Genomic DNA, 45,353 nt, shown 5'->3' with positions numbered 1-45,353 from the left:
CCGCCGAACCCGCCGACCTGCCCACCCCGATGCTCGCCACCGCCGCCACCGAAGCCGACATCAAACTCGCGATGAAAGACGGGGTCGAGTACGCCTTCGAGATGAAATGGGACGGCTACCGCATCCTCGCCGACGCCACCCCCAGCGGCGTCCGGTTAATCAGCCGAGGCGGCAAGGAATACACGCACTTGTTTCCCCAGATAGAGCTCATGCTTGACGACGCCACCTTCGACGGCGAACTCATCGCCCTCAATTCAGACGGCGTGCCCGATTTCTCGCTGCTGCACAACGCCGACCGCAACGGGGAGACGGAGGCGAACCTCCGCTACATGGCGTTTGACCTGCTGCGCATCGGCGAGCGCGACCTCACCGCCGTGCCGTGGAAAGTGCGCCGCGCTGAGCTGGAGAAGCTTGCCGACGCCACCGGCAACAACACCACCGTCGCCGTGCCACCAGTGTTTCGCGGCAGCTTCGCCTCCGCCTGGAAGGTTGCAGGCGAGATGGGTCTGGAAGGCGTGGTGGCCAAGCGCACCAGCTCGTACTACGAGCCTGGCCGTTCAAGCGCGTGGCTCAAAGTGAAGCGCGACCTGCACCAAGAAGTCGTGGTCATTGGTGTGCGCGAAGGTAAAAGCTTGCTCGTGGCCGTGCCGGATGAGGAAGGCGAGCTGCGCTACGCCGGGCGCGTCGGCACCGGCTTCAGCGGCAAGGAGTTCTCGGCGATAGAGCGCGAACTTCGGCGCATGCAACGCAAAACCCCGCCGGTGGAGGTCCCGAAAGAGGACCGCGACGGGGTGTTCTGGGTGACGCCGAAGCGCGTCGCCGAGGTGCGGTTAGCCAGTAAAACTGCTGGCGGAAAAGTCCGCCAAGCAAGCTGGCGGGGGTGGCGCGACGACAAGTCGCCCGCCGAGGTGCGCTGGGAAATCTAACGCGCTGGGAGGTTTAGTCCTTAAGCGTCGGGTGGTCGCCCTCGTCCTCGACGGACTCGTCGTAGACGATCTGCGCTTCTTCAACATCGTCGCTGGCTTCCTCGCCGTAACCGAGCGCGGAGCCGGAGTCCTGCGCGAACTGGTCGTCGTCGTGGTCGACGGGCTTGTTGGCCGAACCGTCAGTGGTGTAGCCGGGCTTTGCGGGATCGTTTTTCATGTGCACCATCCTAGCGCGGGCGGGGAAACGTAACCTTCCCGGCAACTGTTAGCAACCTTGGCGTTACCTTGTTGTGGTGGGATGACGTGGTCATTACTGCTGCCAAAGTCTTACCTGGCTCGATTCCCGGAGGATTCCCCGTGTCCATCGCTATCGTCCCTCGCCGCTTTTCCACCCGCGCGACGTCGGTTGCCGTCGTCGCAGCCCTGACGTTTGCCGCCGTCCCGGCTCCCGCGTCCGCGGACACCTTCAACCCGACCTTCCGCGCCATTACAGGCATCGGCGCCGACGCCTCCCAGGCGAACATGACGTGGCGTTCGAACTTCAGGGGCGCCGAGTATGTCCGCATCGCCAAGGAGATCGAGCCTGATCAGGTAACCGTGGTGAAGGCCAACGACAGGGACAAGGGCGCCATTGGCTACCGTTCGCTGACCGCGGTCGTGACCGGTCTCGAGCCGTCCACCTCGTACCTGTACCAGGTGGGCTCTGACGAGGGCGGCTGGTCCGGCGTGCACCGTTTCGTCACCGACGCCGCCGAGGGCGATTGGCGCTTCCTCGCGTTCGCTGACGCGCAGATTGGTGTCGCCAACGAGATCGCGCAGCAGGGCATACAGTGGCGGGACGCAGCAAACGCGTCCACCATCCACTACAGCGACGCCTCGTTCCTGATGCTGATGGGCGACCAGGTCAACGGCTGGCTGAACACCGAGGACCAGTACGACGAGTTCTTCTCGCCGGAGCAGATCCGCGCGTACCGCACCGGCGTGGTCAAGGGCAACCATGAGACCTACCCGAGCTCGGCTGGTGAGTCCCACTTCGCCGAGCACTTCAACCTGCCGAACGACGACGGCGACCACAACTACTATTTCGAGTTCAACAACGTCCTCGTCATCGGTTTGAACTCCAACCTCAAAGACCAGAAGGGGCTTGACACCCAGGCCGCGTTCGTGCGCAAGGCAGTCGAGGAGCACGGCGAGGGCAAGGACTGGATCATCGCCGCAACCCACTTCGCGCCGTACTCCCACGGCGGCCGCTACGACAACAGCGAGATCGTGGCGATGCGCAACACCCTCGGCCCGGTCTTCTCCGAGGTGGGCGTGGATCTCGTGCTCTCCGGCCACGACCACATGCACAACCGCTCGCACTTGGTTAACGGCACCGAGGCGACAATCCCGGACGAGCTTGCGGCACCTGGCGACGTGCTGAACCCGGCCGAGGGCGACGTGTTGTACATGACGTTGTCCACCGCCGGCGGCGGCAAGTTCTACGACTTCACCGACCGCAACGGCAAGAAGCACCGCGACATGACCATCGAGGAAGCCCGCGAGCGCGACCTCGGCCAGCCGACGATCGCGTGGTGGAACCAGGACCGCACTCCGGACTACTCCGTTATCGAGGTCGCCCCGCACGCACTCACGGTGCGCACCCACAACGTCTACGACAACTCGATCGTTGACGAGGTGACCCTGAACCACCGCACAAACACGCCGACGGAAACCCCGCAGCCTTCCGAAGAGCCAACGCCGACGGTGACCACCACGGAGACGGTGGTCGCGACCACCACCGCCACGACGACGCTCGAGCCCACGACAGTGACCGAGACGACTACCACCACTCTCGAACCGACGACGGTGACGCAGACCGAAACCGCGCAGCCGTCGACCGTCACCGAGACCGCCAAGGTGACCGAGACGCAGCAGGTCACTGAAACCGCACAGGCCACCATTACCGCCTCCTCGACCGTGACCCAGCAGGCCGCTCCGGTGACCGTGACCGAGACTGAGACCACCCAGGTCACTGAGACGGTCACGGAGACCAAGGGCGAAGTTCCGGTCACCGTCACCCAGACCGTGACCGAGGGTGCCGCTCCGGCTCAGACCGTGACCCAGACGCAGACCGAGACCGCGACCGCGACCGTGACCTCCACCGTCCGCTCGAACACCAACGAGCCCGCACCGGCGCAGGGTTCCGCGGGTAGCTCGGTCGGCTCGATCGTCGCTCTGGTGCTGGCGGCGCTGTTCGCGCTGCTCGGCGTTCTGGCGTTCAACATCGACACCATCGTGCAGCTCGCCGCACAGTTTGGTATTCGTTTCTAGGTGTCGCAGCGATCCCCCGAAAACATCCTCCTCCGGCTCTCGGCGAGCCACGAGGAGGAGGTTCGGGGGATTTACCGGGTTCTAGAGGAACAAGGGTTCCCGCCGCAGAAGCAGCGCCCGCACATTTCCGTTACGTTCGCGCCGAAAATGCCTTCGCGCGTGGTGGGGGAGGCGGCTGTGGTCCTGCCTCCGCTGCTGCCCGCCGTGTTCCGACGCGTCGGCGTCGTCGTCTTCGGCACGAAGTCGAAGCAGTCCATTGCCTGGCTGATGGAGGGACCGGAGGAGCTGGAGCAAGCTGCGCGGAGGTTGAGCTCGATGAACCCGGACGGCCGCGGAGACCGCTGGGTGCCTCACCTGACGATGGGGTTGCGCATCCCGAAAGCCATGGTCCCGGACTATATTGCTGCGCTTGCTGGCGCCACCTCCCCCCACTTCAACGACCTCAACGTGGAGCGCGCTGCGTTTTACCAGCCGAGCCTTAGCACCGAATTCGAGTTCTAGCCGTGGTCGTGGTCCCGGCGGGGCCGCGCGCTGCCGTCGAGAAGGTAAGACGCGTCGCGGCACGGCACCTCGCCGTCGAACGACAGCGGGCGATCAGACGCCGCGATCACCAGGTTGCCGTACTCGCGCCCGTCCAGCATCGCCGAGGGGCCGGCGACTGCGAGGTGGGAAAACACCTCGCTCAGGCCGGCGAGCTCCTGCCTCGTTTGCGCCAGCCCGGCGCGGTCGCCGACGTTCGCCGCGTACACCCCGCCCGGGGCAAGTGCTGCGCGGACGGCGCGGAAGAACTCGACCGTGGTCAAAGGTCGCGGGACGGCGGGCCCGGCGAACACGTCGCGCACAATGACGTCGACGGAGCCTGCGGGGATCGCGTGGGTGAAAGCGCGCGCCTCGGCGACGCGGATCGCGACAGGCGGGTCAAACGCCCAGCGCACGAGCTTGGCTAGGCCTGCGTCGATCTCGACGGCGGTGTTCGAGCTGTCCCACCGGTGAGCGAAGTAGGACGGCAGTGCGCACCCAGCTGCCCCAAGGTGGACGGCGGTGAAAGGTTGCGCTTGCTTAGCGACGAACCCCGCTACCCACCTCATGTAGTCGAAGTGGAGCACCTCGGGCGCATCCAGCACGACGTAGGAAGAGGGGACACGGTTGACTTCGAGGGTGAACGCACCGTCGCGAAGCGGATCCGGCAGGATGGCCGCGGTCCCGGTGTTGATCGGGTACGTGCCGGCGATAACGCGTTTGGGCGCGCGCGGTTTTCTCACGAGTTCCAGGATTCGGTGCGGTTGAAGAAGCACGCCAGGGCTGCGCCTGCGAGAATCACCGCGCACGGCACCCAGATGGCGTTGCTCATGGCTTGGGCGAAGGGCTCGTGGAGCGCCTCGGGCAGCGGGCCGTTGAACCCGGCGCCGGCCGCCGCGGGGTTGTCGCCAGCCTGAGCGCCGAGCTGCTTCTGCAACTGCGACGACATGGCGGCGGCGATCGCCGCGGAACCGAGGACCGCGCCCATCTGGCGCATGGTGTTGTAGACCGACGACCCGGAGCCGGCGAGTCGGCGCTCCAGATTTCGGGTGGCGACCATAGATAGCGGCCCCCAGATCAGGGAGTTGGCGACGCCGTAGAGCACGGACGAGAGGTACATCCAGCGGGGGTCGACGGCCGGGTCCGCGAGCAGGGCCGTCCATCCGATCGAGGCGGCGGCAAGGGTGAGTCCCGCGATCGCGAAGGGTTTCGGGTCGTGGGTGTTGGTGAGTTTGCCCACGTAGGGCGAGAGGAAGAGGGAAACCAACCCGGAGGGCAGTACGAGCAGTGCTGCGCGGGTGGGGGAATACGCCTGCACCGACTGGACGTAGATCATCCAGGGAATCGCAAAGGTGGAGACCGCGAAACCGACGGTGGCGATGGTCAGCCCCGCGAGCGCGAAGTTCTTGCTGCGGAACAGCTCGAGCGGCACGAGCGCGTTGTCGCCGCGGCGTGATTGCCAGGCGATGAAGAGGAGCATCGTCGTCAAGCCTGCTGAAAGCAACGCCCAGACGCGCCAGTCCCAGTCGAAGCGCTGCGCCTCCTGGATGCCGTAAACCAGGCAGAACATGCCGACCGCGCTCAGCAGCACCCCGGGCCAGTCGAAGCGGCGGTTGGTTTGTTCGAGCCGCGGCACGTTGCGGTAAGCGAGCAGGAAACCGACGACGCCGACGGGGACGTTGAGGAAGAAGATCCAGGGCCACCCGAGGGCGTCGACAAGCACACCGCCCAGCAGCGGACCTGTCACCGTGGCAAGGCCGGCGGTGGCACCCCACACTCCCATGGCGCTGCCGCGTTGCTGAGGGGAGAAGGTACGCAGCATGACCGACATCGTTTGCGGGGTGACCAGTGCGCCGCCGAGGCCCTGCACAGCGCGCGCCGCGATCAGCGCTGAGGCGGAGGACGCCAACCCGCACGCCAACGAGGCGAGCGTGAAGAGGGTCAACCCGATGAGGTAGACGGTTTTGGGTCCGAACCGGTCGCCGAGGCGGCCGGTGATGAGCAGCGGCACGGCGTACGCCAAGAGGTAGGCGCTATTGACCCAGATGACCTCGCTGTAGGAGGCGCCAAGGCCCGCGGTGATGGCGGGGATGGCCACGGAGACGATGGTCGAGTCGACCAGGATCATGAAAAATCCCAGCATCATCGACCACAACGCGGGCCAGGGCGACTGCTGCTTCTGCGGCGTTTCGGTGCGGGTCACCGCAGTGATGCTACGCGATTACAGCCGGTACTAGAACGGCAGAAGGTGCTGTACCTGCGGCGGCAACAGCGGACGCAGTACTGGCCACGAAATAGCCGCGAGGGTGCCGAGCGTGGCGATCACGCCGAGGACGATCACAGCGGTGCGCGCGGCCGCGGAGGATGCCGGAGCCGTGATCGCGGGCTCCGGCAGTGCGGGGCGGACCGTCTTCTCGCCGAAGGACTGGCGCGGTGCGACGCGATCAAAACCCTCGAGCCCGAAGGCTGTCTCCAGGCCGCGGACGCTGAACTGGGTCGACATGTAACGGTTGTTGGTGGACGTGTTCCACTGCGAAACCACAATGTCCATGTCGTTGATGCTCGAACCTGGGACGATGTAACCACCGTACGGCTGCGACCAGTTGTTCGGGGTCTGCTCGTTGCCCCACGGGCCGTTCTTCGCAATCGTCACCGCCGGGATTTGGTTCCAGTCGGTCGCGATCTCTTCCGAAATGCGCACCTCGACGCTTAAGGTTGCCTCGTTAAAGGCGACGAGCACCCAGTAGCCGTCGACGTAGCGGAGGTTCATTTCGCCGATCTGTACCGGCCGGCCCGAGCGGTCCTTCTCCAAGATCGAGGTGCCGGGCTCGTCGCTGGCAACCCAGGTGCCGTCGTTGAGGTTTACCATTTCCCACGCGTTGCGGTTGGTGATGTTTTCCGGGGCGGCGCGGAAGAGGTAGAGCGGTGCCGCGTGGTCTCGTTCGAACGTCGTGGTGACGATGTAGACGTAGCCGTCTGGGCCCATTTCCCACGACAGCATCTCGTCGAGGCCCTTGCGGCTGGTTTTGTGCTTCATGCCCGTGTAGTAGTGACCGGCGCGCTGCCACGTCTTTCCCTGGTCGGTCGACTTCCAGAACTGCGAGTACTGGACGTTGTGCAGGCCGCGCGTCCACATCGCCTGCAGGTAGAGCGTGCCGTCGATGTTGATGATGTCCGACGGGATGAGTGTGAGGTTGCCGTCGCGCAAGTACGGGATGGTCTGCTCAACGCGCTCGCCGCGGTTGAGCGGGCGCTGGATGTCCACGTAGCCGTTCGCGTCGCGCTTCGCCACGACACCGACCGGGCTCATCCACTCACCCTTGCCCACGCCGTCGCCGCGGAACGAGTCGCCGAAGATCATGGCGAACTCACCGTCGGCGTTGATCGGGGCCATCATGCCCAGATCGCCGGAGCGGAAGCCGACGTGCTGCGAGTAGCGGCCGAGGATGTCGCCCATCACCTGCACCGAAACATCCCGGCTGACGTTGCGCGGGGCGCGGGCACCCATCGCGGGGGCGATACGTTCAGTGCGCTTGTCGAAGTAGCTGAGCGGAGCACCCTCCTCGGTAGCGGCCTCCGCGATCGCTTCCGCCTCATCCTGCGGGTCGGCGGTGTCGAAGGTTACCTCCGGCTTTTCGGTTTCCTGGGCACCCACGGGCGGTGCAGCCACACTCGCAAGGGTTAACGCAGACACGGTTGCAGCGCCGATGAGGGCGCGGGAAAAGGGGCGGCGAGCCATGAGATGTAACTTCCTCGCAGGAAATAATGAGGGTCCTTTTAAGCGTTTTCACCTTAGCAAACAGCCGGGGCGCACGCCCGTATTCTTTACGCGGGGCGTGCGGGGGCACGTGCTTGGTGCCGTGTTTTGGTCACCGGCGGGGTAGTGTGTGGTCTATGTCTCGAATTAGTCCGTTGAACTGGCCAGTCGTGCGCCAGCTGCGCGGGGGAGACGTGTTCGCGCGTGGCGAGAACACCGAATCTGCTCAGACACAGGCGATGGAGGGGCGCACTGCTGACGCGGACCGCGTGGTCAAGAGCGTCTGCCCGTACTGCGCTGTGGGCTGCGGCCAGAAGGTGTACGTCAAGGACGAGAAGGTCATCCAGATTGAGGGTGACCCGGACTCGCCACACTCGCGCGGGCGCCTGTGCCCGAAGGGCGCAGCCTCCGAGCAGCTTGTGAACGCGCCGAACCGTCTCACCGAAATCCTCTACCGCGCGCCGCGCGCCACGGAGTGGGTGAAGCTCGACCGCGACACCGCGCTCGAGATGATTACCGACCGCTTCATGGAAGCGCGCAAGAACGGGTGGCAGGACTACGACGAGAAGGGCAACCCCATCCGTCGCACCATGGGTATCGCCGGCCTCGGCGGCGCCGCCATGGATAACGAGGAGAACTACCTGATTAAGAAGCTCTGGACCGCCTCGGGCGCGGTACAGATCGAAAATCAGGCGCGTATATGACACTCCTCCACGGTTCCCAGTTTGGGATCCTCGTTTGGACGCGGCGGCGCGACCCAGCCGCTGCAGGACATGGCGAATGCGGACTGCATCGTCATCCAAGGGTCAAACATGGCGGAAGCGCACCCCGTTGGGTTCCAGTGGGTAGTTGAAGCCAAGAACCGCGGTGCCCGGATTATTCACGTGGACCCGAGGTTCACGAGGACGTCGGCAATCGCGCACAAGCACATCCCGATCCGCGGCGGTTCCGACATCGCGCTGCTCGGTGCTGTGATCAACTACGTGCTGCAAAACGAGCTGTACTTCGAGGAGTACGTCAAGGCGTTCACTAACGCGTCGACGATCATCAGCGAAGACTTCCGCGACACGGAGGACTTGGAGGGCCTGTTTTCGGGCTATGACCCGGAGACCGGCAAGTACGACAACGCCTCGTGGCAGCCGGAGAAGGTCTGGGACGCGGAAGTGTCTTGGGACGTGGAGAAGGATGAGACGCTTCAGGACCCGCGCTGCGTGTTCCAGATTTTGAAGCGCCACTACTCGCGCTACACGCCGGAGATGGTGGAGAAGGTCTGCGGCATTTCGCAGGACGACTTCTACTACTTGGCGAACTCCATTGCGGAGAACTCCGGCCGCGAGAAGACCACCTGCTTCGCGTACGCGCTGGGTTGGACGCAGCACACCATGGGTGCGCAGTTCATCCGCACCTGCGCGATTCTGCAGCTGCTCATGGGCAACGTCGGCCGACCCGGCTCCGGCATCATGGCGCTGCGTGGCCACGCATCCATCCAGGGTTCGACCGACGTGCCGACCCTGTTCCACTTGCTGCCTGGCTACCTGCCCATGCCGCAGGCGGAGGTGCAGACGTGGGACCAGTACTTGGACACGGTGTCCAAGCGCGACCAGAAGGGTTTCTGGCAGAAGGGCGACACCTACGCCGTCAGCCTGATGAAGAGCTACTGGGGCGACGCGGCCACCGAGGACAACAACTGGGGCATGGATCTTATGCCGCGGCTGACGGGAGCGCACTCGACGTACCACACGCTGCAGCTGATGAACCAGGGCTTGGTCGACGGCTACTTCGTCTTCGGGCAGAACCCGGCTGTGGCGCAGTCCAACGGCCGCATGCAGCGCATGGCGCTGGCGAAGCTGAAGTGGCTCGTTGTCCGCGATTTCCAGGAGATCGAGACCGCGACCTTCTGGAAGGACTCGCCCGAGATTGCCTCCGGTGACTTGGTCACCGAGGAGATCGACACCGAGGTCTTCCTGCTCCCGGCCGCGAACCACGTGGAGAAGGCAGGCACCTTCACCCAGACCCAGCGCATGCTGCAGTGGCGCTTTAAGGCGAAGGAAGCCCCGGGCGATGCGGACAGCGATCTGCAGTTCTTCTACGAGCTCGGCCTGCGGATTAAGGACCGAGTCAAGGACTCGACCGACCCGCGCGACCTGCCGCTGCAGAAGATCACCTGGGACTACGAGGTGGACGAGCACGGCGAGATCGACCCGGAGTCCGTGTTGCGCGAGATCAACGGCTACTACCTCGACGGCCCGCGCAAGGGCGAGCTGGTGGACAAGTTCGCCGACCTGAAGGCCGACGGCTCGACCGCCTGTGGCTGCTGGATTTACTCCGGCGTGTTCGCGGGCGACGTCAACCGCGCCGCCAACAAGCGCCCTGGTCAGGAACAAGACGAGATGGCGCTCGACTGGGGTTGGGCGTGGCCGATGAACCGCCGCGTGCTCTACAACCGCGCGTCCGCGGACCCGGACGGCAAGCCCTGGTCGGAGCGCAAGAAGCTCGTGTGGTGGAACGAGGACACCGAGAAGTGGGAGTCCAACGACGTGGTGGACTTCCCGGTGGACAAGGCGCCGGGCTTCAAGCCCGACCGCGACGCGGTGGGGCCTGCGGCGCTCGCCGGCGACGACCCGTTCATCATGCAGCCGGACGGCAAAGGTTGGCTCTTCGCGCCGCGCGGCATGGTCGACGGCCCGATGCCGACGCACTACGAGCCGCAGGAGTCGCCGTTCCCGAACTTCCTGTACAAGCAGCAGCAGTCGCCGTCGCGCATTGTCATGCGCGGCCCGAACAACCTCTCGGCGCCTAACTACGGCGAGAAGGGTGCGGGTGTTGTCTACCCGTACATGCTGAACACGTACCGGTTGACGGAGATGTACACCTCCGGCGCTATGACGCGTACGCTGCCGTTCCTCGCGGAGCTGCAGCCGGAGCTGTTCTGCGAGGTCTCGCCGGAGCTGGCCGAGAAGGTCGGGTTGGAACACGGCGGCTGGGCGACAATCATCTCGCCGCGCGGCGCCATCGAGTCTCGCGTGCTGGTGACGGACCGCATCCAGTCGTTGACCGTTGGCGGCCACGACTACGAGCAGGTGGGCATGCCGTTCCACTACGGCCAAGGCAACTACGCCGAGGTAGAGGGCGACGGGCCGAACGACCTGCTGGGCATCATGCTGGACCCGAACGTGAACATCCAGGCGTCGAAGGTTTCCGCGATCGATATCCGCCCGGGCCGCCGCCCGCGCGGGGCCGAGCGCGACGCGCTTGTGGCTGAGTACCAGAAGCGCGCCGGGCTGACCGAGGACACCGGTGCGACGCTGGGCAACCACGACGCCACCGCCGCGGCTGGGCTCGACGACGAAAACACCGCGGAGAAGGACAGCACCAAGGAAAACATGGCGGAGAGGGAAGGCTAGGAACACAGGCCAATGGCTAAAACCAACAGCATCACCGAAGCGCCCTACCACGTCGGTTACGACCGGGCGGAGCGCAAAGCATTCTTCACCGACACCTCGATCTGTATCGGCTGCAAAGCCTGCGAGGTGGCGTGCAAGGAGTGGAACCGCAACCCCCAGGACGGCGGGTACGAGTTCTCGGGCATGTCCTACGACAACACGGGCTCGCTGGGTGCGAACACGTGGCGCCACGTCGCGTTCGTGGAGCAGTCGCAGGAGCGCATCGAGCGCGCCCGCGAGGAGGGTGCGCAGCTGATTTCGCTCGGCATGCCGGGCGTGGGTCCGCAGGACGTGCGCGACGCGACCCCGGAGCCGGAGAAGGTCATGCCGGCTGACACGCCGGACTTCCGCTGGCTGATGTCGTCGGACGTGTGCAAACACTGCACCAACGCCGGCTGCCTGGACGTGTGCCCGACCGGTGCGCTGTTTCGCACCGAACACGGCACCGTCGTGGTGCAAGACGACGTGTGCAACGGCTGTGGCACGTGCGTGGCGGGCTGCCCGTTCGGGGTGATTGAGCGCCGCAGCGACGGCGGCGTGCAGAAACGCAACGACCGCTCCCCGCGCGTGGGCGAGGACTTCACCGCGGGCGAGGTCGCGCCGATCAAGAACGTCGGCGTGGCGCAAAAGTGCACGATGTGCTTCGACCGCATGGAGATCGGCGAGGGGCCGGCGTGCGCGAAGACGTGCCCGACCACCTCGATTAAGTACGGCTCCTACGACGAGATGCTGGCCACGGCCAAGGCGCGAGTCGCGGAGCTGCATGCCCAGGGCCAGACGGAAGCGCGCCTCTACGGCGCCAACAGCGAAGACGGCGTCGGCGGCACCGGGAGCATTTTCTTGCTTCTCGACGCCCCCGAGGTCTACGGCCTGCCGCCGGACCCAGAAGTGCCGACCGCGAACCTGCCGCAGATGGCCAAGCGCGCCGCGTACGCGGCAGCGGGCCTGGTGGGTGCCGCGGCAGCGGCGTTCGCGATCGGAGGAAGGAGCTAGAAAGTGGCAGAGTTTGATCAATTCCGCCCGCCCGAGGAGCCACGCCGGCCCAAGGGCCAGCGCCCCAAGGGCACGTCTCGCAAGGTGCGCCGCGGCGAGGAGCTTATGGTGCCGCGCGCCGAGTTCGAGGACTTCTCCAAGGACGACTCGTACTACGGCCGCCCGATTGTGAAGTTCCCGCCGTGGGAGTGGCCGATCGCGGGCTATTTCTTCCTCGGCGGCGTCGCCGGCGGCTCGGCGATCCTCGGTCTTGGCGCAGGTGCGACCGGTGACCGGGAGTTGCAGCGCAACACCCGCATCACCGCGGCAGGCGCTTCCGCCGTAGGTTCGCTCTTCCTAGTCGCCGATCTCGGCCGCCCAGAGCGGCTGCTGAACATGTTCCGCGTGTTCAAGCTGTCCTCGCCGATGTCGGTGGGGTCGTGGATTTTAGGTTCGTTCTCCTCTTCCGCAGCAGTCGCCGCGGCAGCGGAAGTGGACGAGCTCACCGGCGAGGTCCTCCCGCTACCGGGGTTCGTGCGCGACACCCTGCACGCGGTGGCGACCCCGATGGGCGTGTTCTCCGGCGTGATGGGCGCCCCACTTGCGGTCTACACCGCGGTGCTTTTAGGCGACACCTCCGTGCCCACGTGGCAGGCGGCGCGCAACGACCTGCCCGCGCTGTTCGCCTCCTCGGCGGCATCCGCTGCCTCTGGTGCGGCGCTGATTACCACGTCGACCAAGAACAACGGGCCGGCTCGAGCGCTGGCGGTGATCGGCGCGGTAAGCGACATCGCGGCGTCGAAGCGCGTGGAGCGCAACCTGCCGGAACCGCTGCCGGAGACCATGAAGGAGGGCAAGGCGGGCACCATGCTTTCCGCCGCGGAAGCGCTTGTCGTTGCCGGCGGTGTGGGCGCGCTGGTCGGCGGGCGAAACCGCGTGATCGCGGCGCTTTCGGGTGCCGCGCTGATGGCGGGCTCCTGCCTGACCCGTTTCGGCATCATGGCTGCGGGTAAGCGCTCGACGCAAGACCCGAAGTACGTAGTCGAGCCGCAGCGCAACCGCTTGGCCGCCCGCCGCGCAGCGGGCGACGTGGCGGATTCGATCACTACCGCAGGCTAACGCGCCCCGTGCCGGCGACGGTTTCGCCGATCACGGGGTAGCCCGGCACCTCGCCGATTACCAAAAGGCCGCCGGAGGTCTGCGCGTCGGCGGCGATGAGCAGCTCCTCCTCGCTGAGGTCGGAGTCGACGTTGGGACGGACCCAGTCCAGGTTGCGGCGCGAGCCGCCCGGGATGAAGCCGGCCTTGATGGTGTCTAGGGCGCCGTCGATAAGCGGAATGCTCTTGAAATCCACCACCGCGTCGACGCCGGACGCGCGGCACATCTTGTACAGGTGGCCGAGCAGCCCGAAGCCGGTGACGTCGGTGGCAGCCTTCGCGCCAGCGGCGACGGCCTTCTCGGACGCGTCGCGGTTGAGTGTGGTCATCACCTCGACCGCCCCGTCGAACCAGTCGCCGGTGGCCTTGTGGCGGTTGTTCAGAAGGCCGGAACCGATGGGCTTGGTCAGGGTGATCGGCAGGCCCGCTTCGGCGGCGTCGTTGCGCATCAGGCGAGCGGGATCCGCGGTGCCCGTTGCGGCCATGCCGTAGATCGGCTCCGGCGCCGAGATAGAGTGCCCGCCTGTCACGGAGATGCCGGCCTCGGTCGCGGCGTCGAGCCCGCCGCGCAAAACCTCGCGGATGAGCTCCTGCGGCAGCACGTCGCGCGGCCACCCGAGCAGGTTGATCGCGGTGATCGGGGTGCCGCCCATGGCGTAGACGTCGCTGAGCGCGTTGACCGCGGCGATCTTGCCCCACGTGTACGCGTCGTCGACGACGGGGGTGAAGAAGTCCGCGGTGGAGATCACGGCGAGGTCGTCGCGCACGCGGATCGCGGCAGCGTCGTCGCCGTCGTCCAAGCCCACAATCACGTTTGGGTCGGTGAAGCCAACCAAGCCTTGCACAGCATCCTCGAGCTCACCTGGGGGAATCTTGCAGGCGCAACCGCCGCCTGCGGCAAACTGGGTCAAACGAATGGTATCCATAGGCCGTCATGGTAGCGTTTCGCGGCGGAGGCGTACGTGTCCTGGTGGGCGCCCCAGTCTTCAAAACTGGTGAAGTCGAGCATCTCGGCTTGGCAGGTTCGATTCCTGTCCGTCTCCGCCACTTGTGCTTGAAGGAGGCTTTCATGGACCCGCGCCGCAGCATCCCTCGGACCGATGAGCTGTTGCTGCTTGCCGACGCCCCGTTGAACCTCTCCCAGCCCACACTCAAAGCCAAAGCGCGCGCGGCGCAGGACGCAGCCCGCCGCGGCGAGATCGCCCCGGACGACGTCAAAGACGTGTTCCTCGCCTCCCTTGCCGCGGGCGCCACGGCGTTGACCCCTGTGCTCAACGCCACGGGGGTGGTGGTGCACACCAACATTGGTCGCGCACCGCTGTCTTCCGGCGCCGTCGAGGCCATGCGCGCCGCCGCCGGGTACGTCGACGTGGAAATGGACTTGCACGCTGGCGTGCGCTCGCGCGAGCGGGGTAAAGAGGCTACCGCCGCGCTGCTCGAGGCGTGCCCGGCAGCTGAGGACGCGCTCGTGGTGAACAACGGCGCGGCCGCGCTCTTGCTCGCCGCTGCCGCGTTTGCCGAGGGCGGCAAGGTGGTCATCTCCCGCGGCGAGCTGATCGAGATCGGCGCCGGGTTCCGGTTGCCCGAGCTCATCGAGTCGGCGCGCGTCGAGCTTGTGGAAGTGGGCGCGACCAACCGCACCCACGCTGTCGATTACGAGCGCGCCGCCGACGCCGCCGCGATATTGAAAGTCCACCCCTCGAACTACCGCGTGGAGGGCTTCACCGCGAGCGTGCCGGTGCCGCAGCTGCGCGCGATCGCGGACGCTCACGGCCAGACCCTCATCGTCGACACCGGCTCCGGCCTCTTGCGCCCCGACCCGCTGCTTCCGGACGAGCCGGACGCCACCACCGCGCTCGAAGCCGGCGCCGACGTCGTGCTGTTCTCCGGCGACAAGCTGCTTGGCGGGCCGCAGGCGGGCGTGGTGCTGGGGCGTGCAGACGCGATCGCGGCTATGCGCACGCACCCGCTCGCGCGAGCCGTGCGGATAGATAAGGTGCGCCTCGCGGCGCTCGAGGCAACGCTGCGCGCAGCCGACAACCCCACGTACGCCTACCTGCACGCCGACCCCGCGGAGCTGAAACGCAGGGCGGAGGCGCTGGCCGCGCGTGTCGGCGGCGACGTGGTTGCCCACGACGGGCGTGTCGGCGGCGGGGGAGCCCCCGGCCACCCGCTGCCCGGCTTCGCGGTGCGTTTGGACGAGGCGCTCGCCGCCCCGCTGCGCCGCGGCACACCCGCGGTGCTCGGACGCGTGCACGACGGCCACCTCCTGATCGACATGCGTTGCGTGCCGCCAGAGCGCGACCAGGAGCTCGCCGACGCAATCGAGCGGGTGCGCCGATGAGCCAGAAAACCTTCGTCGTCGCCACCGCGGGGCATGTGGACCATGGCAAGTCCACACTGGTCAAGCGGCTCACCGGCATGGAGCCGGACCGCTGGGAGGAGGAGGTCAAGCGGGGGCTGACCATCGACCTCGGTTTCGTGTGGGCTTCGTTCGACGCCTCCTCCGGCCCCATTGATGTGGCGTTTGTCGACGTCCCCGGCCACGAGCGCTTTATCGCAAACATGCTCGCAGGCGTGGGCCCGGCACCCGCGGTGCTTTTCGTCGTCGCCGCCGACGAGGGATTCAAGGAGCAGTCAGCGGACCACCTCGCGGCGATCGACGCGTTCGGCATCACCACCGGCGTGATCGCGATGAGCCGCGCCGACAACGCCGACGCCGCCCGCCGCGCCGAGGTCCGCGCGCAGATCGCCGCCAAGACTTCCGCCACCACCTGCGCAGACTGGCCGGTTGTCGAGGTCTCGGCGAAGACGGGGGAGGGGATCGCCGAGCTCCAATCCACCCTCGCCGACGTGCTCACCGCCGCGTCCGAGCCCGACCCGGGCGCCCGCGTGCGCTTCTGGGTCGACCGCTCGTTCACCGTCAAAGGCGCCGGCACCGTGGTCACCGGTACGCTCACCGCCGGCACGATCCGCCCCGGCGACACGCTCGCGCTCGGAGACCGCGAGGTCACCGTCCGCAGCATCCAGTCCGAAGACACCCCCATCGACGCCGCCGCACCCGCCCGCCGGGTCGCGCTCAACTTGCGCGGCATCGACGCCGCCCGCATCGGCCGCGGCGACGCGCTTCTCACCCCAGGTGCGTGGTGGAGCACCACGCTTATCGACGCCACCTTCAACCCCACCACCACCTCCACCATCTCCCGCGAAGCCGTAGCCCACGTGGGCACCGCGTCAGTCCCGTGCGCGGTCCGCACCCTCGGCGACGACTTTGTCCGCCTCACATTCGAGCGCCCGCTGCCGCTGACCATCGGCGACCGCGTGGTGCTGCGCGGCTCCGGCGAGCAGCACATCCTCGCCAGCGCCGAAGTCGTCGACGTCGACCCGCCCGCGTTTACCCGCCGCGGCGACGCCGCCCGGCGCGCCGAGGAGCTCGCGGGGCTGCCCGATATCGACCGCGAGATCGCCCGCCGCGTCGCCGTCGCACCCGCGGACCTCGCCCGCCTCGGTTTCGCGGTGGGGGAGGCGCCACCGGCCGGTTCGGTCGCGTTCGCCGGTTACTGGATCCGCGCGGGCCAGGTCATGCAGTGGAAGGACGAGCTGCTGCGAGCTGTCGCGGAGCACGAGGAGGCGAATCCGCTGTCGGCGGGGTTGGGGTTGAAGGAGGGCGTCGACAAGCTGAAGCTCCCTGACGCCAAGCTGCTGCCGCTCGCCGCCGCGGCGGCGAAGCTGACCGTCACCGACGTGATTTCCAGCGGACGCGCGGTGGATCTCGGCCCGGGGATGCAAAAGCTGAAAGCGCACCTAGAGCGCGACCCGTTCGCGGCGCCGGAAGCCCGCGACTTGGAGGCGTGGGGCGTGGGGCCAGGAGAGCTGGCCGCGGCGGAGCGCGCCGGTGCCATCGTGCGGATCGCAGACGGTGTCGTGCTGCTTGGCGACGCCCCGTCGAAAGCCGCTGCCATGCTCACCGATCTCGATCAGCCGTTTTCCGCCTCTGACGCGCGCAAAAAATGGGGGACGACCAGGCGAGTGGCCATCCCCCTGCTTGAGCTGCTCGACGCGCGCGGTGTGACCCGGCGCGTTGACGGCAACTCAAGGGTGTTGCGCTAGCGGTTACAGGCCAGCGTCCTCGTGCGGGTCGTTGTCGGCGTCAGCCTTCGTCTCGTGGCGCGTGCCCGGCTCGTGCTCGGCAGGGGCGTAGATGGAGTACAGCTTCGCCGGGGCGTCGGACTCGTTGACGAAGTTGTGGAACTTGCCGCTGGGCACGAACGCCGCCCAGTCAGCGCCGATGACCTGGTCGATCTCGAGATCGTCTTCGCTCGGGCCGATCTTCGCGCGCAGCTCGCCCTCCTCGAGGCGGAGGAACTGGTCGTGGCCGTCGTGGATCTCGGCGCCGATTTCGCCGCCGGCCGGGATGGTCATGACGGTCAGCTGGAGGTTCTTCCCGGTCCACAGGGTGTCGCGGAACGCCTCGTTGGAAAGCGTGGCCTCTTCGATGTTGACGATGTACGGGTTGGGTCCATGATCGTTGCTCATAGGCCCCAGGGTACGGAAGTTCTACTTGCGGTGCCGCCCGCCGCGGCGCGAGAGCCTTGCTTGACGACGCAACCTCACCTTCTCAACCTCCGTCAAAAACTCACCCGCCGCCTCCACGTCCTTTACTTCCGCCGCGGTCTGCACGGACGCGATGGGGGTAGCGCGTTTCCGCTCAGGTTCCGGCAGGTCCACGGTGTGGAACATCTCCGTCGGCGCCGCCACGTCGTCTGGCCGGTCCTCACCGGAAAGCGAGACGTAGCGCGACGTGTGCGCGGGGCGCAGCGTGTCGGCCTCGTCGACCGAGTATTGGCGGAGCACGGTCACCGCCCACGTCCCGTCGGGGAAGTCGGTGAGCTCCCACGGCGTGACGGGGCGCGGATCCGGCACCTTCAGCGCGGGCACGTGGGCCGCCGGGAGTTCTGGTGCGACGTCGAGCGCCGCCATCCCGTCGAGCACCACCGCGCGGGCGTACACCTCGCTTTGGCCGTCGCCAACGAGCTCTGTTGGATCGCCCTCCCACTCGACGCCGCCGAGCACCTTGCCGCCCAAGGTGGCGGCCACCGCGCCGCCGATCGGGTGCAGCGCGACGAGCCACTGGCCGGGGGAGCGCACGGCGAGTTCTTCGGCGCTGAACTCGCCCCTCGAGGTGTCGACGACCAGCATGTCGCCGGGCTGCAGGACGACGGCGGTGGGTGGGGCGTCGTTTCGCGGCACGATCAGCTCCGGCGGCGGCAGCAGCACGTTGACCTCGAAGCGGCCGGTCTCCGGGCTCAGGTACACCTCGGCAAGCGTTACCGGCATGAGCAGCGACGCCTCAACGCGGCGCAGGTCCTCGAAGCGCTCGCGCTCCCTCGCCGGCAGCGTGCCAAGCGCCGCGCCATTCGCGTGCCTGACTTTCCACCCGCCGCTCAGCGGCTCCGCTTGCAGGTGGACGGGGACGAACGCGGTGCCGGGGTGGGCGGCGAACTCAGAAAACAGCGCTGCCTGCACCACGTCGCGCACCGGCAGCTGTAGGGCGGCGCCCCATACCGACGGCGCCAGCGGGTAGAGGCGCGCAGCCATTACGACTGGGCTGCCTTCTCCCCGGAACGGGCGCCGCGGAGAAGCGAGACGATGCCGAGGATGATGAAGCCGGTGATCAGCCCGGCGACGAGCGAACCTGCGGTGTCGACGAACCAGCCGGCCGCGCCGCCGCCCACGGCTTCAGCGCCGCGCTCGAGGATGTCGTGCGGCCAGTGCCAGCCGAAAACTTCGTTCAGGCCGCGGATAATGAGGTGGCCGCCGACCCACAGCATTGCCACCGTGCCGATAATGCCGATCAAGTTCAACACGTGCGGCATGCCCTTGACCAGAGCGCGGCCCGTCTTCGGCGCGTTGCCGCGCTCGATCATGCCGCGGCCGATGTCGTCGATCTTCACTAACAGCGCCACGGCGCCGTACACCGCGATCGTGATGAAGATGCCGACGGCGATCAGCACGGCGGCCTCCATCCAGATGGGCTGGTCCGAGACCTCGTCGAGCGAGATGATCATGATCTCCGCGCTCAAGATGAGATCTGTCATGATCGCGCTTTTGACCAGCGAGTCCTCATCCTGCGGTGTCTTGTTCACCGCCTGTTCCTGCTGGGTTTCGGAATCGGTGGTGAATTTGTGCCAGATCTTCTCTGCGCCCTCGAAACACAGGTAGCTGCCGCCGATCATCAGGATCGGCACCAGCGCCCAGGGCGCAACGGCGTTGAGCAGCAGCGCAATGGGCAAGATGATGAGCAACTTGTTACGCAGGCTTCCCTTGGTGATCTTCCAGATCATCGGCAGCTCGCGCGCCGGGGTGACGTTGGAGACGTACTGCGGGGTCACCGCCGCGTCGTCGATCACCACGCCCGCGGCCTTCATCGAGGTCTTCGCGGTCATAGCTGCGACGTCGTCCACCGAGGCGGCGGCGGTGCGGGCGATCAAGGCCACGTCGTCAAGCAGTGCTAGCAAGCCACCGGGCATGAGAAACCTTTCCGAAAAGCGAAATTGTGATTCGAACTTAGCAGCTGTTGGTGCACCCTTTGAGAACGCGCCGATGAACTGGAGGTAAACGAAATTGGAACGAAAAACGACCCCTTTGGTACAAACCCAGTTGCTTTTGTGATTGAATCTAGAAATCCCCCAGCAGTGTGACAGGCGTTCCAAACCTGTCGTCGGACGAAGGAGAAGCACAATGAGCGTCAAGAAAGTGGTGGCCGTCCTCGCCGCCAGCGCAATGACATTTGCTGCGGCGAGCTGCAGCTCTGACAGTTCCGCAGGCGGCGGCGACAGCGCCGGCGGCGGCAACTACATCACCGCTAAGGGCAGTGAACCGCAAAACCCGCTGATCCCGGGCAACACCAACGAAGTCGGCGGCGGCAACATCGTCGACCTGCTCTACTCCGGCCTCGTCTACTACGACGAGGACGGCGAGATCCACAACGAGATGGCGAAGTCCATCGAGGCCGAGGGCGACACCACGTACAAGGTCACGCTGCGCGACGACATCACCTGGTCCGACGGCACCCCGGTCACCGCCAACGACTTCGTCAACACCTGGAACCGCGTCGTCGAGGACGCGATGCTGGGCGCCTACTTCTTCGAGCCGATCAAGGGCTACGAGGAGGGCAAGCCGCTCGAGGGCCTCGAGGTCATCGACGACCAGACCTTCACCATCGAACTTGCGCAGCCGGAGGCCGACTTCCCGACGCGCCTGGGCTACGCCGCCTTCTACCCGATGCACGAGTCCGCGTTCGACGATCTCGCCGCCTACGGCGAGTCCCCGCTTGGCAACGGCCCGTACAAGCTGGCCGAGTGGAACCACAACCAGGACGCCATCGTGGTGCCGAACGAGGAGTACGACGGCGAGCGCACCCCCCAGAACGACGGCGTGAACTTCGTCTTCTACGCCCAAGACGACGCGGCGTACGCCGACCTGCTTGCAGGCAACCTGGACGTCACCGACGCCATTCCGGACTCCGCGTTCACCACCTTCGAATCTGAGCTGGGCGAGCGCGCTGTGAACCAGCCGGCAGCCGTCTTCCAGTCTTTCACCATCCCGGAGAGCGTGGAGCACTTCGGCGGCGAGGAGGGCAAGCTGCGCCGCGCCGCGATCTCGCGCGCGATCAACCGCGACGAGATCACCGCGACGATCTTCGACAGCACGCGCACCCCGGCGACCGACTTCACTTCGCCGGTGATCCCGGGCCACTCGGACAACCTCCCAGGTGCCGAGGTGCTCAACTACGACGCCGACGAGGCGAAGCGCCTGTGGGCTGAGGCCGACAAGATCAGCCCGTGGTCTGGCACCTTTACCATCTCCTACAACGCTGACGCTGGCCACCAGGCGTGGGTCGACGCGGTGGCCAACTCGATCAAGAACACGCTCGGCATCGACGCCGAGGGCAACGCGTACCCGGACTTCAAGTCCCTGCGCGACGACGTGACCAACCGCAACATCGAGGGCGCGTTCCGCACCGGTTGGCAGGCTGACTACCCGTCGTTGGGTAACTTCCTCGGCCCGCTGTACGGCACCGGCGCTGGTTCCAACGACGGCGACTACTCCAACCCGGAGGTCGACCGCCTGCTGAAGGAAGCCGCGAACGCTGCTGACGTCGACGCTGCGAACGCCAAGTACAACGACGTGCAAGAGATCCTGCTGCAGGACCTGCCCGCCATCCCGCTGTGGTACGCCAACGTCACCGGCGGCTACTCGGAGAACGTGGATAACGTGGCGTTCTCGTGGAAGCAGGTGCCGGTCTACCACAACATCACCAAGAAGTAGATACGCGGCGTTTCTAACCAATGAGAACCCACATCCCGGTAACTTGCTTGCCCGGGTGTGGGTTTTACCCTTGGTTTCTCACGTTCACACCGATTGAAAGGTAGCTAGCAAGATATGTGGCGCTACATCGGACGACGCTTACTGCAGATGATCCCCGTCTTCTTCGGGGCCACGTTTTTGCTCTACGCGCTCGTCTTCCTCATGCCCGGTGACCCGGTAGAGGCACTCGGCGGCGACCGCGGCTTAAGCGACGCCGCCCGCGAGCGCATCACCGCGGAGTACAACCTGGACAAGCCGTTTATCGTTCAGTACCTGCTCTACATCAAGGGCATTTTTACGCTGGACTTCGGCACCACCTTCTCCGGCCAGCCGGTTCGTTCCGTGATGGCGCAGGCGTTCCCGGTCACGATCAAACTCGCTTTGATGGCGCTAGTGTTCGAGGCGGTCTTCGGCGTCATCTTCGGTGTGATCGCCGGCGTGCGCCGCGGCGGCATCTTCGACTCCACCGTGCTGGTTGTTTCCCTGTTCGTCATCGCCGTGCCCAGCTTCGTCATCGGTTTCGTCCTGCAGTACGTCGTCGGCGTGAAGTGGGGCTTGCTCCCCGTCACCGTGGGCCGCAACGAAACGTTCGAGGCGCTTTTGATGCCGGCGGTTGTGTTGGGCGCGTTGTCGTTTGCCTACGTCGTGCGGCTGACGCGCCAGTCCGTGAGCGAGAACCTGCGCGCCGACTACGTGCGCACCGCGCGCGCCAAGGGCTTGAGCAACGGCCAGGTCATGCGCCGCCACGTGCTGCGCAACTCGATGATCCCCGTCGTGACGTTCCTCGGCGCCGACCTCGGCGCGCTGATGGGCGGCGCGATTGTCACCGAGGGCATCTTCGGCATCAACGGTGTCGGCGGCACGATCTACCAGGCGATTATCAAGGGCGAGCCCGCCACGGTCGTGTCGTTCACTACCGTGCTCGTCATCGTCTACATCGTGGCCAACCTGCTCGTTGACCTGCTCTACGCCGTACTAGACCCGAGGATCCGCTATGCGTAACAACGATTTCAACACCGCCGCGGCGGCCGATCGCGTGCTGCCCGGCCAGGACTACTTCGTCGCCGCGACCGATGAGACCGGGTTAGGTGCCGTCGACGCGGTGCCGGACGACCGGGCGCCGTCCAGCCAGTGGGGCGAGGCGTGGCGCTACTTGCGGCGCCGCCCCCTTTTCTGGATCTCCTCCGCCCTGATCCTGCTCGCCGTCGCCATGGCTGTGTTCCCGCAGCTGTTTACCTCGACCGACCCGCGCGAGTGCATCCTGTCGCGTTCGCTCGACGGGCCGGCGCCGGGCCACCCGTTCGGCTTCGACCGGCAGGGGTGCGACATCTACGCGCGCACAATCTACGGCGCCCGCGCCTCCGTCACCGTCGGTGTGCTGACCACGATCGTGGTCACGCTGCTCGGCACCCTTATCGGCGCGATCGCCGGCTTTTACGGCGGTATCTGGGACACCCTACTGTCGCGCCTGACCGACATCTTCTTCGCGGTGCCGCTTGTGCTGGCCGCCATCGTGGTGATGTCCATGTTCCAGAACCGCCGCTCCATCTGGATGGTGGTGATCGCGCTTTCGATGTTCGGCTGGACACAGATCGCCCGCATCACGCGCGGCGCGGTCCTCGGAGTGAAGAATGAGGAGTATGTGGCGGCTGCTCGGGCGCTCGGGGCGTCGAATAGCAAGATCCTCTTCTCCCACATCCTGCCGAACGCTGCCGCACCGATCATCGTCTACGCGACGGTTGCGCTCGGCACGTTCATCGTCGCGGAGGCCACCCTGTCCTTCTTGGGCATTGGCTTGCCGACGTCCGTCGTGTCCTGGGGAGGCGACATCTCGAGCGCGCAAGCGTCGCTGCGCACCCAGCCGATGGTGCTGTTCTACCCGGCGATCGCGCTGGCACTGACCGTTTTGAGTTTCATCATGATGGGCGACGTGGTGCGCGATGCCCTCGATCCGAAGGCGAGGAAGCGATGACCCAGCCGCTGTTAGAAGTCAACGACCTAAAGATCACGTTCGATTCGACCACCGGGGTCGTCGACGCGGTGCGCGACTTCGACCTGACTATCTACCCGGGCCAGTCGGTCGCCATCGTCGGCGAATCCGGCTCCGGTAAATCCACCGCCGCAATGTCGATGCTGGGGCTTTTGCCCGGCAGCGGCAAGATTACCGGCGGCACCATCACCTTCAACGGCAAAGACCTGACCAACCTGGACGACCGCCAGTGGCAGGAGATCCGCGGCTCTGAGATCGGGCTGGTGCCGCAGGACCCGATGAGCAACTTAAACCCGGTGTGGCGCATTGGCACGCAGATCGAGGAATCGCTAAAGGCCAACAACGTCGTGCCGGGAAGCGAGCGCGAAGCGCGCGTGGTGGAGCTGCTCGAGGAAGCGGGTCTGCCCGACGCGCAGCGCCGCGCGAAGCAGTACCCTCACGAGTTCTCCGGCGGCATGCGCCAGCGCGCGTTGATCGCCATCGGTCTCGCCGCGCGCCCGAAGCTTCTGATCGCGGACGAGCCCACCTCTGCGCTTGACGTGACGGTGCAGAAGAAGATCCTCGACCACCTGGAAAAGCTCACCTCGGAGCTCGGGACGTCGCTGCTGTTCATCACCCACGATTTGGGTTTGGCGGCGGAACGCGCCGATTTCCTGGTGGTGATGCACCGCGGCCGCATTGTGGAGCGCGGACCCAGCCTGCAGATCCTGCGCAACCCGCAGCACCCCTACACCAATCGGCTTGTCGCCGCGGCGCCGTCGCTCGCGTCCGCGCGCATTCAGTCCGCGAAGGAGAAGGGGCTGGAAAGCTCCGAACTTACCGCCGGGCGCCGCGGCGGCGGCGAGGTTGTGCGCGTGGAGAACTTGGTCAAGGAGTTCGACGTGCGCGGGCAGAAGGGCGACAAGAAGGTGCTGCGCGCCGTCGACAACGTCAGCTTTTCTCTGCGCCGTGGCACCACGTTGGCGCTGGTGGGGGAGTCCGGCTCGGGCAAGTCCACCGTTGCGAACATGGTGTTGCGCCTGCTTGAGCCCACCAGCGGCCGCGTGCTGTTCGAGGGCAAGGACACCGCCCAGCTCACCGGCAAAGAGTTGTTTGCTATGCGGCGCAAAATGCAGGTCGTGTTCCAAAACCCATATGGATCCCTGGACCCGATGTACTCGGTGTACAAGTGCATCGAGGAACCGCTGGCGCTGCACAACATCGGCGGGCGCAAGGAGCGCCAGGCGCGGGTCGCCGAGCTGCTCGACATGGTGCAGATGCCGCGCTCGGCGATGCGCCGCTACCCGAACGAGCTCTCCGGCGGCCAGCGCCAGCGCATCGCGATTGCGCGTGCGCTGGCGCTCGACCCCGAGGTTGTCGTGCTCGACGAGGCGGTCTCCGCCCTCGACGTGCTCGTGCAGAACCAGATCATCACCTTGCTCGCGCAGCTGCAGGATGAGTTGGACCTGTCCTACCTCTTCATCACCCACGACCTCGCCGTCGTGCGCCAGACCGCCGACGATGTGGTGGTCATGCGCCAGGGGGTAGCCGTGGAGCAGGGAACCGCGGACGACATCTTCGGCAACCCGCAGGACCCGTATACCCAGAACCTGATCAACTCGGTGCCCGGTCTCGGCATCGAGTTGGGTACGGGCGCTTAGTTGGCCGTGGTCCGCGCGGCACAGGGAAAACAGTACGGGGGACGGCATCGGCGCACGCCGGGGCGCCACCCGGTGTGGGCGACGTTCCTCGCGCTTCTCATCGCGCTCGCGGTGGCCGTCGCGGCGCTGTGGGCGATGCGCGGCTTCCCCGGCGGCGGGGGCCAGGCCCCAGTTGGCGCTCCGCCTCCGCCGCCTACCGCGGAGGCACCGGTTCCCGACATCTACATCGAACCGTCGCGCCCCGTCGAGATCGCCATCCCCGCCATCGGGCTGCGCGCCGGTTTCGAAGACACGGACTGCCGGGTGGTCGACGGCAACATCGACCCGGCCACGCTCGACCTGGCGTGCGCGTACACCGCGCCCGACCGCCCTTACTCGCTGCCGGGCACCGATAGCCCGGACATCGTGGTCATCGCCGGGCACACAGGAGCCGGGGTGGAAGCAGTGTTCAACCAGCTTTACGACGGCCACGCCAACCACCACCGCGTCCACACCGGAGACGCCTTGTACGTGCGCACCGAGGCATCCGGAGCGGCGTGGCTGAAATACGTCGCGACCGACCTCCACGAGCCGCAGAAGGAGCTGCTTTCCGGCGACGCAGCGGTGTGGGGGACCGGCGCGACACCGGGGCGGTTGCTCACGATTAGCTGTATTCAGCCGCCGATGTACGCCCCGTCGATAAGAAATGCTGTTGTGGGCTGGCAGTTCGACAGCGTGGTCACGGACAGTGGATTGTCAGCATCTTCTTAGAAATGCCGGTCGATCGGTGTTTCTGAGCTGCATGTATGTAGCCATTGCGCGAAACCTAAGAATCAGATGTTAACGCTTCGGGATGGCGTAGCGATAGACCGAGTGTGATGCCTGCCTTGTGAGCCTGGGGCCAAATCGGTCCCGCACGAGGTTGGGTGAACCACGCACGTGAAGGAGTAACTCATGAAGCGCATGAGCAAGACCACCATTGCCCTCGTTACTGCCGGAGCACTGGGCTTCGGTGTCATCCCCGCGGCAGGGGCGCAGGTGGTGCCGGTGCCGGGTAATGTCGACGCTGTCCAGGAAAACCCGTACCCGGCTGATCCCGTCGAGCTAACCGGCCCTGAGCTCTTCGGCGAGGAGAGCGCCGAGTTCAACGAGGACGAGAACCCGGCTAACCGCGAGGACCTCGATGCCACCGACGTATTCGGCAAGGAGGGCGCCGAGTTCGTCGAGTCCGAGAACCCGGTCGCCGGCCGCGAGGACCTCACGATGGAAGAATTGGCTGGCGAGGAGGGTGAAACCTGGGTAGACGGTATCGCGCCCAAGGACCCGGTCGAGGGCAACGGCGTGCCTGTCATGGACGGCTCCACCACCGGCACCGAGCCGGCGGAGATGAACAACTTCGGCCCCAAGACCACCATCACCAAGGTCGAGGACGGTAAGGACAAGGGTCTCTTCATCGACGAGAACGGCGTCTACGTGTGGCACCTCATCGACAACCGCGGCCGCGCGATCAACGACCAGCACGAGTGGATCGACGGCGTTGTGCCGGCGACCTCGCTGCCGGAGGTCAAGGACGCGGAGAAGAACACCGGCGCGCTCCTCGGTATCGCAGCCGGCATCGCCGGCCTCGTGCTACTGATCCAAGGCGTGAAGTACTTCATGAACAAGGACGGTGTCTTGGTTGAGGACCCGAACCGCGTCAACGAGAAGGCCACGGCCGAGGAGAAGGCCAAGTCCGACCAGCTGATGGCGGAGCACGGCGAGGAGATCGCCGCGCAGATCGCGGATGCGAAGGGTGGCGATGCCGCCGACGGCAACGCCGCTAACGGCGAGCGCGGTATCGGCGCCTCCACCGGCGTAAACGAGGTCCCGGCTGGTCTTTTGAGCCTGCTGCTCGCCTCCGTGCTGGGCGCCGCGGCGTTCGTGTTTGGCCGCCGCCAGCTGATCTAAGTTACGCGCGCACGAAAATTACCCACCCGGGCTGCGGGTGGGTTTCGTCGTTAAGCAGGGGCTTTTTGCTAACCGACGGGCGCCAGCTCCACCTCATCCGCCCAGGTCAGGTCTATGCCCTGGGCGCGCAACCACTCCATCGCGTCGTCCTTGTGGCGGGTAATGCCCTCCACCGCGTTGAGGGTGACGTCAATCGCCTTCTCGGCCTCCTCGGCCGTGATGAAACCAGCGGAGGTGGCGGCGGCGAGCTCGTCGATATCCAGCACGTCGATCGGCATGCCGGTGTTGGAAACGAGGTCGACGTAGAGGTCGCGCGTCACCCACACGTCGCCGTCGACGTCGATGTCCGCCACGTCGAAGTAGAACTCCTGCTCAACGTCGACGCCGTCGCGGAAGTGGAAGATGTTGGCACGCAACCCCAACTTCGGCAGCAACCAGCTCTCCAGGTAGCCGAAGCGCGGGTGGTTCGCACCGCGGGCCATGTAGAGGCCGAAGTCCGTGACTCGGAACGTGTCCACGTTGCGCAGGAAACCTTTCGGGTCCGTGTTGGTCTTCGACGCAGTGTCGAAGGTCTCCTGCTTTACCGGGTGCAAGTCAACGGTGCTCATCATCACCTCACATGGAACGAAGCTGCGGTCGGGGCGAAGTTGCACACCCTATCAAGGGTGCGGACACCGCCGTCGACCACCGCGATCACGTTGCCGGGGCCCGTGTTTGCGGTGGCGGACAGCGTTGCCGGTCCTGTTGGGTTAATCCCGTTGTTGCCGAGCGGTGTTACGCCGGTGCGGAAATTCGACGTGTTGAGCCAGTACACGCGCATCAGGTTCTGCTGCGGCGCGGCGGCCGGGGTACCCAGCGCGGTGAAGACGAACGTTGCCTGGCCCGGGCCTGCGCCGGGTGCGGGGGTGGTGGTCGGTCCCGGCACCGCGATCGCGGACGCGGTGGAGTGCAGTCCGGGCCCGATGCAGTTGCTGGAGACCGTCGGCCAGTAAAACTGCGTGAACGGCGGGGCGTCTGCGGGCAGCGGGGGACCGCCGAGCTCGCCCGTGCCGCCGTAGAAATTCACGGCGGTGCGCAGCGCGTTGCCTACGCGCTCCGGCACGTACGGCTTGTCAGCGAAGGAGTTGACTTGCCTGACGACTTCGGGGGTGGGGCGCCCCAGCTCGTCGAGAAGCGGATTAAAGCTGGACGCGGAGCTTCGCGCTTCGGCAGGGGTCACCTGCGCAACGGCGAGGGTAGTGGCGAGGCATGCTGCTGCCAGGGCACGGGTCAGGGTACGCACCTAAGCAACATTAGTCACATCCGTAACATCGTCAAGCGGAAATGTGCACCCCGCCGCCGGTCGCTTTGAGCGAAGCGGCCCCGTTGGGGGTAGTGTTTAACCGTTCTGTACCGCATATATATAAGGAGCAGCGGTTACTCGTGTCGCACCCCGAATTTCGTAACGTCGCCATCGTCGCCCACGTTGACCATGGCAAAACCACTCTCGTTAACGCCATGCTTGAGCAGTCCGGCGTCTTCGGCGACCACGGTGAGCACGGCGACCGCGTGATGGACTCCGGCGAGCTTGAGTCTGAGCGCGGCATCACCATTCTCGCTAAAAACACTGCTATTCGACGCGCCGGGGCAGGCAAAGACGGCTCCGACCTCATCATCAACGTCATCGATACCCCGGGCCACGCCGACTTCGGCGGCGAGGTCGAGCGCGGCCTGTCCATGGTGGACGGTGTTGTCCTGCTTATCGACGCATCCGAGGGCCCGCTGCCGCAGACCCGCTTCGTGCTTGGCAAGGCGCTCGAGGCGAAGAAGCCGGTCATCATCTGCGTGAACAAGACCGATCGCCCGGACGCGCGCATCGACGAGGTTGTCGAGGAGGCCCAAGACCTGCTGCTGGAGCTCGGCGCGTCGCTCGAGGATCCGGAGGCTGCCGAGGCCGCAGAGAACCTGTTGGAGCTGCCGGTGCTCTACACCTCCGGCCGCGCAGGCCGCGCCGCTTTGGAGAACCCGGGCAACGGCGAGCTGCCGGCCAACGAGGACCTGCAGCCGCTGTTCGACGTTATCTACGACGTGCTGCCGGAGCCGTCCGCCGACATTGAGGCGCCGTTCCAGGCGCAGGTGACCAACCTCGACTCCTCGTCCTTCCTCGGCCGCATTGCGCTCATCCGCGTGCGCAAGGGCTCGGTGAAGAAGGGGCAGACCGTGGCGTGGGTGCACTACGACGCCGACGGCAACGAGCAGGTCAAGAACGTCAAGATCGCCGAGCTTTTGGTCACCGAGGGCCTTGACCGCGTTCCGGCGCAGGGCGAGGTCATCGCCGGCGACATCGCCGCCATCTCCGGCGTCGAGGACATCATGATCGGCGACACGCTGTGCGACCCCGAGCATGTTGAGCCGCTGCCGCGCATCAAGGTTGACGACCCGGCAATTTCCATGACCATCGGCGTGAACACCTCCCCGATGGCGGGCCGCAACGGCGGCGACAAGCTCACCGCCCGCGTGGTCAAGGCCCGCCTCGAGCAGGAGCTGATCGGTAATGTCTCCATCAAGGTGCTGCCGACCGACCGCCCCGACGCGTGGGAAGTCCAGGGCCGCGGCGAGATGGCGCTCACTGTGCTCATTGAGACGATGCGCCGCGAAGGTTTCGAGCTCACCGTTGGTAAGCCGCAGGTGGTGACCAAGGAGATCGACGGCAAGACCTACGAGCCGTACGACCACATGGTCATCGACGTCCCGGCCGAGCACCAGGGCGCGGTGACCCAGCTGATGGCCAACCGCAAGGGCCAGATGACCTCGATGTCCAACGCCGGTTCCGGCGATTGGGTGCGTATGGAGTTCGACGTGCCGTCGCGAGGCCTGATCGGCTTCCGCACGACCTTCCTCACCGAGACCCGCGGCGCCGGCATCGCCAACTCTTACTCGATCGAGCACCGTCCGTGGGCCGGCGAGATCAAGGGCCGCCCGACCGGCTCCCTGGTCGCCGACCGCTCCGGCCAGGTCACCGCGTACGCGCTGCAGCAGCTGGCTGACCGCGGCGACTTCTTCGTAGAGCCGGGCGCGGAGACCTACGAGGGCATGGTTGTTGGCGCCAACTCGCGCGACGAGGACATGGACGTCAACATCACTAAGGAAAAGAAGCTAACCAACATGCGCTCCGCCACCGCGGACGCGACGGTTACGCTGCAGAAGGCGCGCACCCTGTCGCTGGACGAGGCAATTGAGTTCTGCGACGACGACGAGTGCGTCGAGGTCGCGCCCGAGGCGATGCGCGTGCGCAAGATCATCCTGGACGCCACCGAGCGCGGCCGCGCCCGTTCCCGCGCGAAGCAGCTGAACAAGTAGCATGCGCGATCTCACCGGCTTCCGCGTTGTTTTAGTCCACGCCCACCCGGACGACGAGGCGATCACCACCGGCGGCACCATTGCCGCGCTTTCGCGCCGCGGCGCCGACATCCTCGTGGTCACCTGCACGCTCGGGGAGGAGGGCGAGGTGATCGGGGAGACGTACCAGCACCTCGTCGCCGACGAGGCCGATCAGCTGGGTGGGTTCCGTACGCGGGAGCTCGACGCGTCGCTGGCGGCACTCGGTGCGCGCGGCGCGTACCTCGGCGGCGCGGGCCGTTTCCGCGACTCCGGTATGGCCGGTTCTAAGGCGAGCCGCAACCCGCGCGCGTTTGTGAACTCCGGCGACGCGCCCGTCGAGCTGCTTGCACAAATCTTCGCCGCCGAGCGCCCGCACGTGGTGATCACCTACGGCGCCGACGGCGGGTACGGCCACCCGGACCACGTCCGCGCACACGAGATCACGCATGCGGCCGCCGAGCGCGTCGCTGTGCCGTGCATTCTCCACGCTGTCCGCCTCGCGCGAGAAACCGCCGCGCTCATGCCCGCCGAGGCCCCGCAGGGCTGGAGGTTGCCGGAGGAGGGAGAGCTCGACGGCGTCGACACGGCGGATTGGAGCATGCAACTTGACGACGCCGCCTATTCCTCCAAAATCTCCTCCATGCGGGCCCACGCCACCCAGTTGTGGATCGCGGACGGGCAGGTGTCGCGCACGAATCCGCACGCCGCGTTCGGGAGGGGACCTGTTGTTTACTACGCGCTCTCGAACTTGATCGTGCAGCCGATTCAACGCGTTGAGCACTTCCAGCTCGGGGCGGGGGAGCTTCCCGCCGAGCTGTGACCCGCCAATACTCCCGGCGCGAGATCGTTCAGGCGTATGTATGGCTTGCGATCTTTGCCGCGGCGTCGGCAACCATGCAGTTCGCAGCTGCCCGTCCGGCCGCGGTCGCGCTCGCCGCGGCTTTTGCGTTGCTCTTCAACGCTGTGCTGACGAAAACCGCGTGCTTGTGGACTTCCAACTCCCTCGTTCCGCTGATCCCGCTTGGTGTGTGGTGCGCGGTGTGGGCGCTCCTCGGCGCCTCTTGGATCGTGCCGGCGGGGATAGCGGGCGGCGTTTGGCCCTTGCTGAACCGGAAGTGACATACTAGAGCGCATGACTTACGTAATCGCTCAACCCTGTGTAGACGTCAAGGACCGCAGCTGCGTCGAAGAGTGCCCGGTGGACTGCATTTACGAGGGCAAGCGCATGCTCTACATCCACCCGGACGAGTGCGTCGACTGCGGCGCCTGCGAGCCGGCCTGCCCGGTCGAGGCGATCTTCTACGAGGACGACACCCCGGACGAGTGGAGCGAGTACTACGACGTCAACGTCGGTTTCTTCGACGAGCTGGGCTCCCCGGGCGGTGCCGCCAAGACTGGCCCGCTGGACTTCGACCATCCGTTCGTCGCGGCGCTTCCCCCGCAGAACCAGGATTAGGGCCGTGTCCCGCACGCCTCTGGGCTCTCTTCTGCCGGATTTCCCCTGGGACACGATTGCGGACGTGAAGGCGCACGCCGCCGAGCACCCGGGCGGGTTGATCGACCTCTCCGTGGGCGGCCCCGTCGACCAGGTTGCTCCGTCGATCCAGCTCGCACTCGCCGAGCACGCCGCGACCCCAGGCTACCCGCAGACCTCCGGCACTCCGCAGCTCCGCGACACTATCGTGCGCGCCCTAGACCGCCGCTTCGGTATCGCCGGGTTGACCACGCGCTCCGTGCTGCCGGTGATTGGCCTGAAGGAGGCCGTCGCCTGGCTGCCCACGCTACTCGGCCTGCGCGGCGAGACTGTCGTCATTCCCGAGGTTGCCTACCCCACCTACGAGGTCGGTGCCTTGATCGCCGGGTGCGACATTGTGCGTTCCAACGAGCCTGTCGACGGCGCCGCGTTCGCGTGGATTAACTCGCCTTCGAACCCGACTGGCCGCGTCGCCACCGCCGAGGATCTGCGCCGCTGGGTCGAGTTTTCTCGCGACACGGGCGCGATAATCGCCTCCGACGAGTGTTACCTGTCGCTGGGCTGGTCCGCGGACCCCGTCTCAATCCTGCACCCGAGCATCTGCGACGGCGACATGACGGGGCTTCTCGCCCTCCACTCGCTGTCGAAGTCCTCCAACCTGGCGTCCTACCGCGCCGGCACTGTTTCCGGCGACGAGACGCTGGTCCAGGAGCTTCTGGAGGTGCGCAAGCACACCGGCTTGATCGTTCCGGGCCCCATCCAGCACGCGATGGAGGCAGCGCTTGACGACGACACCCACGAACTCCTCCAGCGCACCACCTACGCCTCGCGCCGCGTCGTGCTGCTCAAGGCGCTGACCGATGCCGGGTTCACTGTCGACAACTCCGAAGCCGGCCTCTACCTCTGGGCCCGCCGCGACGGCATGTCGTCGCGCGACGCGCTGGCCTGGCTCGCTGACCGCGGCATTTTGGCCGCGCCAGGCGACTTTTACGGCCCTGCCGGCGCGAACCACGTCCGTGTGGCGCTGACAGCCACGGACGAGCGCGTGGCTGAAGCGGCCGCGCGCATCACTGCGTAGTCAAGGCTCGTCACGTGCTTAATCCCGTCCAACCTCTCGATGCTGGCGTGCCCGCCGGTGCGCCGGAAAGCGCTTTCCCGCCGCGTGGTGTAGCTGCGAGCTTGCGCGAGTTTTTGAAGTTCGGCATCGTCGGCGGCTCCGGCGTGATCGTGAACTTCGCGGTGTTCTACCTTGCCAACAAGTTGCTCGAGGGCGGATTCGGTCTCCACGCCGACGACGTCGTTGCGCAGATCCTCAGCACCAGGTGGAACGTCCGCTGGTACCACGTGCTGTCCACCCTTGCCTTCCTCGTGGCAAACACGTGGAACTACCAGCTCAACCGTTCTTGGACGTTCCGCGGAGAGTCGAAACGATCGTGGCTGAGAGGCTACTTCGCGTTCCTCGCTACCGGCTTGCTCTCGCTTGCCGTATCGCTGACCTGTATGACGCTGCTGATGAACCCCACCACGCCAGTTGGGTTGCCCGACCACATCTTTGACGGCTCCACGGGCTTGCGCACCAAGTCCTACTGGGCGCAGGCAATCTCCACCTTCGTGGCGATGCCGGTGAATTTCATCATCAACAGATTCTGGGCTTTCGCTAGGCCGAAACTTCCAACGTAGCAGTATCGCGTCCCGCGAATCTACCGGCAATGCCGAATTGTGGATAACCCGGCCCGGGCCGCCCTGATTTCGCAGCCGCCTGTGGAATTTCGTTTTACCATCCTTGCGCGCCGCCTTAGCGTGACGTGCATGACTCCGTTTGAAGAATTCTTAAGTACGCAACCCTCAATAGCCTCGCTGATTGGTTTCGATAAACGCGCCGCCGTTGCCGCCGGTGTTATGCCCAGCCTGGCCAACAAATGGGCCAAGATCCACTCGGTGTATTACGGGGCAACTAGGTGGGCGAAACAGCAGCGCCTCAGCCTCAAAGCTGCCCAGGGCTTTACGCTGAGCCAGCTGGTGTACATCGAGGAACGGCTGAAAAAGATACCCAACGACGCCGAGCGGTGGCGCGTCCGGCGAAAGCTGCTTGAACGGCGGTCTACCCACAACGCGCTCAAGGACAAAGCGGACCGGCTCATTCCCAAACCTGTCCGAACCCGCCCCAAACTGGGCGTGACCATCGGTAGGTCGGTGATGGGCACCCGGCGCATTCACGCGACGCTTGATGAGCACAAAGCGGCCGACATCGAGCACTACCTTCGCGACGGCCTTGACCCCACGAAGCCGCCGGGGCCGCAGATGCTGAGACGGCTGCTCGAACTGCTAGAGGGCGCCGGGGGTATTCCGACCAGCGTGCGTCGGCCAATCGTAGTGGTCGGGCTTGATCAGCACGTGCAGATCCTGCGCGGCGAGGCCGACGACGTGGTCCTCGGGCTTACCGACGGCACCACCATCACCGGCGCCGAGTACCTCGCGATGCAACCGGGTCTGGACGAGGTCGCCATGTTCCACCCCGCGGTCGGCGCGGTGAACCTGTACCGCACACAGCGACATGCCAGCGACAAGCAGCGCGACCTCGCACGAATGACACTTACCGCCTGCCCGTGGCCCGGTTGCCGCCACGGCTCCGACCACTGCGAGATCCACCACATGGAGGCGTGGTCGCAGGGAGGCGAGACGAACATGGACAACCTCGTTCCCGTGTGCCGCTATCACAACCAGATCAATCACGACAACGCGTCGCACGCCAACAGGCGAGGCAGTGTGAAGCGGATCGGTGGGGTGCCGAAGTGGGTGTCGCCGAACGGGTTTCCGGCGGACAACACCTACCACCCCTACGGCGCGATGGCGGTGCTGTTCGGAGCGAGGGGTTAGTTCGCGTGAAGCGCTTCGTTGAGCTCAATGCCCTTGGCGGGCACGGCCTCGACCGCTCCGGTCAGCGAGTTGCGGCGGAACTGCAGGCCGCTCGCACCGGAGAGCTCAAGCGCTTTAACGGACGCGCCTGCCTCCTTGCCCAGGGCTTCGGCAACGGGAGCGGTCAGCACCACTTTGGTGCCGGCGGTGATGTAGAGGCCGGCTTCGACAACGCAATCGTCGCCAAGCGAAATGCCCACACCGGCGTTGGCGCCGAGCAGGCAGCGCTCGCCGAGCGAAATGACTTCCTTACCGCCGCCGGACAAGGTGCCCATGATGGACGCGCCTCCGCCAATGTCGGTGCCGTCGCCGACGACAACACCGGCGGAAATGCGGCCCTCAACCATGGATGCGCCGAGCGTGCCGGCGTTGAAGTTCACGAAACCCTCGTGCATGACGGTGGTGCCCTCCGCCAAGTGCGCGCCGAGGCGGATGCGGTCCGCGTCGCCGATGCGAACGCCCGACGGCACGACGTAATCCACCATGCGCGGAAACTTGTCCACCGAGTAGACGATGACCGGGCCGTTCGCAGCGAGACGGCCGCGGGTCATCTGGAAATCGCTGACGGCGCACGGGCCGTAGTTGGTCCACACCACGTTTGCGAGCAGCCCGAACACACCGTCCATGTTCGCGCCGTGCGGCTTGATCAGGCGGTGGGATAGCAGGTGCAGGCGGAGGTAGACGTCGTAGGCGTCGACCGCGGGCTGGTCGAGGTCCGCAATGTGCGTATCGACGGTCACGCGAGCCACCCCGCGCGCCTCATCAGGGCCGGCGAGCTCCGCGAAGCGCGGGTCCTCCTCATCCACCCGCTGCGTTCCGGACTCCTTGCCGGATTCAGCGTCCAGCTTGGGCGCTGGGTACCAGACATCGAGAACAGTGCCGTCATGCGTGACGGTGGCCAAACCGCGGGCGGATGCAGAAGTCATAGGAAGCACCTTAGCGCGACCTGTCTTTGGTCAGCAGCGACAGACCGATTAACACGGCGGACAGGACGGAGACGGAGATGATTTGGGTGCGGGACGCGTCGTCGAAAAGCATCAGCACCACGAGCACCAACAGCGCAGCCAGGGTGACCCACGGCACCCACGCCGCACCGCGGACCTTCACCGCCGAGTTTTTGATCTGCGGGTGCAGTTTGATGTAGCTCAGCGTGATCATGATCCAGGTGACGATGAGGCAACCGCCGGTTGCCGCCATGATGAAGTCGATCATGCCTGGCGGGTTCCACCACTGGAGGAAAACTGCGACGAACGCGAAGAACACGGAGACCAGCACCGAGTTGCGCGGCACGCCGGCGTTTGTGGTTTTCGCCATCCAGCGCGGGGCGTCGCCCTCGAGCGCCTGTTGGTACGCGAGTCGGGACGTGCCGTAAATCTGCGCGTTGAACGCCGACAGCAGGGCCAGCACGATGACAGCTTCCATGAAGCCGGCGGCGCCCGGAATGTTCGCCATCTCCAACACGGCGGTGAACGGGGAGTCGGCAGCGGAATCGGCACCGTCAATCTGGGAGTAGGGCAACAACAGCGTGATGATGATCACTGAGCCGACGTAAAACACGGCAATGCGCCAGATGATCGTGTTCACCGCGGTCTTCACGGACTGGGCCGGATTCTCCGACTCGGCCGCTGCGATGGTGACGACCTCGATGCCGCCGAACGCGAAGGCTACGGCGAGGAGCCCCGCCGCGATCCCGGTGAAACCGTTGGGGGCGAAGCCTGACTCGCGCACGTTGTCGAAGCCGACGAAGCCAGAGGCGGGCAAAAGACCCAACCACAGTGCGGCGCCGATGGCGATGAAGCCAACAATCACCGCGATTTTGATCATGGCGAACCAGTACTCGAACTCGCCGAAGCCCTTCACCTGCGCCAGGTTCACCGCGGTCAGGATCGAGACCACAACCAGCGCGGGGATCCACTGCGGGACACCGAACCAGCCGGCCATGATCGCGGACGCGCCTGTCATCTCAGCGCCGCAAGCCATGATGAGGAGGAACCAGTAAATCCAGCCGAGGAGGAAGCCCGCCCAGTGGCCGAAGGCTTGGCGGCCGTAGGTGGAGAAGGATCCTGAGGACGGCCGCGCCGCCGCCATCTCACCAAGCATCCGCATCACGGAGATGACGATGGCGCCGGCGATGACGTAGGCGATCAGGATCGCGGGGCCAGCCGCGCGGATACCCACGCCGACGCCGAGAAAGAGGCCGGCGCCGATGGCGGTGCCGAGACCCATGAGCGTCAGGTGGCGGGATTTGAGGCCGTTGCCGAGGTTGCTCTCGGCGGTTGGGGTGGTGGGGGTGTGGGTGGAAGTCATCGGCGAGTCCTCGTAGTAATAACACCTGCCAGCGCGATCACGCCGACGACAACAGCGACGGCGAACACTTGGAAGCGCCCATCAGGGTTCGTGAGCATGAGCAACACCAGCCCGCCGATGAGCGCGATCGTCGCCCACGGCAGCCAAGAAGGCGCCCACATGCGGACGTGGGTGATCTCGCCGCGCTGGACAAGCTGCGGGTGGATGCGCAGATAGGAAAACGCGATCGCAAACCACACCACGACAAGGCAGCCGCCGACGGCGTTGAGCAGGAAGGCCAGCAGCCCCGGCGGGTTCCAGTACTGCAGGCCGACGGCGACCAGGCCGAAGAACACGCTGACCAACACGGCGCGCACGGGCACGCCGCGGGAATCGGTGACTGCGAAGGAGCGCGGCGCGTCGCCGCGGACGGCAAGCGAGTGCAGGAAGCGCGAAGAGCCGTAGACCTGCGTGTTGCAGGCCGACAGCAGCGCGACGGCGATGACGGCTTCCATGATGCCGACGGCGCCGGGGATCTCGGCAAGCCGCAGCACGGCGGTGAACGGCGACTCGGACGCTTCGGACGCGCCGCCGATCTGCTCGAACGGCAGCAGCAGCACGATCAACAACACCGAGCCGATGTAGAAGACGCTGATGCGCCAGATGATGGACTTGATCGCGGAGTGCACGGCAACCTCCGGGTCCTCTGACTCGGCGGCCGCAATGGTGACCAGCTCAATGCCGCCGAACGCGAACGCGACGGCCAGAAGCGCCGTCGCTACACCGCCCCAGCCGTTGGGCATGAAGCCGACTTCGCGCACGTTGTCCAGCCCCACAAAGCCGCTCGCCGGCAGCACGCCGAGCCACAGCAGCACGCCGAGCACCAAGAACGCCACAATCACGACGACCTTGATCAGTGCGAACCAGAACTCGAACTCGCCGTAGTTCTTCACCGCGGCGAAGTTGATCAGCGTGAACACCACGATCGCGATCAGCGCCGGGATCCACGCGCCGATGCCGAACCAGCCCGCGATGATCGCAGACGCGCCGGTGATCTCCACCGCCATAATCATGATCATCATGAACCAGTACAGCCACCCGATGGTGAACCCGGCCCACCGCCCGAAGGCCTGCTCGGCGTACGTGGAGAATGTGCCGGAGGAGGGGCGCGCGGCGACCATTTCGGCCAGCATCTGCATGATGCACACGGTGATGGCGCCGGCGATGACGTAGGCCAGCAGCACAGCGGGACCGGCGGCGGCGATGCCGACGCCCGTGCCGAGGAACAGCCCGGCACCGATCGCGGAACCGAGCCCCATCATGGTCAAATGACGCGTTTTTAAGCCCCGCCCCAGCGAGGTATCAGAAGACATGAGGAATACTTTACGTTAGGCCTTTTCGCGCAACACCGGCGAGTTCGAGAACGGTTCGTTGCAGATCACGAGGTTGGATTGGCCGGCGATGTCGTGGGCGTGGATTTGGTGGCCGGCGCGGGCGTCGTAAAGCAACGTGCCCTTATCCAGCAGTACTCCGAGCCCCAGCTCGCAGTTGTCGCCGAGGTCGACCCCGATGGTGCCGGAGCCGTGGTTGAGGCGACAGTCGCGCCCGATTGTCAGCGGCACGCGGTTGCGCCGGACCCCCTCGTCGGCGACCACGACCGCGGACTGTGCGATGCGCGTGCCCTCGCCGATGGTGACGGTGGACGACAGACGGCCTTCGATGCGCGCCGGCCCCAGCGTGCCCGCGTTGTACGACACGTACCCTTCGCGGATCACCGCCGTGCCCGGCGCCAGGTGGGCGCCGAGGCGCACGCGCTCAGCTTCGGCGATGGTGACGCCGGACGGCACGACGTAGTCCACCATGCGCGGCAGCGGTTCGATGCTGATGACTTGGATCGTGCCGCGCGAGCGGAGGTTGGTGCGGATGTATTCGAAGTTGTCGCTCAGGCACGGACCTTTGTTGGTCCACACGACGGGCACGAGGTGCTCGAGGCAGTCGAGCATGTTGATCTCCATCGGCTTGACCAGGCGGTGGGAGAGCAGGTGGAGGCGCAGGTACACGTCGTGCGCGTCGACGGGCGGAGCACTTAGGTCGGCGATGGTTGTGTGCACGGGCACGAGCTCGACCAGCCGGTCGCGGTCCATGCCGACAAGGTTTAAGAAGCGGTCGGACAGCTCGCGCGCGGAGACGCGGCGGGAGCCGGTGGTCAGCTCCGCTGCGTCGCCGACCAGGCGCGGGTTGGGAAACCACGTGTCGAGCACGGTGCCGTCCATGGCGATGTTGGCGATTCCGGTTCCTTCAGCTCCCTGCGGCATTGCTGCATCGTACTACGCTTGGCGCAATGGAGCTTCAGCTTATCGACGCCCCCGTCACCCTCACCACCCAACTCATCGACATCGAATCGCCCTCGCACCACGAGGCCGCGATCGCCGACGCCGTGGAGACGGCGCTTGCCGCGCTCGACGCTGACGGCGTGGAGGTGCAGCGCTTCGGCAACACCGTTGTTGCGCGCACGCACTTCGGCCGCGGGCAGCGCGTGGTGCTCGCCGGCCACGTGGACACAGTCCCGCTGGCGGACAACACGCCGCACCGCATCGAGCGCGACGCCTCCGGCGCCGAGATCCTCTACGGCTGCGGCGCCGTCGACATGAAATCGGGGCTGGCGTGCTACCTTTCCGCCTTCGCGGCGCTCGCGCGCGACCCGGAGCGGGCCGCGTTCGACCTCACGCTGATCGCCTACGAAGGCGAGGAGGTCGCCACCGAGTTCAACGGCCTCTACCACCTCGAGCGCGACCATCCGGAACTGCTCGCCGGCGACCTTGCGCTGCTGGGCGAGCCCTCCGGCGGCATCATCGAGGCCGGCTGCCAGGGCTCGATCCGCGTGTTCGTGGACGCGCACGGCACCCGCGCCCACTCCGCCCGCAGCTGGTTGGGTGATAACGCGGCGCACCGGCTCGCCGGTGTGCTGCAACGCATCGCCGATTACACGCCGCGCTCGGTCGAGATCGCGGGCTGCGAGTACCGCGAGGGGCTCAACGTGGTCGGCATGGAGGGCTTCGTGGCGACGAACACGATCCCGGACCACGCGCGCCTGACGGTGAACTTCCGCTACGCGCCGGACCGCAGCGTCGAGGACGCCAAGGCGCACTTGGAGGAGGTGCTTGCGCTTGAAGGCGGTTTGAGCTTGCTTTACGACGACATCGCCCCCGCCGCCCTGCCCGGCCTCGACGACCCGGTGGCCGGGGGGCTTGTGGCCGCCGTGGGCGGGAAGTTCCGCGCGAAATACGGATGGACGGATGTGGCGCGCTTCTCTAGTCTGGGAGTTCCCGCCGTCAACTTCGGCCCGGGCGATCCCGGTTTCGCCCACAAGCGCGACGAGCAGTGCCCGGTGGACCAGATCGAGCACGTCTACGCGCAGCTCATGGACTACCTCACGGCGAAATAGGAAGCGAGAACACATTGGCCCCCCACATCACCCCTCGCCCCGAGCGCGACCGCAAGCTGCGCGGCCCGCTGATGGTCCGCAGCGAGGACCAGCATCAGCCGAGCACGCACGACCAGCGCCTGCTGGAGTCGCTGGGCCAAACCGACGACGCGTGGAAGCACGAGGACCCGTGGCGCGTGATGCGCATCCAGTCCGAGTTCGTCGCAGGCTTCGACGCGCTGTCGCAGCTGCCGAAGGCAGTCACCGTGTTCGGCTCGGCGCGCCTCGGCGAGGGCACTGCCGAGTACGAGATGGCGCGCAACGTCGGCCAGGCGCTCACCGAGGCCGGCTACGCCGTGATCACCGGCGGCGGCCCGGGGCTGATGGAGGGCCCGAACCGCGGCGCGCACGAGGCCGGCGGCGTCTCTGTGGGCTTGGGCATCGAGCTGCCGTTCGAGCAGGGCCTCAACGACTGGGTCGACCTCGGTCTAAATTTCCGCTACTTCTTCGCCCGCAAGACGATGTTTCTGAAGTACTCGCAGGCGTTCATTTCGCTGCCCGGCGGTTTCGGCACCATGGACGAAGTCTTCGAGGTGCTGTGCATGGTGCAGACGGGCAAGGTCACCAACTTTCCGATCGTGCTCATGGGCACCGACTTCTGGTCCGGGCTGGTCGACTGGATCCGCTCTCAGCAGCTCGCGCGCCGCCTGATTTCGGAGGGCGACGACGAGTTGTTCATCGTCACCGACTCCGTCGACGAGGCCGTGAGCCACATCGTCGAGGCGCACAAGGTGATGACGGACCAGCGCCTGGCCAGCCTGCGCGACGATGGGTAGCCCGCTCGCGAGCGTAATGGCGATTGTCAACCGCACGCCCGATTCCTTCTACGACCGCGGCGCGACGTTCGCGGTGGACAAGGCAGTCGAGCGGGCGCGGCAGGCGGTTGCCGACGGGGCTTCGATTATCGACGTCGGCGGGGTCAAAGCCGGACCCGGCGACAACGTCGACGAGCAAGAGGAGATCGAGCGCATCGTCCCCGTCATCGCCGCCGTGCGCGATGCGCACCCGGACATCGTCATCAGCGCGGACACGTGGCGCGCGCCCGTGGCGCAGGCCGCCGTTGACGCCGGCGCGGACCTGATCAACGACACGTGGGCGGGCTACGACCCCGAGCTCATCGAGGTCGCCGGCGCCAACCGCGTCGGCTACGTCTGCTCGCACACCGGTGGCGCGGTTCCCCGCACCCGGCCGCACCGCGTGCGCTACGACGACGTGGTGGAAGACGTCATCGCGCAGACCACCGCGCTCGCCGAACGAGCCGCCGACCTCGGCGCCGACGAGGCGAAGATTTTCATTGACCCTGCGCACGACTTCGGCAAGAACACCTTCCACGGCCTTGAGATTCTGCGCCGCGTCGACGAGCTCGTCGCCACCGGCTGGCCGGTGCTGATGGCTTTGTCGAACAAGGACTTCGTGGGCGAAACGGTCGGCCGCGGCGTGGACGAACGCGTCGCCGGAACGCTCGCCGCTACTGCCTGGGCCGCAGCCCACGGCGTGGCGGCCTTCCGCGTTCACCAGGTGCGGGAAACCGTCGACGTGATCCGCATGGTCGCCGCCATCGACGGCTCAGCCGCCCCAATTAACACAGTCCGGGGGCTTGCGTGATCGCCGGCCACACAGTCAGCGTGGTGATTCCCGCGCTGAACGAGGAGAAAACCGTGGCAGACGTGGCGCGCGCCTGCCTCGCATCGAACACCGACGAGGTGATCGTCATCGATTCCGACTCCACCGATGCGACTGCCGGAAACGCGCGCGCGGCGGGGGCGCGGGTGGTGGGATGGCGGGACGTCGATAAGCAATTGCCCCTGCCGGGCAAGGGGGAGGCGCTGTGGCGCGGTGTCAAAGCGGCGTCGGGCGAGGTAGTGGTCTTCGTGGACGCGGATGTCACCAACGCCGAGCCGTGGTGGGTGGACAAGCTCGCCGAGCCGTTCGCAGACCCGGCCATCCACCTGGTCAAAGCCAGCTACACCCGCGACGGCGCCGGCGGGCGCGTGACCGAGCTGACCGCGAAACCGCTTCTGCGCACGTACTTCCCGCAGCTCGCCGCGCTGGACCAGCCGCTGGCGGGGGAGTACGCGATTCGCCGCAGCACCGCGCTGAAGGTGCCGTTCGTCGCAGGGTACGGGGTTGAGGTGGGCTTGCTTATCGACGTCGCCTCCCTCCACCCCAACGCCATCACCCAAGTCGACCTCGGCCGCCGCACCCACCGCAACCGCCCGCTTGCGCAGCTCGGGCCGATGGCCGACATCGTCGCGCGTACCGTGCTCACCCGCGCCGGTGCGCTGCCGCCCGGGGTCGAGCCGGTGGCGCAGCGCGAGCCGTGGGTAAAATAGCGCCATGTTTTCTTGGCTCGTGCTCATCCTCGCGCTCATCCTGTTCAGCATGCTCGGGATGCTTTTGTTCTCCGCCATCTTCGGCCGCGGCGAGGCGCTGCCCGCTATGGAGGACACCGCGAACGTGAAAGCCGCGAACCGGGAGGCCGTTGAGGAGGGCCGCTTCGACGACATCCAGCTCGAGGTCGTCCACCGCGGCTACCGCATGGATCAGGTCGACGCGCTGATCGCGCAATTGACCGGTGACGCTGAGCGCGACGAGAGCGTAGAATTGCCGGAAGAAACTGTTCTGCTTGAAGGAGAAGCGACGCATGGCAGCAATGAAACCGCGCACCGGTAACGGCCCGATGGAGGCCGTCGAGGAAAGCCGAAAGATTGTAATGCGCATCCCGTCCGACGGCGGCGGGCGTCTTGTAGTGGAAATGAGCAAGGAAGAGGCCGGCGAGCTGGGCCAGCTGCTTTTGGACGCCAGCAAGTAACCCGTTTTCGCCCCATCGCCCCGCCCAGCGGGGTTTTTTCTTTGGTGGGGTACGATCAGCGCATGCTGAAAGATATCGTGGACGTTCTCGCCGACCCGGTTGACCGCTCGCCGCTGACCGGCGCCGACGATTTCACCCGCCTGGTCTCCGCGACGGGTCACTCGTACGACGTCGCGCGCCAGGGCTACGTCACCCTCGCGGGCGGCAAGGGGCTGAACCACGACGGTGATTCGCTCGAGATGGTGCAGTCGCGCGAGGCGTTTCTGTCGCAGGGTTACTTCGCGCCGTTCGTCGAGGCGGTTTCCGCTGCGGTGGAGGACGTCGTCGACGCTGCGGCTGTGGAATCCCCGGTGGTCCTCGAGGTCGGCGCCGGCACCGGTTACTACCTCGCGCACACGCTGGATTCGATCGAGGGCGCGCGCGGTGTCGGCCTGGACATCTCCGTGCCGGCGGCCAAGCACCTGGCCAAGGCGCACCCGATGGTTGGGGCGGTGGTTGCGGATGTGTGGGAGGGCATTCCGCTTATCGACGCCACCGTGAACGCCCTCACCGTCATCTTCGCCCCCCGCAACCCCGCCGAGTTCGCGCGCGTGCTTGCGGACGGCGGCGAGGCCGTCATTCTCACCGCCGACAAAGGCCACCTCGACGAGTTGCGAGAGCCCCTTGGCATCCTGGGCGTGGAAGACGGCAAGCTCGAACGGATGCTGGAGCAGGCGTCAGGCCACTTGGAAATCGTTGGTGAGCCGCAGCTCATCGAATTCCCGATGCAGCTCGAGCGCCAGGCGATCGCCGCGCAGGTGGGCATGAGCCCGTCCGCGCGCCACGTGGACCCGGAGACGCTCGCCGAGCGCCTCGCCTCCCTTCCTGAGACGATGGAGGTCACCGCGCGCGCCAACTTGGTGCGCATGCGCAAGGCCTAGTTGTTTCTAGTTGTTGTAGGCCCAGAGGGTGAGTCCGACACCGTCCATGACTTCCTCGATGCTCATCGCGCCGAGGCCAATCTTGGAGTAGTCGTTCAGGTTGGAGAAGACCCCGATCGCGTAGGCATCTCCCTCCGGGGTGCGTGCCCACACCGGTCCGCCGGAGTCGCCGCGCTCGCCGTAACCTCGGAAGGAGAACTGGCCGTCTCGCTCCATCGAGATAAACTCGCCGCACGAGTACCCAAAGGTGGCGCCGAGTTTGCAGATCGCGTACCCGTTCGCCTCGGCCCACTCGGGTGTGCGCCAGCCCTTGATCTCTTCGCCCGTGGGCAGGTAGGGGTCGACGAGGGATGGATCGGTGATTTCAATTAGGCCGTAATCGCGTGAGAATTCGCCGTTGTTGAATCTCTCGTATTGCGACGCCACGATACGCCCGATCTCGATGCCGCCGTTCGGGCCGGGGATATACATCACCTCGCCGGGTTCGCCACAGTGTCCGGCGGTGACGATATACGGGGTCTCGCCCCGATACGCCATCCAGCCCATCGAACACGAATACGCCTCACCGTTCGGCTGAATTTTGTACATGAGCCCGCCCGGCACGATCTTGCCTGGGTTGCTTAGCCAGCGGTAGTCGGGGAAGTTGTGGTAGTAGATGCCGAGGTTGTCGCGGCGGCTTTTCTCGGCGGGGGCCTGGTTTGTCGGCCGAGCCTGCGCCGCCGGCGGTGCGGTTGTGGGCGGGGCTGACGTGACCGCCTGCTCGGGCATCGAGACGATGCCGACGAGCTCTGCAACGACCGAATCTTTCGCCACGTCGATGTCGCAGCTCATCTGCACCTCGTACGGACCGGCGTCCGTCTTCACGGTGGCGGGGATGAGACCGAAGTAGCTGTCTGAGGTGAGGTCCGCGTTGTCGATATCGCCCTCGGAGATGACCACGTCGTTGTGGCCGATCCGGTTTGCGTCGAGTTCAGCGATGAAGTCTTTGCGGCAGAAGTGGACGACGTCGGAGGCGGTGAGCGCGCGAAGTGCCGTGCTCGATGTGGACGTGGTCACCACCGAGGAGGTGGGGGCGGAGGTGGTGGGGG

Annotated in this window: 43 protein-coding genes and 1 tRNA gene; 29 read left to right on the top strand and 15 right to left on the bottom strand. The window is 66.2% G+C overall.

The annotated features are described in order from the left end of the window. Positions 1-926, top strand: a 926-nt coding sequence (gene ligD / locus V6D40_RS10200; RefSeq protein WP_334290255.1) for a non-homologous end-joining DNA ligase, incomplete at its 5' end; no start/stop codon positions are given. A gap of 13 nt (positions 927-939) precedes the next feature. On the opposite strand, the gene V6D40_RS10195 is transcribed toward ligD, so the two are convergent. Then, entirely contained in the window at positions 940-1,143 is a 204-nt protein-coding gene (locus V6D40_RS10195) for a hypothetical protein (RefSeq protein ID WP_334290254.1), read from the bottom strand. A 140-nt stretch (positions 1,144-1,283) separates the two neighbouring features. Between V6D40_RS10195 and V6D40_RS10190 the strand changes: the two genes are divergently transcribed. Together V6D40_RS10190 and V6D40_RS10185 are read left to right on the top strand one after the other, a co-directional pair. Beyond that, positions 1,284-3,239 (top strand): FN3 domain-containing metallophosphoesterase family protein, encoded by a 1,956-nt coding sequence (locus tag V6D40_RS10190; protein ID WP_334290253.1) that lies wholly within the window; start codon positions 1,284-1,286, stop codon positions 3,237-3,239. Then, the gene (locus V6D40_RS10185) at positions 3,240-3,740 is read left to right on the top strand and encodes a 2'-5' RNA ligase (RefSeq protein WP_334290252.1); all 501 of its coding nucleotides are present in this window, start codon (positions 3,240-3,242) and stop codon (positions 3,738-3,740) included. Here V6D40_RS10185 and V6D40_RS10180 read toward each other — a convergent pair. From V6D40_RS10180 to V6D40_RS10170, 3 genes are read right to left on the bottom strand one after another with little or no spacing between them, the layout of a single operon-like run. Further along, positions 3,737-4,501: a spermidine synthase gene (locus V6D40_RS10180; RefSeq protein WP_334290251.1), complete on the bottom strand. Its 765-nt coding sequence runs from the start codon at positions 4,499-4,501 to the stop codon at positions 3,737-3,739. The genes V6D40_RS10185 and V6D40_RS10180 overlap by 4 nt on opposite strands. Beyond that, the gene (locus tag V6D40_RS10175) at positions 4,498-5,961 is read right to left on the bottom strand and encodes a DHA2 family efflux MFS transporter permease subunit (protein WP_334290250.1); all 1,464 of its coding nucleotides are present in this window, start codon (positions 5,959-5,961) and stop codon (positions 4,498-4,500) included. The genes V6D40_RS10180 and V6D40_RS10175 overlap by 4 nt, the downstream gene beginning before the upstream one ends. A 30-nt stretch (positions 5,962-5,991) precedes the next feature. Beyond that, entirely contained in the window at positions 5,992-7,428 is a 1,437-nt protein-coding gene (locus V6D40_RS10170; protein WP_334290249.1) for a DUF4185 domain-containing protein, read from the bottom strand. Positions 7,429-7,652: 224 nt separating this feature from the next. On the opposite strand from V6D40_RS10170, the gene fdnG reads away from it, so the two are divergent. From fdnG to nrfD, 3 genes are read left to right on the top strand one after another with little or no spacing between them, the layout of a single operon-like run. Next, a complete protein-coding gene (fdnG, locus tag V6D40_RS10165) occupies positions 7,653-10,919 on the top strand; it encodes a formate dehydrogenase-N subunit alpha (protein WP_334290248.1) in 3,267 nt (1,088 codons plus the stop codon). 12 nt (positions 10,920-10,931) lie between these two features. Continuing rightward, entirely contained in the window at positions 10,932-11,951 is a 1,020-nt protein-coding gene (locus V6D40_RS10160) for a 4Fe-4S dicluster domain-containing protein (protein WP_334290247.1), read from the top strand. Positions 11,952-11,954: 3 nt separating this feature from the next. Then, positions 11,955-13,049 (top strand): NrfD/PsrC family molybdoenzyme membrane anchor subunit, encoded by a 1,095-nt coding sequence (gene nrfD, locus V6D40_RS10155; protein WP_334290246.1) that lies wholly within the window; start codon positions 11,955-11,957, stop codon positions 13,047-13,049. Here the strand turns inward: nrfD and selD are convergent. Beyond that, positions 13,036-14,013, bottom strand: coding sequence for a selenide, water dikinase SelD (gene selD, locus V6D40_RS10150; protein WP_334290245.1), 978 nt, complete (start codon positions 14,011-14,013; stop codon positions 13,036-13,038). The genes nrfD and selD overlap by 14 nt on opposite strands. 26 nt (positions 14,014-14,039) lie before the next feature. Here selD and V6D40_RS10145 point away from each other — a divergent pair. The 3 genes from V6D40_RS10145 to selB all read left to right on the top strand — a co-directional run bounded on the left by V6D40_RS10145 (position 14,040) and on the right by selB (position 17,197). Next, a tRNA-Sec gene (locus V6D40_RS10145) sits at positions 14,040-14,134 on the top strand. Between the two features lie 22 nt (positions 14,135-14,156). Then, positions 14,157-15,431, top strand: coding sequence for an L-seryl-tRNA(Sec) selenium transferase (selA, locus tag V6D40_RS10140; RefSeq protein WP_334290244.1), 1,275 nt, complete (start codon positions 14,157-14,159; stop codon positions 15,429-15,431). Next, entirely contained in the window at positions 15,428-17,197 is a 1,770-nt protein-coding gene (gene selB / locus V6D40_RS10135) for a selenocysteine-specific translation elongation factor (RefSeq protein WP_334290243.1), read from the top strand. The genes selA and selB overlap by 4 nt, the downstream gene beginning before the upstream one ends. 3 nt (positions 17,198-17,200) lie before the next feature. Here selB and V6D40_RS10130 read toward each other — a convergent pair whose 3' ends face one another. The 3 genes from V6D40_RS10130 to V6D40_RS10120 are packed head-to-tail and all read right to left on the bottom strand — an operon-like array spanning position 17,201 to position 19,617. After that, entirely contained in the window at positions 17,201-17,623 is a 423-nt protein-coding gene (locus V6D40_RS10130) for a cupin domain-containing protein (protein ID WP_334290242.1), read from the bottom strand. A 21-nt stretch (positions 17,624-17,644) separates the two neighbouring features. Beyond that, positions 17,645-18,685, bottom strand: coding sequence for a hypothetical protein (locus V6D40_RS10125; RefSeq protein ID WP_334290241.1), 1,041 nt, complete (start codon positions 18,683-18,685; stop codon positions 17,645-17,647). After that, entirely contained in the window at positions 18,685-19,617 is a 933-nt protein-coding gene (locus tag V6D40_RS10120; RefSeq protein ID WP_334290240.1) for a DUF808 domain-containing protein, read from the bottom strand. The genes V6D40_RS10125 and V6D40_RS10120 overlap by 1 nt, the downstream gene beginning before the upstream one ends. Before the next feature lie 211 nt (positions 19,618-19,828). On the opposite strand from V6D40_RS10120, the gene V6D40_RS10115 reads away from it, so the two are divergent. The 6 genes from V6D40_RS10115 to V6D40_RS10090 all read left to right on the top strand — a co-directional run bounded on the left by V6D40_RS10115 (position 19,829) and on the right by V6D40_RS10090 (position 27,013). After that, the gene (locus V6D40_RS10115) at positions 19,829-21,418 is read left to right on the top strand and encodes a peptide ABC transporter substrate-binding protein (protein WP_334290239.1); all 1,590 of its coding nucleotides are present in this window, start codon (positions 19,829-19,831) and stop codon (positions 21,416-21,418) included. Positions 21,419-21,532: 114 nt separating this feature from the next. Next, complete coding sequence (locus tag V6D40_RS10110) at positions 21,533-22,459, top strand: ABC transporter permease (protein WP_334290238.1); 927 nt, start codon at positions 21,533-21,535, stop codon at positions 22,457-22,459. After that, positions 22,452-23,429: an ABC transporter permease gene (locus V6D40_RS10105; protein WP_334290237.1), complete on the top strand. Its 978-nt coding sequence runs from the start codon at positions 22,452-22,454 to the stop codon at positions 23,427-23,429. The genes V6D40_RS10110 and V6D40_RS10105 overlap by 8 nt, the downstream gene beginning before the upstream one ends. Continuing rightward, positions 23,426-25,087 carry an ABC transporter ATP-binding protein gene (locus V6D40_RS10100; protein ID WP_334290236.1) on the top strand — a complete coding sequence of 554 codons (1,662 nt, stop codon included), beginning with the start codon at positions 23,426-23,428 and terminating at the stop codon, positions 25,085-25,087. Before V6D40_RS10105 ends, V6D40_RS10100 begins: the two co-directional genes overlap by 4 nt. 6 nt (positions 25,088-25,093) lie before the next feature. After that, positions 25,094-25,837, top strand: a complete 744-nt coding sequence (locus V6D40_RS10095) for a hypothetical protein (RefSeq protein WP_334290258.1) — start codon at positions 25,094-25,096, stop codon at positions 25,835-25,837. A gap of 183 nt (positions 25,838-26,020) precedes the next feature. Continuing rightward, positions 26,021-27,013, top strand: a complete 993-nt coding sequence (locus tag V6D40_RS10090; protein ID WP_334290235.1) for a hypothetical protein — start codon at positions 26,021-26,023, stop codon at positions 27,011-27,013. Between the two features lie 68 nt (positions 27,014-27,081). Here V6D40_RS10090 and V6D40_RS10085 read toward each other — a convergent pair whose 3' ends face one another. Together V6D40_RS10085 and V6D40_RS10080 are read right to left on the bottom strand one after the other, a co-directional pair. Beyond that, positions 27,082-27,624 (bottom strand): DUF402 domain-containing protein, encoded by a 543-nt coding sequence (locus V6D40_RS10085; RefSeq protein WP_442891915.1) that lies wholly within the window; start codon positions 27,622-27,624, stop codon positions 27,082-27,084. Then, positions 27,624-28,295 (bottom strand): Rv1157c family protein, encoded by a 672-nt coding sequence (locus tag V6D40_RS10080; RefSeq protein WP_334290234.1) that lies wholly within the window; start codon positions 28,293-28,295, stop codon positions 27,624-27,626. Before V6D40_RS10080 ends, V6D40_RS10085 begins: the two co-directional genes overlap by 1 nt. Positions 28,296-28,435: 140 nt before the next feature. Here V6D40_RS10080 and typA point away from each other — a divergent pair, with 140 nt between their 5' ends. The 7 genes from typA (at position 28,436) to V6D40_RS10045 (ending at position 34,724) form a co-directional block, all read left to right on the top strand. Further along, positions 28,436-30,352 carry a translational GTPase TypA gene (typA, locus tag V6D40_RS10075; protein WP_334290233.1) on the top strand — a complete coding sequence of 639 codons (1,917 nt, stop codon included), beginning with the start codon at positions 28,436-28,438 and terminating at the stop codon, positions 30,350-30,352. 1 nt (position 30,353) lies between these two features. After that, complete coding sequence (mshB, locus tag V6D40_RS10070) at positions 30,354-31,193, top strand: N-acetyl-1-D-myo-inositol-2-amino-2-deoxy-alpha-D-glucopyranoside deacetylase (protein ID WP_334290232.1); 840 nt, start codon at positions 30,354-30,356, stop codon at positions 31,191-31,193. Further along, positions 31,190-31,492 carry a hypothetical protein gene (locus tag V6D40_RS10065; RefSeq protein ID WP_334290231.1) on the top strand — a complete coding sequence of 101 codons (303 nt, stop codon included), beginning with the start codon at positions 31,190-31,192 and terminating at the stop codon, positions 31,490-31,492. Before mshB ends, V6D40_RS10065 begins: the two co-directional genes overlap by 4 nt. 13 nt (positions 31,493-31,505) lie before the next feature. Continuing rightward, positions 31,506-31,829, top strand: a complete 324-nt coding sequence (fdxA, locus tag V6D40_RS10060; protein WP_334290230.1) for a ferredoxin — start codon at positions 31,506-31,508, stop codon at positions 31,827-31,829. Positions 31,830-31,833: 4 nt separating this feature from the next. Continuing rightward, positions 31,834-32,925, top strand: coding sequence for a succinyldiaminopimelate transaminase (dapC, locus tag V6D40_RS10055; protein ID WP_334290229.1), 1,092 nt, complete (start codon positions 31,834-31,836; stop codon positions 32,923-32,925). Between the two features lie 101 nt (positions 32,926-33,026). Then, complete coding sequence (locus tag V6D40_RS10050) at positions 33,027-33,527, top strand: GtrA family protein (protein WP_334290256.1); 501 nt, start codon at positions 33,027-33,029, stop codon at positions 33,525-33,527. A gap of 129 nt (positions 33,528-33,656) precedes the next feature. Then, positions 33,657-34,724, top strand: coding sequence for an HNH endonuclease signature motif containing protein (locus V6D40_RS10045; RefSeq protein ID WP_334290228.1), 1,068 nt, complete (start codon positions 33,657-33,659; stop codon positions 34,722-34,724). Here the strand turns inward: V6D40_RS10045 and dapD are convergent. Genes dapD through V6D40_RS10025 form a run of 4 tightly spaced genes read right to left on the bottom strand, consistent with a single transcriptional unit; the run spans position 34,721 to position 39,364 of the window. After that, positions 34,721-35,689: a 2,3,4,5-tetrahydropyridine-2,6-dicarboxylate N-succinyltransferase gene (gene dapD, locus V6D40_RS10040; RefSeq protein WP_334290227.1), complete on the bottom strand. Its 969-nt coding sequence runs from the start codon at positions 35,687-35,689 to the stop codon at positions 34,721-34,723. The genes V6D40_RS10045 and dapD overlap by 4 nt on opposite strands. A gap of 10 nt (positions 35,690-35,699) precedes the next feature. Beyond that, positions 35,700-37,070, bottom strand: a complete 1,371-nt coding sequence (locus V6D40_RS10035; protein ID WP_334290226.1) for an amino acid permease — start codon at positions 37,068-37,070, stop codon at positions 35,700-35,702. Continuing rightward, complete coding sequence (locus V6D40_RS10030) at positions 37,067-38,422, bottom strand: amino acid permease (RefSeq protein ID WP_334290225.1); 1,356 nt, start codon at positions 38,420-38,422, stop codon at positions 37,067-37,069. The genes V6D40_RS10035 and V6D40_RS10030 overlap by 4 nt, the downstream gene beginning before the upstream one ends. 15 nt (positions 38,423-38,437) lie before the next feature. Then, positions 38,438-39,364 carry a succinyltransferase gene (locus tag V6D40_RS10025; RefSeq protein WP_334290224.1) on the bottom strand — a complete coding sequence of 309 codons (927 nt, stop codon included), beginning with the start codon at positions 39,362-39,364 and terminating at the stop codon, positions 38,438-38,440. A 26-nt stretch (positions 39,365-39,390) separates the two neighbouring features. Between V6D40_RS10025 and dapE the strand changes: the two genes are divergently transcribed. From dapE to V6D40_RS09990, 7 genes are all read left to right on the top strand, one after another. Continuing rightward, positions 39,391-40,494, top strand: coding sequence for a succinyl-diaminopimelate desuccinylase (dapE, locus tag V6D40_RS10020; RefSeq protein ID WP_334290223.1), 1,104 nt, complete (start codon positions 39,391-39,393; stop codon positions 40,492-40,494). A gap of 14 nt (positions 40,495-40,508) precedes the next feature. Continuing rightward, entirely contained in the window at positions 40,509-41,309 is an 801-nt protein-coding gene (locus V6D40_RS10015; RefSeq protein WP_334290222.1) for a TIGR00730 family Rossman fold protein, read from the top strand. Next, complete coding sequence (gene folP, locus V6D40_RS10010; protein ID WP_334290221.1) at positions 41,302-42,138, top strand: dihydropteroate synthase; 837 nt, start codon at positions 41,302-41,304, stop codon at positions 42,136-42,138. The genes V6D40_RS10015 and folP overlap by 8 nt, the downstream gene beginning before the upstream one ends. Continuing rightward, positions 42,135-42,866 carry a glucosyl-3-phosphoglycerate synthase gene (locus V6D40_RS10005; protein WP_334290220.1) on the top strand — a complete coding sequence of 244 codons (732 nt, stop codon included), beginning with the start codon at positions 42,135-42,137 and terminating at the stop codon, positions 42,864-42,866. The genes folP and V6D40_RS10005 overlap by 4 nt, the downstream gene beginning before the upstream one ends. A gap of 4 nt (positions 42,867-42,870) precedes the next feature. Continuing rightward, complete coding sequence (locus V6D40_RS10000; protein WP_334290219.1) at positions 42,871-43,206, top strand: cell division protein DivIVA; 336 nt, start codon at positions 42,871-42,873, stop codon at positions 43,204-43,206. Continuing rightward, positions 43,178-43,345, top strand: a complete 168-nt coding sequence (locus V6D40_RS09995; protein WP_334290218.1) for a DUF3117 domain-containing protein — start codon at positions 43,178-43,180, stop codon at positions 43,343-43,345. The genes V6D40_RS10000 and V6D40_RS09995 overlap by 29 nt, the downstream gene beginning before the upstream one ends. A 62-nt stretch (positions 43,346-43,407) precedes the next feature. Further along, entirely contained in the window at positions 43,408-44,265 is an 858-nt protein-coding gene (locus tag V6D40_RS09990) for an SAM-dependent methyltransferase (protein WP_334290217.1), read from the top strand. 6 nt (positions 44,266-44,271) lie between these two features. Here V6D40_RS09990 and V6D40_RS09985 read toward each other — a convergent pair. Beyond that, positions 44,272-45,353, bottom strand: a 1,082-nt coding sequence (locus tag V6D40_RS09985; protein WP_334290216.1) for a S1 family peptidase, incomplete at its 5' end; no start/stop codon positions are given.

Origin of the sequence: Corynebacterium sp. Marseille-Q4381 (genome assembly GCF_036881695.1) — a bacterium.
Classification (GTDB): domain Bacteria; phylum Actinomycetota; class Actinomycetes; order Mycobacteriales; family Mycobacteriaceae; genus Corynebacterium.
The sequence above is the reverse complement of the archived record's forward strand: the minus strand, read 5'-3'. Positions and strand labels throughout refer to the sequence as shown.

Bases quoted from the DNA above. Each gene is read 5' to 3' on its own strand.
- V6D40_RS10195 (WP_334290254.1), bottom strand. From the start codon at position 1,143: ATGAAAAACGATCCCGCAAAGCCCGGCTACACCACTGACGGTTCGGCC.
- V6D40_RS10160 (WP_334290247.1), top strand. From the start codon at position 10,932: ATGGCTAAAACCAACAGCATCACCGAAGCGCCCTACCACGTCGGTTAC.
- selD (WP_334290245.1), bottom strand. From the start codon at position 14,013: ATGGATACCATTCGTTTGACCCAGTTTGCCGCAGGCGGCGGTTGCGCC.
- selA (WP_334290244.1), top strand. From the start codon at position 14,157: ATGGACCCGCGCCGCAGCATCCCTCGGACCGATGAGCTGTTGCTGCTT.
- selB (WP_334290243.1), top strand. From the start codon at position 15,428: ATGAGCCAGAAAACCTTCGTCGTCGCCACCGCGGGGCATGTGGACCAT.
- V6D40_RS10130 (WP_334290242.1), bottom strand. From the start codon at position 17,623: ATGAGCAACGATCATGGACCCAACCCGTACATCGTCAACATCGAAGAG.
- V6D40_RS10125 (WP_334290241.1), bottom strand. From the start codon at position 18,685: ATGGCTGCGCGCCTCTACCCGCTGGCGCCGTCGGTATGGGGCGCCGCC.
- V6D40_RS10120 (WP_334290240.1), bottom strand. From the start codon at position 19,617: ATGCCCGGTGGCTTGCTAGCACTGCTTGACGACGTGGCCTTGATCGCC.
- V6D40_RS10115 (WP_334290239.1), top strand. From the start codon at position 19,829: ATGAGCGTCAAGAAAGTGGTGGCCGTCCTCGCCGCCAGCGCAATGACA.
- V6D40_RS10110 (WP_334290238.1), top strand. From the start codon at position 21,533: ATGTGGCGCTACATCGGACGACGCTTACTGCAGATGATCCCCGTCTTC.
- V6D40_RS10105 (WP_334290237.1), top strand. From the start codon at position 22,452: ATGCGTAACAACGATTTCAACACCGCCGCGGCGGCCGATCGCGTGCTG.
- V6D40_RS10100 (WP_334290236.1), top strand. From the start codon at position 23,426: ATGACCCAGCCGCTGTTAGAAGTCAACGACCTAAAGATCACGTTCGAT.
- V6D40_RS10090 (WP_334290235.1), top strand. From the start codon at position 26,021: ATGAAGCGCATGAGCAAGACCACCATTGCCCTCGTTACTGCCGGAGCA.
- V6D40_RS10085 (WP_442891915.1), bottom strand. From the start codon at position 27,624: ATGATGAGCACCGTTGACTTGCACCCGGTAAAGCAGGAGACCTTCGAC.
- mshB (WP_334290232.1), top strand. From the start codon at position 30,354: ATGCGCGATCTCACCGGCTTCCGCGTTGTTTTAGTCCACGCCCACCCG.
- fdxA (WP_334290230.1), top strand. From the start codon at position 31,506: ATGACTTACGTAATCGCTCAACCCTGTGTAGACGTCAAGGACCGCAGC.
- V6D40_RS10045 (WP_334290228.1), top strand. From the start codon at position 33,657: ATGACTCCGTTTGAAGAATTCTTAAGTACGCAACCCTCAATAGCCTCG.
- dapD (WP_334290227.1), bottom strand. From the start codon at position 35,689: ATGACTTCTGCATCCGCCCGCGGTTTGGCCACCGTCACGCATGACGGC.
- V6D40_RS10035 (WP_334290226.1), bottom strand. From the start codon at position 37,070: ATGACTTCCACCCACACCCCCACCACCCCAACCGCCGAGAGCAACCTC.
- V6D40_RS10030 (WP_334290225.1), bottom strand. From the start codon at position 38,422: ATGTCTTCTGATACCTCGCTGGGGCGGGGCTTAAAAACGCGTCATTTG.
- V6D40_RS10025 (WP_334290224.1), bottom strand. From the start codon at position 39,364: ATGCCGCAGGGAGCTGAAGGAACCGGAATCGCCAACATCGCCATGGAC.
- dapE (WP_334290223.1), top strand. From the start codon at position 39,391: ATGGAGCTTCAGCTTATCGACGCCCCCGTCACCCTCACCACCCAACTC.
- folP (WP_334290221.1), top strand. From the start codon at position 41,302: ATGGGTAGCCCGCTCGCGAGCGTAATGGCGATTGTCAACCGCACGCCC.
- V6D40_RS10000 (WP_334290219.1), top strand. From the start codon at position 42,871: ATGTTTTCTTGGCTCGTGCTCATCCTCGCGCTCATCCTGTTCAGCATG.
- V6D40_RS09995 (WP_334290218.1), top strand. From the start codon at position 43,178: ATGGCAGCAATGAAACCGCGCACCGGTAACGGCCCGATGGAGGCCGTC.
- V6D40_RS09990 (WP_334290217.1), top strand. From the start codon at position 43,408: ATGCTGAAAGATATCGTGGACGTTCTCGCCGACCCGGTTGACCGCTCG.